Below are 57,671 nucleotides of genomic sequence, written 5' to 3'. Positions count from 1 at the left end.
AGCGAAGTAAGAATAGCAGCTAAATCACCAGGCCGTTCAATCGCCGGACCAGAGGTGGTACGAATATTTACGCCCATTTCGTTAGCAATAATCGTTGCAAGGGTGGTTTTACCAAGCCCTGGAGGTCCATACAGGAGAACATGGTCAAGTGTCTCTTGGCGAAGTTTTGCTGCTTTGATAAAGATATCAAGATTTTCTTTGATTTTATTTTGCCCAATATATTGGGTTAACGTTTGCGGCCGTAAGCTTTGCTCATAGGAATCATCCCGGTCGTCCGCTTCGGCAGAAATAAGTCTTTCATCCATGAGTACTCTCACCCTTTTTATCAGTCAAACTTCTATTTCAGGATGTTAGGCAGTGTTGATTCAGTTCTTTCACCTTACTCCCTTATCGAGTCAAACTTTTATTTTAACAGTTTTTGCAGGGCTTTCTTTATGTATTGATCCGTCGAAAGCTGTTCTTTTTGCAGCTCGGGAGCAATTTTTCTAATTTCCTTATCGGAATAACCGAGTGCTTTCAGCGCAAGCTCTGCTTCTTCCCATTCTGCTAATGATGGCTTTCCGAAGCGATCTTCTCCTGCAGTGAATAGGTCTGGGAAGTAGTCTGGCACTACGGCCTGCAGCTTTCCTTTCAAGTCTAAAATCATTTGTCGTGCCGTTTTCTTGCCAACTCCTGGGAATTTTATCAGGAATGCCTCATCTTCACTTTCAATTGCGGCAATCACCTGTTCCGGATTTCCCGAAGCGAGAATGGCCAGCGCTCCTTTCGGCCCAATCCCTGATACGTTTAATAGCTTCGTAAATAACACTTTTTCTTCTTTCGTTTGAAAACCATATAGCGCCATCATATCTTCGCGCACATAGTGGTAGGTGTAGATTCTGATTTCCTGCCCAATTTGTCTTGAAAAAGCAAACGGATTGGGGGTAATAATTTGAAAGCCGATTCCCTGATTTTCAACGACAATATATTCTGGTCCAACTAATTCAATGCTGCCTTTTATGTATTCAAACAAATGTTTTCTCTCCTCAATTTTTCACTGTTACTCATTGTATCATATCATTTTTCGCAGGATGAACAAAAATGTTATTGTCGGAAAAGTTATTCGGTTTGTGTGGTCAGAAGTGGGGTGAGGTACGCTTGATTGTGGCGAAGACTCGAAGATTTTGATTACCTTCTTCGGATACTAGCTCTTTGGTTACTGCTTTTGTCTTTTTGCAAGGCTCGCGGTCACTATTCACTCTCTTTGGTTACCACTTTTTCGTGACGCTGAATTTTTGGGCATCAATCTGCCACTTTGATTCCCGTTTTTTCGTAGCGCTAAATTTTTGGGCATCAATCAGGCTCTTTGGTTCCCATTTTTTCGTGGCGCTGGATTTTTGGGCATTAATCACCCTCTTTGATTCCCATTTTTTCGTGACGCTGGATTTTTGGGCATCAATCGCTCTCTTTGATTACCGTTTTTCTACGACTCCAGAATTTTGGGCATCAATCGAGCTCTTTCGTTCCAATTTTTCCATCACTACGATTTTCCGGGCACAATTCACAATTACACAACAAAGGCTGAACCTCACATCGAGTTCAGCCATGCCCTACTATTCATATTTTGTATATGGCTTGAAGGTTTCCAATACCTGTTGATAGCGATCTTTAGTTTTGATGGGAATGCCCTTCATGAGCTGCTGCTTTTTGCGGCTTTCTAATTTCCCAACATCAATTTGATAGAACGAATGGATGATTTTTGAGTGTTTTGGCTTCCCGTTAAATATTGTCAAAATGCCTTCATCGGTTATCCCGAAATAGCCGTTTGCTTTTAAGAGCGGGGAAATGTCATCGAAACATAAGCGAAATACAAGCTTGCTATCTTGCTTGTCGATCAACTGCCATTGCTCATACCTTTCTTGAATCTCATGCATTGAGTTGGCCGTTTCAGTTATGACCTCTTCACTCATATCTCCATCTAAATATACCCGCTGTAAAACAATCGTCACCTTTTGCTTTGTTGCTGCCAAATGTCTTGGTAGTTCCTTGGCTGACCCGATTTCTTGGTTGAAAAATAACAACAGAAAGCTGGCTGCGACGGCAATTATCACGGACATTCTGGCATTCATAGAGACCACCTCTTTTAATAATAGGAAACCAGCAAACATGAACTTCACGTGTATAGCATGACCATCTCAAGAAAAATTATCCGTTTCGATAAAACGAACATTATCACACCGCAGCACTCCAATAGCAAAAACAAAGCAGAACCTCAAATACATCGGGTTCTGCTTTGCTGTAAATTCGCTTATCGCGCTTGATTTAAGTTACCAGATCGAAGCATATTTCGAATTTCCTGGTTGTCCTGGTCACGGTAGCCATTTTGTTCCGACATACTTCGCATCCGTTGAAAACTGCCTCGGTCGGTAACAATGGTTATCGTTCGGCCATTGACGTATGGTTTAACGACATCCTCAATCTTTTTTCTTGTTTTAGCCGCATCAAGATAAGAACCCATATCAACAGCAATGACAACTCGATTATTATTTACAACGGTTTGTACCCTTTTTACATTAGGTACAGCTGCTACCGTTTTATTCAACTGATTCATTAAACTTGCATCATTGGCTGGATTTGGCGTACTCATAATGCTCGCTTGATTGCCATCCGTTTTACGGTCAGTATTTTTTCCAAAATTGTTATTGGCTCCGTCTCCAGTCATGACCCTATTATTGTTGGTACCATAAATGCCATCACGATTATAATCCGTTGTGGATCTTAACGTACTGGCACGGTTGCCATCCAAATGGCCATGATAGTTGGCATCACTACGACTAAAGCGATTGTCTCGCTCAAAAAAATTACGGTCCGTGTTCGCTAATGGTCGCGTTGGATTCTTCGGATTACCATTTTCGTCCTTCACCTCGAGGTATTGTTGACGGTCATTACGACTGTTTGTCCCCTCTGTCCCTAGTGAGTGGTCCATAATTTCTATTAGCGGACCATCATTATCGTCTAAAATCTGTACATTACCACCATTCTTGTGATTTTCATTGGAGTAATACCCAAATGGCTGAACTCGGTTGGTGTTGCGGTCCTGCATGGCAGACTCATCATTACCGCAGCCTGCTAGCCCTATTGACAAAAAGCCAATAACAGGAATTAGGAAACGTTTTGTATGCAAACGAAAAACCCCCCTCGGCTAACATATGAGCACGAAGCTCACCATTAGCTTGTGTGCAAGGTGGGGTTTTCATAACTGTTAATATTGCCCGAGAACGCTGTGCAGACTAGTTGAATTTTGGTGGAGCAGCCGCAAGATTGCGTTTGTGTTCGGAAATTCGGTGAAGGCGATCAATGATTTGGCGATCTTTTTCAGGAATCTCTTCTCCCTGTAAAAATCGATCAATCATATCATAGGTCGTTCCCATTTCATTCTCATCGGTTTGGCCCTCCCACAGACCTGCGCTTGGTGCCTTCGTGATGACTCCCTCTGGGACGCCTAAAGCTCTTGCCAGCTCCCGAACTTGCCCCTTCGTAAAATGGACTAGCGGCACTAAGTCAACACCACCATCTCCATATTTTGTAAAATAACCAGTATGCCATTCAGCAGCATTATCAGTTCCAACTACTAAATAGCCAAAATTGTTTGCGATCGCATATAGCGTTGTCATTCTGAGACGAGCACGGGTATTGGCATCACCAAGTTTGGCGCGATCCTCATTCCAAGCATCAGCTTGCTTTAACTGCTCCTCAACTGTAGAAAATAAAGCTTGATGGGTCCCAGTTAATTCGATTTCGACATGCTTGATGCCACAGCTTTCAATTACACTTAGAGCATCTTCGCGGTCCTTCGGGTTGCTCTTTAACGGCATAATCACACCTAGTGAATCATTTGGGAATGCTCTTTTAATCAAATGAGTAACAACAGCGGAATCGATTCCACCGCTTACCCCAACGATTAATCCTTTTGTACCACTTTCCTCGACCTTTTGCTGAAGCCATTGGACGAGCTTACTAATCGCTTGTTCCATCTTTTACTTCCTTTCAGCTGCAATATTTTCTTGTTATTTTACCACATTCTTTAGCTCTTTAACGAATTGTTGTCGCAGATGAAATTGCTTCGACGTCAATTCAATAACGGGAATGAGTTTTTTAGGGCGTTGGTAAGCTCGACTTTTGATAATTCGATTCCATTCTCGAAAAATATCAGTAGGGTACATGAGCGCATACAAAAACGCACGATGCTGTAAATAGTGCTGAAACTGAGAATATTGTGTGAGATTATCAAGCGACCAGTTCAAGTATGGAAGAATCCGATTAGCATACTGAAGCAAATCGGCGCTCTCATGACCGATTGCGATTAAGTCAAAATCAATTAGATTTAGCTTTCCCGATTTTGATTTTAAAAAATTATGATGAGCAACGTCACCATGCAAAATGGCAAGTTTTGAATCATCACCAAATTCTTGGTTCTCTAGCTGCAAGCCAGACAGGGATATATTTCCCCAGTCGAGCAATTCTTTGAGCATGAAATCAGGCAGATAGTTAGCAATGATAGGTTGATTTTTCAAAAATTGACGTGATCGTTCGATCCACTTTTCAAGCAAGTTAAATGAGGGAAGTGTTTGCTCAAAGCTTTTGACAAATTTTTTTGTCGTGAAATGATATGAACGGAGTAGCTCTAAACCTGCGATGCGATTGTTTTCACTTTGATACGTAAACGTTTCGCGGTGAGGCTCTAAGTATTCAATCCAGCCCCAATATTTATGATTATAAGTGATTGGATTTTCTGAAAAACGCAGAAATGAGTAGGTTTGCAAAAATCCTTGTTTTTTCAGTGTTGCTGTAAAGACCTCCTGTAATCGCAAACGCTGATAGGATGAATACCCCTTTAAAATATAAGGTCGACGATCCGTTTCGATAAAATAAACATTGTCCCGAAGTTGCTTTACTTTTAAAACCGTAAAAGGAACCGACTTGTTTAAAATGGAAAGGAGACGATTATTGAATACATCGTCTCCAAATGTTCTAGCCTTCATATTCACTGCTTTCCTCACGACTTTGATAATCCATTGGATTACCTGCAAATGGATTCAGATATTGCTGTTGTCCGTAAAAGGGTGAGTATACCTGGCCAGCCTGCGGAAAATATGGTGCTCCATCTCCTCGGAACTGTTGCCCCTGTGGCACTTGGCCTCCTGACATTGGGCCTGCTCCTTGCGGGAACGATGTCATTGGGCCTCCTGGCATCTGTCCTGCTCCTTGCGGGAACGATGTCATTGGGCCTCCTGGCATTGGACCTGCTCCTTGCGGGAACGATGACATCGGGCCTCCTGGCATTGGGCCTGCTCCTTGCGGGAAGGTTGCCATTGGGCCTCCTGGCATTGGGCCTGCTCCTTGCGGGAAGGTCGGCATTGGGCCTCCTGGCATTGGGCCTGCTCCTTGCGGGAAGGTTGCCATTGGGCCCTGTGATGGCAATGGAGCCCCACCCATTGGGAAGGTTGGATAGCCCATTGGTGTCATCGGTACACCACCTTCAAACATTTCAGGAGATCCTTGTGAAAATGGCATTCCTTGTGGAAAAGCATGCATACCTCCGCCAATTGGTACATTAGAACCACCACAGCCGCAATCTTTTGTACCTGCTACTGGTGGTGGGTTGAATGACCCCATTGCAGCTGTTTGTGAATATGGCTGTTCCATCATTTCTGGTGATTCCCACATTCCTTGCATCGGTTGCCCGCCTTGCATTGGATAAAATGGCATTCCTTGAGGCGCACCATATCCAAATGGCATTTGTCCCGGTGGTAGTCCAGTACCTGGAAGTACAGGTGAAATTGGATATAATGGTCCACCCATAGGTAGCTGTTGCTGTCCGCCTGGAACCCCTTGACCCATTGGCATTTGTCCCGGTGGTAATCCCGATCCTGGAAGCACAGGCGAAATTGGATATAATGGTCCTTCCATTGGCAGCTGCTGTGCACCTGGATTCTCTTGACCGAATGGCATTTGTTGACTCATCAATAATTGTGGGTCCTGTACTCCAGCCACTTGCGGTGCCTGTTGCATTGGTTGCATTGGCGGCATAAATGATGATGATTCATCAATGTTATACGGCATTCCAGTTGGTGCTACACCAGTTGGCGGTGAGAACATTCCTTGAGTTTGCGGGAATGGTTGAGCCTGTTGAAAAGGCATATTAGGCAGTCCAGATCCCGGCAGCACTGGTGAAATTGGATACATATAACCTGGTGGGCAAGGGAACATCGGTTGGACACACTCCTCTTGAATAGGTTGTGGTACAGGCATTTGTATCGGGCTTTCAACTGGTTCTTCTTTTGGTGGTGGCGGAGCTGGTTGCTCCATTTTTACGTTTGCCATATTCATCATGTAATAATTGTTAATATCCATTTCTGGAATGACTGGAAGAGGCATTTTTGGAATGAAAGGTTGTTTTGGAACCTCTTTGATTGGAGCTTCTTTAATAGGTTGTTCTTTTACGATTGGTTGTTCTTTTACAATTGGCTGTTCCTTAACGATTGGTTGCTCTTTTACAATTGGCTGTTCCTTAACAATTGGTTGCTCTTTTACAATTGGCTTTTCCTTGATAATTGGTTGCTCTTTAACAATTGGTTTTTGCTGCACGATTGGTTTTTCTTTGGCAATTGGCATTTCCTTTTTAGCGCCCATATTGATTTTGGCCGGCGCTCCTCCGATCGGGGCTTCCTTCTTAATCGTTCCCCCTGTTGTTGGAACTTTTATTTTCATACCGGGCATGATCATATCAGGGTTGCTGAGCTGGTTGTTTAATTTCTTCAGCTCTTCAAAATTCACGCCGTACTTCTTGGCGATTTTCCAAAGAGTATCACCTTTCTGTACGATATGGATCTTCACACTGATTCCCCTCCTAAGGTGGCATAAGTCCATACATTGTATGTCGAAGTGGGCAATTTGCTATTCATCCACACAAAAATTTATTAATTTTAGTAAATCATATGAGTTATTGCGTTTTTTCATTACTTTTTGCAGGAATCAGGTTAGATGTCCCAGTAATTCTATGATAAAATGGGGAATCATCAGAGGGTAAGGTGAGCAAATGTGAAGGAACAGAAAAAAATTTTAGGCGAAGAACGACGGACCTTGCTTCTTAATCTACTCAAAAAAAGTAATCAGCCTATTACCGGCAGTGAATTAGCCGCAAAAACAAAAGTGTCCAGACAGGTAATCGTCGGTGATATTACGATTTTAAAAGCAAAAAAGGAACCAATTATTGCGACCAGCATGGGTTATTTATATCTCCACCAGCCTGGACTTGAGAAAGTGATGGAGCGTACCATTGCAGTTTCGCACCAACGCGAGCGGACTGAGGAGGAGTTAAATATATTGGTCGACCACGGTGTTACCGTAAAGGATGTACGGATTGAGCATCCCGTCTATGGAGATTTAACAGCGTCGATTATGGTGTCAACTCGTAATGATGTTAAGCATTTTATGGAAAAGATTCGTGCAACGAAGGCTGCCTATTTGTCAGAACTGACGAATGGAATTCATTTACATACGATTACAGCTTCTTCTGAGGATGCCTTGGACAATGCCGTTGCAGCGTTAAAGCAGGGTGGATTTTTAATGGAGTAAAAGAGTGCAGCAAGCTTGTTGCGCTCTTTTTGTTTTGAAAATGAAAATTTGCATTTACCACAAAAAAGAGCTCGCATCAGCACGATGCGAGCTCTTTTTCATATTTATTTGAGATTAAAAACAGGATAGCTTCCTAATAAATTCACACCACAGCCGACAGCTTCGAGCTCAGCAATCGCACCAGGAAGAAGCACCTCGTCCATTTTCATTGCGATATCGATGATAAAGAAATAATTGCCTAATCCGGTCTTCGATGGTCGAGATTCAATTTTCGATAAATTGAGCTTGCGCCATGCAAATGCGGATAAAACTGTATGTAATACACCTGGATGGTCGGAAGGAAGAGTCACCATCAGCGAAGTTTTATAACCGACAAAGTAAGAGCGGTCTTCGGATAACTCCAAAGGCTGCTTCGCTAGGATGATAAAACTCGTGTGATTAAATGGTAAGTCGTGAATATCTGGCTGTACAATCGTTAGACCATACTCTTTCGCGGCCAACTCGTTGGCAATTGCGGCAGCTTTTATTTCCGGATGCTCAATAATAAATTGGGCAGCAGCAGCTGTCGAAGTCGTATTTTCACAGAAAACGCCTTTAAACTCTTTATGTAAAAACTTATGACATTGCGCGATTGCATGGGAATGACTCATAATTCGATCCGTTTCACGCCAGTTCGCGGCATTATCAGGATGAACCATAAAATGCTGGCGAATCGGTACCCGGATTTCTCCCAAGATTGGTAAATCTACTTCATGCACTAAATAATCAAGCGTAATATTAACTGAGCCCTCAAGCGCATTCTCTAGCGGAACAACCGCAACATCCACTTCCCCATCGACCACTGCATCCATACACGATGGAATCGTGATGTACGGAACCCCAGTGTCGTCTGGAAACATGTTGCGCACCGCTATGTCTGTGAACGTCGCTCGCGGACCCAAATATCCTACCTTCACGTTTTTTCCCTCTTCCCCTTAAAAATCAAAATTAGGTGGGAATCTGATTGATAGCCCGACTACGACCTACAAACCGGATCCCAACACCTCAACTTTTTCTACAAATTCAAGCCGCCGCAATTTTGTCAGCAGCTCATCAATATCAATCCCCATATTGGCAACATTTAATGAAAGTGTAACGTTTGCGCGACCTTGAATTGGAATCGTCTGGTGAATCGTTAGTACGTTACAACCGGAATTCGCAACCAATCCAAGTAACTCTGAAAGCGTGCCGGAGCGATCCTCCAATTGGAAAAACAGCGTAATCAATCTTTCTTTTACAATGGTATGAAAAGGAAAGACGGTATCACGGTATTTATAAAACGCACTTCGGCTCAGATCCACTTTATTGACAGCATCCCAAACCGACTCAGCCTTTCCCCGTTCAATCATTTCTTTGGCTTCGAGCGTTTTTTTCATCGCTTCCGGCAAAACGTCCTCACGCACTAAATAAAATTTCTTATCGAATTTATGTCCTCTCATTTCTCCACCCCGTCTTGCGAAGCTCTATTCAATAAACTCGAATTCATAGTTCAATAACTTAACGGTGTCACCGTCCTTGGCACCTTTTGCACGAAGCGCTTCATCAATTCCCATGCCGCGCATTTGCCGCGAAAATCTTCGAACGGATTCGTCCCGTGAAAAATCAGTCATTTTGAACAATCTTTCTAATTTTTCCCCTGAGAGGACAAAGCTTCCGTCCGGCTCACGAGTAATAAAGAATTCTTCTTGTTCTGCTTCATGCTTGTAAACAACACGGTGAACTCCAGCCTCTTCTTCTTCCTCTTCGTATAGCGGGAATTCAGGTGTTTCCTCAAGCTTATTCGCAATCGCAAATAATAAATCACGCAGACCACTTTTTGTCAGTGCCGAAATTGGGAAAATCGGATAATCATCCGTCAGTTTTTCCTTAAACGCCTCTAAGTTTTCCTCAGCATCTGGCATGTCCATTTTATTAGCAACAATTATTTGCGGACGCTCCGTCAAACGCAAATTGTATTGAGCCAATTCATTGTTAATCGTTAAATAGTCCTCATATGGGTCGCGCCCTTCGGTTGCAGCCATATCAATGACATGGACGATAACCCGGGTTCTTTCAATATGCCGTAAGAACTGATGACCAAGTCCTACACCTGAGTGTGCCCCTTCAATGAGTCCTGGTAAATCGGCCATAACAAAGCTGCGTCCATCCGCAGTTTCGACCATTCCCAGATTTGGCACAATCGTAGTAAAATGGTACTCGGCAATTTTTGGCCGTGCCGAAGACACAACAGATAGAAGTGTTGATTTCCCTACACTTGGGAATCCAACAAGTCCAACATCTGCCAATAACTTTAATTCCATTACGATGTTTCGCTCATGCCCTGGCTCACCGTTTTCGGAAAGCTCTGGTGCCGGATTAGCTGGCGTCGCAAAACGCGAGTTACCACGACCACCGCGACCACCTTTTGCAATAACTGCTCGTTGGCCATGCATCGTTAAATCGGCGATGATTTCATTTGTATCTTCATCCGTTATGGTCGTACCTGGTGGGACTTTAACAACTAGGTCTTTAGCGTTTTTGCCATGCATGTTTTTAGACATCCCGTGTTCACCACGTGGAGCTTTAAAATGGCGTTGATAACGGAAATCCATTAATGTTCTTAGGCCTTCCTCGACCTCAAAAACGACGTCTCCGCCATGACCACCATCGCCCCCGGCTGGTCCACCTTTTGGGACATATTTTTCACGACGAAACGCAACCATCCCATTTCCGCCGTCTCCACCTTTTACATATACTTTTACCTGATCGACGAACATTCTTGTTCCTCCCGCCTGTTATTTATAACAAACTAGTTTCCGTCAAGACGAGAATCGCTTTTTTCACACCTTTTTACACAAATGGCATAAAAACATCAATTGCGAGTTCCTGTTGAGAGAATTCCAAGACCTGATGCGATGGTGATACATCCCCATCGCCGCCAAGGAATTGTTGTAATTTGTCTTTATCCTTTATTATTCCGCTAAAATCGAAAAAGAAACGAATACCATTTTTTTGTGTTTCTATTGTAATGGACAGATGGTTTTCACCAAAAGCATCTACAGCATTATGTAAGGTTGTAAAAAAGGTCTGTGTCCAGTTTGCGATTTGGGTATCATTAATTGCTAATATTTCACTGCCGTTTAAGATTTCATATTCTATGATAAAGGAATAGGACTCCCAATTCCCTGTCATTAAAAGTGTTGCGAAGTGAGGGATTTTCAAATTGGTTAATTTGGCCTCTTGTTGGGCTTCCATGACTATTTCTTCAATTAATTGTTTCACTCGGTCTGTTTTATTTAAGTCAAGGTTACCTTTTATTAATTGTATTTTATTTAACCAGTCGTGTCGTGCATGACGCATTACTTCGACCGTGTTCCATTCTTTTTTCATACATGCACTCCCACTCAGCCAGTATATTGTCATCAGACTGCTTGGTGTTAGTATATCAAAAAACGCACAAACCGTAAGCAAAAAATGAAAATTTTAGCAAAACTCCTCACTAAAGAAAGGAATAGGGGTATTATTTTGAAGGCTTAAGCTAGCGTTCATTGAAGAAAAAAGAAAACTCTAACCAACATGGGCTAGAGTTTTCTAATAAGAGCTTACGCTTCTTGTGCTACTGGGTATACGCTAACTTGCTTGCGGTCACGACCTACGCGCTCAAATTTAACAACACCGTCAACTTTAGCGAATAGAGTGTCATCTCCACCACGACCAACGTTTACACCTGGATAAATCTTAGTGCCACGTTGACGATAAAGGATTGATCCACCGCTAACGAATTGACCGTCTGCACGTTTAGCGCCAAGACGCTTAGAATGAGAGTCACGACCGTTTTTAGTAGAACCTACCCCTTTTTTCGATGCGAAAAACTGAAGATCTAATCTTAACATGAGTTCCACCTCCTACTTTTTGAAGGTAATTTTTATGTGCTTTCCGTAATCTCTTTCAATCGTTTCTAATGAAACAACCATAGCTTCAAGAAGCAATTGAACTTTCTCTTGTACATCCTTTTGTAAATCAGTTGGGTATGTACATCGGAGAAAGCCGCCTTGACTTTGTTCAATCTCTGGTACGATACCAGTTAATGCCTCGATGGCATTGACAGAACCAAAGGAAACAGCGGATGCTCCCGCACAGACGAGATCCTCGCCGTGACGTGCGAAATTGGCATGTCCATTCATAGTGAACGAATGAATAGTTCCGGATTCAGTACGATTAATCGTAATGTTAATCATCAAATCAAACCTTACGCGTTGATTGCTTCGATAACAACTTTAGTGTATGGCTGACGATGACCTTGCTTTTTACGGTTGTTTTTCTTCGCTTTGTATTTGAAAACGATGATTTTTTTACCGCGGCCTTGTTTCTCAACTTTAGCTGTAACAGTAGCGCCTTCAACTAATGGGCTTCCTACTTTTACGTTTTCTCCACCAACGAAAAGAACTTTGTCAAAAGTAACTGTTTCGCCTGCTTCTGCGTTAAGCTTTTCGATGTAGATAGCTTGACCTGCTTCTACTTTCAATTGCTTACCGCCAGTTTCGATAATTGCGTACATGAACTGCACCTCCTTAAAATTGGGGACTCGCCATTGCCAGGCGTTCTGCGGAACTTCATAGAATCACGCAAAAGCTTACTACCTGAAATGCGCGGTATGCTATAAACATAACATTAAAATCCTATCACACTCGCTATATGGTGTCAACTGAAAATCTTGACGGAAAATGAGTGAATATGGATTAGGAAAACGATATAAACGACTCAAATTACTGTTTGATTTTTTCAATCAACTCATCAATCAGGCCATATTGCCGTACACGATAAAATGGCTTATCAGCTTCAGCCACAGTAAGAATTATTCGGAAGCCAAGCAATTCCTGAAAGCGTTGCAAATGGATATCCTTCACACCCGCAAAGACAGAACGGACCTCTTCAGTCGTCTCCACCCACACCGCATCATTATCCAAATGACGGTGCTCCCACAATTCACGTTCAAGCCTGAAGGCAATCGTTTCCGGACTTAACACTTTTCCAGAACCGTTGCAGGTTGGACAGTTTATCGACAAAGCTTCTGATAAAGCTTGCTTTGTTTTCTTTCTTGTCAGCTGCAGAATTCCCAATTCAGTAAAGCCTAGCACCTTCGTAGGCTTTTCGTCTTTTGCCAATTCGGTCTCGATGGCTCGCTCGACCATATGTCGTTCGTTTTCACTTTTCATATCGATAAAATCAATCAGAATGATTCCGCCAATATCTCTTAAGCGCAGTTGCTTTGCAACCTCAACTGCTGCAGCAAGGTTTGTTTTTAAGACAGTTTCTTCACGCTTTGTTTTCCCTATAAACTTACCAGTATTAACATCAATAATCGTTAAAGCTTCTGTTTCGTCAATGACTAGGTAAGCACCATTAGCAAGCTCAACCTTCCGTTGCAATGCCTTGTCGAGCTCTTGCTCAATGTGATAGCTTGAAAAGATGTTTTCCTTTCCTTGATAAAATAATACCGAACGGTCTGGAGTAGCCAAGCGTTCAAGCTCCTGCTTCAACATCAAATCATCGACCCAAATCTCACCAGCGTTTAAGCTCGTACATTCTGTTTTAATTTGTTCAAGAAAATGGTTTCTTTGATGATATAGACCTGTTTTCTTCCGATGTTGTGCAAGTTGGGCTAGTTCTTGATATTGTTTTCTTAGGACTTTGATTTCTGCTAGGATGTCATCAGGTTCTTGCCCCTCTACTGCAGTCCGAAAAATAAAGCCTTCATTTCCGATTCTTTGCTTCATTCCAAAATTAAACCAAGCTTTACGTTCGTTGTCATCGTTTAGTTTTTTAGAAACAGACACAGAATTTTCGTTAGCCAAGTAGACGAGATGCTCACCATTCAGTTCGATTAGGCCTGAAAGGCGTGGACCTTTATCGCCTGTTTCATCCTTTACAACTTGGACTAACAATTTTTCACCTTGATAAGTAAAGGCTGTTACCGATTTATTTTTCCGATCAGAAAATGCTCCGGAAGCATTTCTGTAAGCTGCCAATTGGTCACGGTGCAAAAATCCTTGTTTCTCCGTACCAATATCAACAAAGACAGCGTTTAAGCCCGGCATCACCTTCGCTACCGTTCCCAAATAAATATGCCCCACCAAGGATTCATGTTGGGGCTGATAAATATTGACTTTTTCAATCTTTGAACCGTTTAATACAGCATAGCGTTTTTCTGTTAAAGAATGATTAATAATGATTTTTTTCATAATAGGGCCTCTCTTTTGCTACGACTATTAGTATGTATATAGTAAATCACGAATTTTGGCTGTTAACAATTTTTCTGCGAAAATTGCATGTAGAATTTCATTTTCATCAAGAATGCCCTTTTCTTTACCATTTTCTTCAATGACAATTGGATGCTTGCAGCCACGGCAAAATCGTTCTAGAACGTGTACAATCAATTCTTCCTCAGCAACCTTCAACGGCTTGAGCACACGTAAATCGTCTCTTTTCCCATAATAGCGTTCCAGCAAAAACCGCATAAAAATAAAGCGATGCTGCTTCCATTCATAATAAAGGGAAAACAGTAAAAAGGCGAGAATAATCCATACGTTTAAATTGCTTGGCATTAATAGGAGCGTAAATACTGTAAACAGAATGATTGACAGGAATGAGATATAAATCATCATACGGTGGGCAATCGGAAAGGGCTTTATATAGGACAATAATAAAAAGACAAGTTTGCCCCCGTCAAGCGGCCAAATCGGGAGCAAATTAAACATGAGCACCATTAGATTCATAGATAAAAAGAGTGAATAATGATCGGGACTTAACCACGATAGCTGATAAAAGCAAAAAGCAACCCCAATCAGCCACACATGTTGGATAGGGCCTGCCAAAATTACAATGGACTCTTCTAATAAAGGTCGATTTCCGTGCTCATCCATTTCAACTACACCACCGAATGGAAGCAAGGTAATGTGTTTAATTCGCCATTGAAAATAGGACGCTGCTGCTGCATGCCCTAATTCATGAACGAGGACGATCAAAAATAGGATGGTTACTTCCCAAAATCGCGCTGTTAACACGGCTAATGCAATCACAAACCATAGGAGTGGATGAATTTTTACCTGCCTGAGAAAAAAGATAAGTTTATTCAAATTGAATCACCTGGATTGGATCGATGAAGTTTTCATCCTTTTTAATCGCAAAATAAAATGACCCTTTTTCACCCGAATCTCCATTACTGACCGTACCGACCTTTTTTCCTTTTTCAATAAAATCATAAAGACTGACAGAAATCTCCCCTAAGTTACCGTACCACGATTCACTTTTGTCAGCATGCTGAATGACCACTGTTTTGCCGAAACCCTCCTTTTCGCCGACAAACCGAACCATTCCTTCTCCCATTGCTTCCACAGCCGCATCCTTAGAGGTTTCTATGATGACTCGCTGTCCGCTTTCTTGAAAATCCTCTAAAATTTTCCCGGATGCTGGCAAAGCATAATGTTGTCCATTATCCTTCTGGACATTTTCCTTACCGCCTCCTTTACCCTCAGGAACTGGGAAAAGTGCAAGTGGCTTACCAAATTTATCTTCATACCAGTTAGAAACAGTTGCGAACTGAAAATCCTTTTCAAATGACTGCGAAACAAAATTCCGTGCTGTATCCAGCGCTGGGGACTCATTCCGAAATAATATCGCCAAGACCAAAAATAAGCAGGCAGAAGCCATCACCTTAAACAGAAATACTTCCTTGCGAAAAAGAGGATGATTTCCTTCCTCTGGAGTTATTTCATAGGATGGAAACCGATCAAATCCATCCCGCTCTTCTGGCTCCTGATATAGAAAACTTGGTTTGCTTGGTTTGCTTGGTCGGTTTGGCTCGACTTGCTTTTCGCGTTCCCGTTTTCGTTTTGCAATCCGTTTCCGCACGTCATCTGCACTAGATCGCATAATCTCCCCACCATTCTAAATAGACATTTGTACAAGTCTATGAGTGGTCCAAAGGGAATATGCTCACAAACCAAATAAAGCCTGTCTGCAAATTTATCAGACAGGCCTTTTTATTTCAGATATTATTTTGCACCAAAGAAGCGTTTGATTTTAGAGAACATTCCTTTTTCATCTGATTCTAGTGATTGAAGCGGGATGGACTCTCCTAAAATGCGTCGGGCAATGTTGCGGTAGGCAATCGATGCCTTGCTGTTTGGATTTAAGGCAATTGGCTCACCATGGTTGGACGCTTTGATGACTTCATCGTCATCCGCGACAATACCAAGCAGGTCAATCGATAAGTGTGAAGTTACTTCATCCACATCCAGCATGTCACCATTTTTCATTAAGTGATTACGAATCCGATTGATCACTAATTTTGGTGATTCAATCCCTTCTTCTTTTTCCAACAGACCGATGATACGATCGGCATCACGGACTGCAGAAACCTCAGGGGTCGTCACAACAATCGCTTTATCCGCACCGGCAATGGCGTTTTTGTAGCCGTGCTCGATTCCAGCTGGACAATCGATAATAATATAATCATAGTCTTGCTTAAGTTCATTCACTAAGACTTTCATTTGTTCAGGTGTTACCGCTGTTTTATCAAGGGTTTGTGCTGCAGGCAACAAGTAAAGCAAATCTTCAAAACGCTTATCTTTGACGAGCGCCTGATGAATTTTACATCTCCCTTGAATAACATCGACTAAATCATAGATGATTCGATTTTCAAGTCCCATTACGACATCAAGGTTTCTAAGCCCGATATCGGTATCGACTAAACATACACGTTTACCCTGCAATGCCAAAGCAGTGCCTAAGTTTGCTGATGTGGTAGTTTTTCCTACTCCGCCTTTACCCGAAGTAACAACTATTGCTTCTCCCATTGCTAGAATCCCCCTTCCAATCTTGTTAAATTTGGTCTAAGATGCATCAATACTTGTATTCTATCAACGACAATTTGTCGATTCTCATCAATAAAAGCACATTCAAGCATCTTTTTATCGGAGTCTGCAGCATGATCTGGTGCACGATTGATACAATCGCTAATCCATAGCTGAGACGGATTCATGACTGCAGCTGAAATAACGGCTTGATCATCGCCATAGCAGCCTGCATGGGCAATCCCCTTTAACGTACCCATGATAAAAATGTTTCCGCCAGCTTTCACAGTGCCCCCCGGGTTCACGTCACCCAATAGTAATAAATCCCCCGGAACCTCCAAAACCTGTCCAGAGCGGATAATCCTCGCCACTGAAACGATTTCTGATTCAGCCTTGATTCGTGCCGCCTCTTCAATCGTCATAACACTTGTGACGATTTCGTCTACGACCAAATTTTTCTTTTTGCGAATAATCTCTTTAATTTCTTCATGCATTTCATCGGTTAAATACCGATTTCCAACTTGTACCTTCACTGTTGTAAGCGGTTGACCTTCATTGGTGCGTGAATTTGCAGACAGCTTGATATCGAGTTCTTTTTTCAGCTCTTCATATGAGCAGGAATCATCGAGATGTAGTGTGATGCCGTCTTTCGTTCCCTTTATGGTTACATTTTGCGATTTTTTCATGGTAGATTGCTCACCTCAATGGAAAATGAATTCGACAGAAACGTGAAAAATTCCTTTTATTAAAACAAATAAGAAAATATTTTTCCATACTAATACTTATTCATTTCGCAATTGATCCGCTAATTTTTCAAAATGCCGCTTCAGAGGATAAGCGAAAATAATCGTCAAGACAAGATTGAGAATAATCGTTGGTATTAAGCGATCGTGTAAAAAGGTTGAGAAAACCATGTCGGTTCGGTGGATGAGGAAGCTCATATAATACACAGAAACCTCAAGCAGGGCAACCCCAATCAGCGTTACGAATGTCACGATGATTAAGTTCGTTTGAAGCACTTTCATGATTTTCGAAATTAAATAGCATACAATCGGAAAAACGACCATGTATATTCCAATAATTTCAATATAAATCACATCAAAAAGCAGTCCAAAGATAAAACCGTACATGATGCCATAGTTCCGATTACCATAGATCGTTAGGAGAATCAGCGCAATCATCAGTAGATGCGGAACAAAAAGATTGTCATGGTGAAGATACTTCCCTGGAGTTAATTCCAGAAAAATACTTTCAAAAATAAAGCAAGCTGTGAATAAGACAGGAAGAAGGAAGGTTCTCACAACTCCTCCCCCTTGTCATCTACCATATCACTTGCTTCGGGCTGAAGCATTCCTCTTTCAATCACCATCACGTGCCGTATATCATAGAAATCTGCTCCTGGCTTGACATAAGCCGTTTGTGTTAACCCATATTCATCAGGAACTATTTCAACTACTTTACCAATCGGTAAACCTGGCGGGAAAATACCACCCAAACCAGAAGTTGTAATATTTTGATCCTTAGTGACCTTTGCGTCAGCAGGAATTTGTTTCATCAGTAATAGTTCTTTTTTCTCATCATAGCCCATAATCAGACCATGAACCTCAACTTCTCCACCTAAAATAACAGCAGATATCCGATTTTTCGGATCATTTGCGCTTAATAGTTGGACGGTAGAAGTAAATTGATTAACCGTCTTAACCTTACCAATTAAACCATTAGCGGTAATAACCGCCATGTTTTTGGCAATTCCGTTCGTTTTACCTTTATCAATAATAACCTGTTCATTCCAGCGATCTGGATTTCTAGCAATGACCGTTCCTTGAGTAGATTTATAATTTCGTAGAGTATCCTCTTTATCAAGGATTTCGTTTAAGCGTTTGTTTTCTTTTTCCAATAACTGTACTTCCGCTTCTAAGCGGGCAATTTTGTCAACACGTTTCTTTAATTCTTTGTTTTCATGATATGTATCCTGCAAATCATTCAAGTTTTCAAAAAAACCAGCAACATAATTAACAGGCCGAGACACGAGGGATTGCACTAAACCGGTCGTATCCTTCATGAATTGCTCTGGCCATGTAAGTTCTTCTCTCTCTCTTAAAGAAAAACCAATCAATGCCACGAGTATAATCATGCTGACGAGTAAGATAATCAGTCGTTTATTAAGAAAAAACGGTGGCATGATGTACACCTCTTTTTTAGGGTCTAATCTAATGTGCTTCGTGAAAGGAACAAATCGTTCTTTTCACGAGCAACATAAGTTCTATCTAGAATCACGAGCTTTATTTTTAAATAAATGAATATGGTCAAGCGCTTTACCAGTACCAATTGCGACACAATCAAGCGGATTTTCAGCGATTAAAACAGGCATGTTCGTTTCTTCACTAATAACCTTGTCCAAATTACGAAGCAATGCACCACCACCAGTTAAGACGATACCGCGGTCCATAATGTCAGCAGCTAATTCTGGCGGAGTTTTCTCAAGTGTCACTTTAACTGCGTCGACGATAGCATAAACCGTATCATGCAAAGCTTTTGATATTTCTAAAGCAGTAATTTCAATGGTTTTAGGAAGACCTGTTAATAAGTCACGTCCACGGATTTCCATGTTATCGACGCCTTCAGGGTCACCTGCAGAACCAATTTCCATTTTAATAATTTCCGCAGTTCGTTCCCCAATCATTAAATTGTAATTCTTGCGAATGAAGTGAATAATGGCATCATCCATTTCATCACCAGCTACGCGGATTGATTGTGATGTTACGATACCACCCAAGGAGATAATCGCCACCTCTGTTGTTCCACCACCGATATCGACGACCATGCTTCCTGTTGGTTCCCAAACTGGCAAGTTCGCACCGATTGCAGCAGCAAACGGCTCTTCAATTGTATAAGCATCGCGGGCTCCGGCCTGACGTGTTGCATCAATGACAGCACGTTCTTCAACCGCGGTGATTCCAGATGGTACACAAACCATGACATAGGGTTTTCCTGCAAACAGGCTTTTCTGCTTCGTCGCTTGTTTTATGTAGTATTTCATCATCGTTGCAGTTGTTTCGTAATCGGCAATAACCCCATCCTTCATCGGGCGTAGTGCCACGACATTCCCAGGTGTCCGACCAATCATATTTTTCGCGTCATTTCCAACAGCGACGATTTGCTTCGTATCCGTTTGAAATGCAACGACAGAAGGCTCTCTTAATACAATACTTTTTCCTTTTACATAAACGAGCGTGTTCGCCGTCCCTAAGTCGATTCCTAAATCTTTTGTTCCAAATCCAAACATGGTTGTATCTCCCCTTTTTTTGAAAAACAATGTAAAGACAAGTGCAAGTATTTACACGATTGTGCGCACATGATTTTTAATATTAACGTCCAATATTCGTTCCATTTCGGCAAAAAATCATAACTAATATTATAGCTTAACGAAACCCAAAATCATAGTGCTACAAATAACCTTTTTCCTTCAAACTAACATATTTATTCTCACCAATAATAAGGTGATCTAACAAATCAATCCCAATAATTTTTCCACATTCCACCAAACGCTTCGTCACCTCAATATCCTCCCGGCTTGGTGCGGGATCGCCTGATGGGTGATTATGCAAGCAGATAATGGAGGCAGCGGAACGCCTGAGCGCTTCTTTATATACCTCGCGGGGGTGTACAATAGAGGCATTGAGGCTACCAATAAAAATGGTTTGCTTATGAAGAACCTGATTTTTGGTGTTAAGGTACAAGCAAACGAAATGCTCCTGTGTTAAAAAGCGCATTTCATTCATCATCAGCTTGGCGCCATCCTCAGGGGAACGAATCACATAACGATCCTCATGTACTAGGTTGGAAATCCGTCGACCAATTTCAACCGCTGCCAATATTTGAATCGCCTTTGCTTGACCTATTCCCTTAATAGACGTAATTTCTTCCAAAGTGGCTTCCTTCAAAAGTCTTAATCCTTCAAATTGAGTTAATAAGCGATTGGATAATTGCAGCACTGATTCGTCCTTCGTCCCCGTGCGCAGCATAATCGCTAACAGCTCATGATTAGACAGACTCCTTGGTCCACTTTGGATAAATCGTTCCCGAGGTCGTTCATCCTGTGGAAAATCACGAATCATTAATGATTCTTGCTTCAACAAAATTCCTCCCTATATTCGGGGAGTTCTAAAAGTTTGATGGAGGTTGGGAGCTTTATCAATACGGAAGCTTGTAGCCCGCCTTTTGCAATTCACGGACCGTCCTTGAAACAGGAAGTCCGACTACCGCAAAATAGTCACCTGAAATTTGCTTGACAAGCATACTGCCAAAACCCTGAATTCCGTAGGCTCCAGCCTTATCAAACGGCTCCCCGCTTTTAATATAAACGTTAATTTCTGACTCTGTTAATTCCCAAAATGTCACATCTGTTTTTTCGTAAAATTGAACCCATGTTTCGCCATGGACAATCGCCACACCTGTATAAACGGAGTGCGTTTTGCCCGATAGTTTCGTCAACATATCGATGGCATCGTCCTTGTCTTTCGGCTTACCCAATACTTGATGTGCTAATACGACGATTGTGTCAGCGCCAATCACAAATGACTCTGGGTTTCGCTGTGCGACATCGCTTGCTTTTCGAACGGCCAACTCCATTACAATTTGCGCTGGAGCAGTACCTGGTTCATAGCTTTCATCTGCTTCACTGCTGGAAATGTCGAATGTTAATTGAAGAGTTTCAAGAAGTTCTTTTCGCCGTGGAGATGATGAGGCTAAAATGAGGTGTTGCATTAAATCACTGTCCTTTCATTGCCAAAAAAATTATTGGGGAGATACAGTTCAATACTATCAAAGTTCAAGTCTACAAACAATTTTTATTATGGAAAATTATCATAAAAAAACAAAACAGAGGATGACACATCACCCTCTACTAGCTTTTATTATTGCCCGGAAAATATTCGACATTATTACGTTACCTTTATTGTTATTTCAAATCTTGGTATGTTGCTAATATCGATAGTAGATGTTGTTGAAGCTCTATACTTTGTTTTTTGTCCGGTTTCTTTGTAATGGATTCAATATTTTTGATAGCAGCCTGACTATGAGCCTTTATAGACTTTATTTGTTTATTTTCAATCTTGTTTAATTGATTAAGGTTATTTGAAGCTTTCTTTAGGCTTTTGAGGTCTGAATCAGCTAGCTTTTCTGCAGAGGTAGCTTTCGTCATTTCGGCAAATAATGGAGCGAATCCTTCAAGAAAAGCTTTTTCTTGATCGTTGATACCCTTTAACTCATTTCCTCCAGTACTAATTTCTTTAGAAAATGGTTCATTTATATTAGAGTCAGCCAATTTACCGCTTAACACCTTGGCGCTTTCCTTCGTATCTGCAACACCTAATAATATAAAAGATTTGTCACCTTCAAAGATTGTCGCACTCAGACCTTTATCTTTTAAATCATCGACTACTGATTTTGCAGAGTTTGAATTAGCATAGGCTCCCTCCTGAACAACCCAAGTTGAGATTGTGGGAAGGACAAGCGAAATAGCACCAGTAGGTTTGGTACTTGGTTCTTTCTCCTCTGGAATGACCGTTGTCGGAATGGCCGTTTCTGAATCGCTTGCCTTTTCAATAAAAACGAGCTTAAGCATCGTAAAACCAAAGCTTGTCCCCAGAATTACCGCTAAAAAGACGGCGAAAAATATCGTCGCAAACACTCCGCGATTGAATTTTGACTTACTTGTCATAATTTTAAATGATGACTTTTTTGGAGCCACTGCTGTTGATTTCTTCTTGTTTGGCTCGTCAACCTTCTTGTAATCCTGCAAATCTATTTCATTTGATCGTTCTGGTAGAATCCAATCAAATTGTTCTTCCTTATGTTCTTCTGACGCAGCAGTTTCATTTATTGAAATAGTTTGGTTCTCAATGATATTTTCATTTTCCGATGTAATAAATCTTTTTGGTTGCTCTTCATCTTTCATTATCACCGGTTCAACCATTGTGTTTTCGTGAATTTGTCCCTGACGCCGCGTTAATTTTTGTTTTTGATCTGCAAAAGCCTGATGCTTTCCATTTATTTTTATCGTAATCGTTTTTCCTTGTTCTCGCTTTTCCATCCTGCCCCCTCCTACTTTCGTGCTGAGAATTGTTTCCATCCTATCATAGTAGACAAAAAAAATAACAAGACTTTTGTCGTCTTGTTAAGAAAGGCTTTCGCCAATTTTTTTAATAGTTTATTTTAATAGCTATTTAAATCCGGGAAACGATTGAAAGGATTTGTCTTGTTTGCTGGCGGTGGAGCTACTAATTCAGGAAGCTTGTCCTGCAAATCGGTTAACCCTGGCATAAAGAATGCCGACAGCGTTAAATTATATGATAGTTTTTCATCTTTTGTTGCTTCAACTTTTGTTACTTCAGTTGTACCCGAAAAACTTATCGTTTCAATAACAATTGTTCTTTGTAAACTCTCTAAGGACTCCATGAATTTTTTTAATTCTTCATAGTTATTTGATTCTACTGAAAGAGTCACCATTAACCGTTTAATTCCACCAGGTAATGGAGTCGGTTCATATGTATTGGCCTTTTCGCCATCCTTTTCAGTATTATTATCTTCCTCAGTGTTTTTATTGTCATCAGTTGTTTTATCATCAGCTGCTTGATTATCCGCACTCTGATCCGTTTTATCGTCTGTATTACTGTTCTTTTCTTCATCATTGGCATTTGCTTGATCCTTGTTGGTGTTGTTTTGTGTTTCCGCTGGCGCTGGGGCTACATCACCTTCAGAAAATGCCATACTCATAATTTTCGTACCCGAAATTACTTCAGCTTGCTCAAGATCCAAAATCAACTGTTCCTGCTGGGGCTTTACCGGAACCTTGCGCTGCAAGACCGCAAGGCTTTCAGCGGTAATATCCGATTTAGTTTGTTGCTGTTTTTGTAGTGATGCTAAAAGCTCTTTTTCAGTTTTTAAGGAAGCAGTTTGGGTATCAATATTCTTATATTTTGGTTCTAAATATAAATAATAAAGAGCAAAAATTGAAGCAATTGTCAGTAATAAAGTAAGTACAAGGATTAAGGTTTCTCGTTTTGAAAAGTGAAGATTCATCGATTACCGCCTCCTTGTGTTTCAGCAAGCTCCTGACTATTAATTATATTCCGGTTTAAAGTAAGCGTATATTGGCCGGTATAACGCGGAAGAATTTGCTCGTTATCTGCAGTATTAGTATCTGTTTTAGAATCTCCATTATCATCAATTTCTGCTGCAGCTAATGATGATAATGTTGCACCTGTAATCCAATCAGCATCCAACAGCGTTTTATAAAAATAAGCTGCTTCTCGGCTGCTATCAAACTGAACCGTCATCGTTACATTACCTGTCTCGGCATAGGAAATATTTTGAATAAACCCACGTTCTGGAAGAAGTGCAACAATTCGCTTTAGGATGGGTGCTGATTTAATTGGTTCATCATTGGCCCATTTGACCGCACTATCAAGTTGCGTATAGGATTCTGTTCCTAGTTTATTCTTTTCCAACTTTGCTTGTTCAGCTTGGACAAGCTTTTGGGTAGATGAAATTTTACTATTCAGGTTATTTAACTCATTCTCTAAGCGACTGCCTTGCCAAAGGATGAGAAGTCCTGCTAAAAGTAAAATGACGAGTGCTGAACTGATGATCACCAAAAATGCAATACTTTTTGGTTCCTTTCTCGGCAGCAGGTTAATTTCTACTAGCATGACTACACCTCTTTTAACGCTAGCCCAAAGGCTAGATAATGGCTTCTAGGCAATGGTCTATTCTTCAAAGTTTCCATCTCATTTATCTCAAGCATTTCAACAGCGATATCAAATCGTGCTTGGAGTGCCTGCTTAATTTCATCCAAGAACGGGTTATCACCAGTTAAGACGATTTTGTTAATTTCATTTTTACCTTGATGGAGTGAGTATTGATAAAAGTCAATCAACTTACTTACTTCTTTTAGAGCATCATCAATATGATCTTTTAATTCATCAAGATCACCAATAAATGTAGGCTGTTGAAAACCACTACGTCCAATTTTTATATCCCATTCCTGTTCATTGTATGGAAAATACTGATGCCTCATAAAAAATGGAATTTCATTTTCAAAAATGCTCATGACAACGAGATCGATATCAAATTGAAGAACTAGAATTTTTTCATCATTTTTCTGTTTTTTAATTAAGTGATATAAACGATACAATGCCAATGATGAAAGATCGACAGCATTGGGAATCATTTTTAAGTCTGAGAAAAGTTCTGAATACTTCATGACATATTGACGATTGGCCGCAAATAACAATATTTCCCGTTTTTCCTCTGTCTTAGGAAGGGCAAGATAATCAAAGATTGGATCCTCAAATGGTAAATGAATGCTTGCGCCGATTTCCAAATTTAAATATCCATTGATTTCATCATGCTGTACATCATCGGGAATCGCCAAGCGGCGAATTGTAACATACGGGTCGGGCGCTAGAAATCTAACTTTCCGACGTCGAATTTTCCAGGCATCAATACACTCATCTAAAATAACCGATAAAGTGTCTTCATCAGCGATTTTTCCCTCTTTAACCAACCCAGGTGGCAAATAACGTTCGCCCCAGCGAACTGGAATCGGCGGGTTCCCAGGTTTTATTTCAATATAACGAATGCTGTGATCATTTATAATGATATCAATAGGTCGGCTACCAACCGATAGGCGGGGTAATCCCATATTCCAACCCCCTTTGTTTTATGTAAAAAATAAATCAAGATAGGCATTAATAATAGTTTCACCAAAGTAATAAGCTAACAACGTTCCTAAGGCTATAAACGGACCAAACGGAATTGGCTTCCCCCTTTTAACAACTTTTAACGCCATTCCAAGCAGCCCAAACATCGCCCCTAAAAACGTCGATAAAAAAAAGGCTAATAATAATGTTTTGACCCCCACAACAAAGCCAATCAGTGCGAATAGTTTAATGTCACCGCCGCCCATACCACCTTTACTAACAAGGGCAATTATGAGCAAGAGACCAAAACCGATTCCCGCACCTAAGAGGGAATCCCACCAGGGTAAAAGTGGAAAAAACAACCGTTCCAATAAAAAAATCCCTGCGAATACTAATAAAACTTTATCAGGGATAATCATATATGCTGTGTCAGATACCAAGATGATAATAAATAGTGAAATGAAGGTTAAGGCAATTAATAGTTCACTATTCCAGCCAACTACAAGTGGGGCTGTTGCAAATAAAACTCCCGTTAAAAATTCGATGATTGGATAAATAGGAGAAATGCCCGTCTTACAGACGCGGCATTTCCCCCCTTGCAAAAGGTATGACAGAACTGGAATCAGTTCAATTGCTCTAAGCTGATGCCCGCATGTTGGACATGCTGAGCGGGGTGAAACAATCGATTGACCTTGTGGCACGCGAAGTCCAACTACGTTATAGAAAGAACCTAAAAGTAAGCCGTATATAAACAACAACTGATGCATATTGTTAATAATCTAATAAATTCTGTTCGGTTGCACTGGTTGCTGAACTACCATTTACAATTTGAACAGCTGCATGATCTGTTATTTCATAAGTGTATTTTCCACTTGCGGCTTTAGTAACCAAGACTGTGTAGCCTGTATCATCCACGTTATCAAGATAAGAATCTAATTCAGTGGTTGTTAATTCCATTTTACCATCGCTCGCAGTACCATTATCGATATGTTGATGTGCTGACATATATAATTTTGCAGAACTAATAATTTGAATACCTTCTGAGACTTGAGCGTCTTTTTCAGTTTTATCAATAATCCCACCAATCGCCGGAATCGCAATCGCTGCAATAATCCCCAAAATAACGATTACTGCTAATAGTTCGATTAATGTAAAGCCTTTTTGGTTTTTAAGACGTTTTTTTAATTTTTGTAACATAACTTCTCTCTCCCTTTCATCATTATATTGATAGTATTTTTTGTCTTCTATCACCTAGATTATACACATTATTTCGACATAAATAAATTGGTAATTATACTATATTCTACAGCTGATCAACGTGCTGGAACATGTCAAACATCGGCATCATAATTGATAGAACGATGACCCCAACAATCCCCGCTAAAAAGACAATCATAATTGGTTCAATTAATGCTTTGATTTGATCAGTTGTGTTTTCCACCTCCTGCTCATAAAAATCGGCAACTTTTGACAGCATCGTATCAAGAGATCCTGTTGTTTCACCAATCGCAATCATTTGTGTGACCAATGGCGGAAACGCCCAGTGCTTTATCATTGGAGTCGTTAGTGAATTTCCTTTCCCCAATTCATCTCTAGAAGCACGGACAACTTTGGCAATGACCTCATTTTCAACAACCTTTTCACAGGATGCTAATGCTTGTAAAATCGGTACGCCACTCGAGAATAACGAGCTTAATGTTCTACTCAAGCGGGCCAGAGCTGCTTTTTGTTGCATTTTCCCAAACACTGGCATTCGCAATGCTGCATAATCTAAATAATATCTTGTCTTTGGATTGCCTCGTGCGGCAACAAAGCCAAAGATAATACCGATAAAAATAATTATGACTAACCACCAAAACTTTTGCATAAACTCAGAGGCATCTAATACAAATTGAGTAATAGCCGGTAATTCAGCGTTCATGTCCTCAAACATACTTACAAAAGTGGGCACAACAGAGGTCAATAAGAAAATGACAACGCCAATAGCGATAATTCCAATGACCGTCGGATAAGAAAGTGCTGATTTTACCTTTTGGCGAGTATGATGCTGCTTTTCGAAGAAAACAGCCAAACTCTCAAGCGTTTCCTCCATATTTCCGCCAACTTCTCCGGCCTTTACTAAATTAATAAACATCGACGAAAAAACCTTTTTATGCTTTTCTGCTGAGTCTGAAAATGGACGTCCCATCCGAAGTTCTGATTCTATATCCATTAATGCTTTTTTTAATGCCTTACTCTCAGTTTGTTCAGCCAGAATCGCAGTAGCGTCAACGATGGTGACACCTGCTTTGATTAATGTTGCAAATTGACGCAAGTAAATAACCATATGCTGCAACTTTACTGGATTTCCAAATTGGATATCCTTGGTCAATGCGGTTTCTGGAACTTCGGTCATTTCCAAAACACGGACTCCATCACTACGAAGCTTTTCAATCGCTTCTCGCTTTGACGGAGCATTTAACGTCCCTGTCCTCTTTCCTTTACGGTCTCGACCTGTATATTTATAACGAGCCATCTACATCACCGGATCTTTCATATAAGGCTGAGCTTCTTCCCTTGAAATAATACCGTTCATGACAAGCTCTTTTATACTTGATTCAAGCGTCTGCATTCCCTGTGCTCGTGAAGTTTGCATGATTGATTCAATCTGAGGAATTTTATCATTGCGGATAAGGTTGGCAATGGCAGGGCTATTCACAAGAATTTCTAAAGCTGCCCGTCGGCCTTTCCCGTCAACTGTTTTAAACAAACGTTGCGAAATAATCGCCACCAAAACAGTGGCAAGCTGTGTCCGAATTTGCGGCTGATGGGCCGGTTCGAACACGTCGATAATCCGCTCAATTGAAGCGGGTGCACTCGAAGTATGTAAAGTACCAAATACTAAATGGCCTGTTTCAGCTGCTGTTATCGCAATTTGAATCGTCTCTAAATCACGCATCTCACCAACAAGAATTGAATCGGGATCCTGACGCAGCGCTGCCCTTAAAGCATTAGCAAAGTTCTTTGTATCAAAGCCGACCTCTCGCTGATCAATGATTGACGTTCCATGCTTATGCAAAAATTCGATCGGATCTTCTAAGGTAATGATATGATCGCGCTTTGTATGGTTCATATAATTGATCATCGCAGCCAAGGTTGTGGATTTACCACTTCCCGTTGGTCCTGTGACAAGTATTAACCCCTGTGGTTTTTCAGTAATTTTCGCACAGATTTCTGGTAAATTTAGATCTTCAATGGTTGGAATTTTCGTCGGAATCGTCCTGATCGCAATTGCAATACAGCCTCGCTGTTTAAACGTGTTCACACGATATCGTGAGACTTCTGGTATCGAATAGGAAAAGTCTAATTCTCCCAGTTCCATAAATTGCTCCCACATTCCCTCTGGAACAATTTCCCGAGCCAAAGCTTCTGTATCTTCAGCCTCCAGCACGTCTTTCCCATAACGTTTTAATTCGCCATGTAAGCGAAATATTGGTGGAACACCCACGGTTAAATGAATATCAGATGCCTTAAGCTCAAAGGCAGCTCTTAATAAGTGATCTATTCTTTCTTTCACCTTTGCACCTCTATTCAGAAATGGCTACTTTAAGGACTTCCTCAGTTGTCGTTAAGCCTTGTTTTACTTTAAGTAAGCCATCATCAATCAAGAAAATAGTTTTGTTTTTAATCGCAATTTGTCTTAATGTTGTTTGAGAATCATCTGTCATGATAGCTCGACGCATTTCTTCATTGACCGTCACAACCTCATGAATCGCAAGTCGACCTTTATATCCAGTCATGTTACAAGAAGCACAGCCTTTTCCACGCATGATTGTCTCGATTTTTAAACCACGGCTTGCAAAAATTTCCTTTTCCCTTGCAGTTGCTTCATGGTGCTCACCACAGTCACGACATACTTTTCGAATTAAGCGCTGTGCAACAATTCCTGCAAGTGAAGTCGCAACAAGAAATGGCTCCATTCCCATATCAATTAAACGGTTAATCGAGCTCAAGGCGTCATTTGTGTGCAATGTACTTAATACAAGGTGTCCGGTTAGCGATGCCCGAATTGCCACTTCAACTGTTTCCTTATCACGGATTTCCCCCACCATGATAATATTCGGATCTTGACGGAGAATCGATCTTAATCCAGTTGCGAATGTCATGCCAATGTTTGAGTTAACTTGAATTTGACTGACACCCTCCAATTGGAATTCAACTGGGTCTTCAATCGTAATAATGTTAACCTCTTCACTGTTTAATTTATTTAAAGCAGCATAAAGTGTTGAGGATTTACCAGATCCAGTTGGACCGGTAATGAGAACAATCCCATTTGGACGTTCAATCATTTTATTAAAACGATTAAGATTCAGCTTATTAAAGCCAAGTTTATCGAGATCAATGAGTGCATTTCCTAAATCGAGAATCCGCATAACGATTTTTTCGCCATGAACCGTCGGTAATGTTGAAACCCGCAAATCGACAGGATAAACATTAAGATTAATTTTTATCCGACCATCCTGCGGTACCCGATTCTCGGTAATATCAAGGTTTGACATAATCTTAATTCTGGCTGTCAAAAAGCTTTGCATATTTTTCGGGAGCACACGCTCAACTCTTAAAATGCCGTCTACCCGGTAACGAACTAAAACCTTTGTTTCATGCGGGTCAATGTGAATATCACTAGCCTTCTGCATAACTGCATTAGAGAGAATTTGATTGACGAGACGAACGATTGGTGAATCCTCATCAGTTATGGTCTCTTCTTTTTCACCTTTTTTATTACCATCAAAGAATTCATCAAACTCTTCATCGACGTCATAATATTTATTGATTGCCCGAACAATATCATCCTTTGTTGCCAGAACGGCTTCGATCTGAAAACCTGTCGCAAGCCGGAGGTCGTCAATTGCAAAGAAATCCATTGGGTCGGCCATTGCGACAAACAGCTTGTCCCCATCCTTCTTAATTGGAATCAGTAAATTGCGCATGGCGGATTCCTTGGAGACAAGGGAAAATAGATTCGTTTCAAATGGATATCCGTACAAACTGATATGGGGTATTCCAAGTTGAACTTCCAAGACTTCAATTAATTGTTGCTCAGTAATATATCCTCTTTGCAACAAGGCGTCACCTAGGCGTTGACCTTGTGGTTTTTCTTTTAAAGCTAATTGTAGCTGGTCCTCTGTAATCAGACCGGCCTCGACCAATAAATCACCTAACCGCTTACGCGTTTGCTTCATTGTGGCACACCCCACATTGTTTCTTATTTTGTCTGCTCATTTGGTTTGCCAAAAATGTCATCATTTCCATTACCTGATTGTGATGAATCTGATGGATTCGGTTGTACTGTTGTCCCATTATTACTTCCAGGAGTCTCAGTATTTTGGTTTGTGCCCTGACTACCATCAGTACCACTTGTACCATCCGTACCATTATTGTTCTGATTTGACGTTAAACCATGTACTTCTATATTATGGATCGGTGGATAAAAATCCTCAGAGATAAAATCATCTCGGAGCCATTCTTCACTTTCACCATAAACGGCTCGATAAACTTTTATCAAAAGCCCGTTGCTTCCTTTTTGCTGAAGCTTCTTCGCTCCAGGATTCAATAAAGGACTATATTGAATGATTGTTTTCGGCTCAAATTCCTTACGGTCTGTAAGTTTTACTTTGTACTGATTTAGGAAAGTGTTACCTGAGAGACTTGCATTTAGCGTATTACCATCTAATTGCAAAGCAATTTCATAGTTGTTTTCGTTCGGATTAGCAAAAATGAAATCAAGATGATTTTGATAATCCACTTTTGCCTCGTAACCCAACTCAAGGTAATCTGGTAAAACTTGACCAGTATGCTTTTCAATCATATTGAAATTACTAGATAAAATTGCTTGATAAATGACTGAAGCAATCATACTTGCCGCTTCAGACGGGAAGGTCGTAAACTGACGTTCCTCCATTAATGAAAGCATCGAAACCTGGGCACCTGCATCAACCTTAATCGGTGAAAGTTCTTCAACCAACATCCCCAATTCAATCGGCAAATACTCAGGGGTAATGGTAGCTTCACTAATCACATCCTTATCATTAACTGCAGTCGATAAGAATTTTTCAACCTTTAATGTTTGATCGCCACTACGGAAATTGGCACCAATACTTATCAGTTCATTTAATAATGGGTCTGTTTTGACTTTCGAATTATCAAGTTCACTTGAAAGACTCTTTAAATATTGATACATATCCCCTGATTTGAACGTTACTATCACTTCATTTTGTTGACCATCCTGGACCATTTCCATCGTATTTTCAAAATCAAATAGGAATTGTTCATTATCAACCGGAACGCTGTTTTCTTTATATTGCAATTTGATATTGGTTTGAGAGCGCCAGTTTTGCATTTTTTCAGTTAACAAAGATTTTGCTTCTTCCTTTGTATTACCTGAAACATCAACTGGGCCAATCATTGTTCCGTCACCAAAACGGGAACTATCAGATGTAATTGCCTCATATGCCGAAACTCCAAAATGTGAAAAACTAAATATGAATGCTGTGCAAATGAATAGTACAATAAAGAGCTTTAACTCTGGCTTCTTCCTCACATACCCCACCCTCTTACTAGCAGTTGATCAAAATTGCAGCTGCAATCACTAATGTTTAACCATAGTATTATCTTCAACTGCCTGCTTATGTTTCTCTTTTTCTTCTTCTATAGATTTTGATTCAGCGATTTGACTTGGAATTAGTTCAATCTCATCAAGCTCGAATTCATCATTTAACCACGTTTGTGGTGGATCATTCTCTAGCTTGATTTCTTGTTGAATCTCAAGCTCTTCTGTAGGCTCTAGAATATCCTCAACATTTATTACGGGTAATGGCACTTCTTCTAAAGAAGCCTCATTAGATTGTTCATATTCGCCTGTTTCGAGAATCTGTTCAATTTCACTTATGTATGGCTTGGAATCATCAGCTCTAGCCTGTTTCGCCTCAAATTCTTCCGCTTCCGCTTCTGTCTTATGAATAATCGCTTCGATATCAGGATCAAATTCTTGCGCTTCGGTAGTATCTACTAGCTCTTCAATTTTACTTTCAACATCGGCTAAATTGACCGTTTGAGAATCTTCGACTTCAGCCTTTGTTTGTCTATCCTGATCTTCCTCTTGCAGTGAAGGATTTTGTATTTCTGCTGTCGCTTCATTAGTTGGGTTTATGTTTAATACAAGCTCCTCAAGCTCATGTTCGCCAAAATCTTGATGATTCTCTTCTTTTGAAATCATTGATAAACTCTTTTCATTACCTGAAATCAGCTTTTCGAGCAAACCATGCTTCATATCATCGTTTTGACCATGATTCATTTCTCCTGGTGGTAACGATCGAGGATTTTTTTCAGAAATAGCAATATATGTATAACTTGGTTTGATTTCCGGCAAGATACTCTCCGCCTCTTCTTCTTCCTCATCAATTGAGAAAGGGTCGATATCATCATCTTCCTGAAGGTACATCCACGCCAAATTACGTTTACTCATTAAATATGCTAAAGAGCTAACAAACAGCAACAAGATCAAACCCGTTTGCCACAACGGAAAAACTGCTGCTGAAATGAGTCCAAACATCCCGATTAACAATGATGCCAAAACAACAAAGACTTTCCCTTTTATGGTAAAGCCTAATGGAAGGAAGTATAGTATCGGAATCAAAATAAGCAACGATACTCCAGCTAATATGTAACTCTCCATTTTTCCACCCCTATCGAAAAATAGATTTGCCAATCCCATCCTTATTATTCAACGAAATATGACAATATATGACTTTGACTATAATTGTATAATATATGTTATTTTTTTAAAAGAACTTTTAATGAAATAATTATTTTAATTAACTGATATTATGAATTTTTAGTATATATATTAAAATAACTATTTTTACCATAAATGTTATTTGTATGTTGCGTTTATGATTATTTCATTTCTATCCCAAATTGCACCTAAAGGTGTATGGTAGTATTCCTCTGCAATGATTCCACTAGTCCCATTAGCTATTTCTGAGGCACAATCCAGTGGTTTCTTCACTTTAGGCATCGGATCCGGATCATCAGGTCCATATACATATAATTTTCCTTTTACACACATGAGCGCATTCTTGCCATCGTCTTGATGCAATTGAATATCATAAACATGAGCATCCTCATTAATCGTAAAATACGTTCCGGCATTTGTAGTCACAATCGCTCCCAATGAAACAATTCCTTTTGAAAACGTAAGGACGTCCTTTTCGTTTGTACTTTTAAAAGTAAAGCCATTCGCAAAATAGTATTGATCAGATTGAATTGTATTGGCATCTTGGTGTGTGTATGCTGGGTCAGTTTCTACATATTTATATTCACCTGACTCGTATTCTGGAAATTCATTAATAGCAGCCACCGGTGCTTCTATCGTGCCTTCAATTTGAAACATTTCATTTAGTGCAGACCCTGTTGACTTAAAGGCAATAGAAACCTTATCAATATTAGCGAAATCATTTAATGGTGTTGGCGTAACAATTAAATCAGATAATGTATAGGAAATCCCATCTCGTACTTTGAACGTTTGATTATTGATTGCTGCAAGTTTTGTTTCTAGAATCGTTTGAATATTTGATGGTTTTAGTGAAGTTTTATTGGCGATTAAGGTTTGAAAAACAAGTTCTTTTAAGTGAACAACTCCCATTTCGGCTACATTAGTAGCTTGAATGTCCTCACCCGTTTTCGTTACCTGTTTTGTAGTTGTCGTATTGAGCGCCATTAATGTGATACCAATAATCGAGAAACTGGCAATGATGAGCAAAACAACCACTAAACTTGACCCCTTTTGATTTCTCATGATTGCTTACACTCCTCTCGATAACGTCGTCCTAAGCGTGTAGCTATCATTTCCATGGATGATTTTAATGTTGATCATCACCGGTGCCTTATTTTTAACAATAATCGCTTCGTTTGTTTCATAAGTTTCGTTGTCATATTGAATTTCAGCGTTATAGTTATACTTGTCTGAAACAGTCGTTCCATTTAATTCGATCTTATCGGTATATATAGTTAATTGATATGTCGTCCCGCTATTGTATTCATTTTTACTAAAATACTCTTTCCGAAGAATGGTCGCTATGTAGTTCGCTTCTTGTTGAAGGTCAACATCCTTCTTCGTGTCCTCGCCCTGGCGAAATCCAGTAATATAAATAGAAGTTGCAATTGTTACAAACAGCGTTGTTAGCAACAAGCCTGCCAATAATTCAATGAGGGTAAAACCATTGCGTTTCAATTTAGGTCCCTCACTTTATACCCATATGTCTCATATACCTCATTTCTTGTCCCATTAATATCTTCCTCAATGATCACGGTAATGAGATTTAATTTTTCTAACGCTACGGGTGATTGTAAAACAGTTTGGGTCTCTACTACTGTATTCGCTTGACTGATATAAACCTTTGGAAAATAGTGATGATTGTTGACAACAATCCCTTGAGCGGAGTCGTAACCAATGAGGCTTTCTAGCTGTTCTTGCGTTAATGTCGAAGTATAATTTGAATCTCTGACTTTAATTAGGACCTCTTGACTAAGCTGACTAGCGGAACCTATGCCTTTATTGATTTCAACATGTGTTCTAGATTGGAGAAAATAACCGAAAAATACGGTGAAGATAATGGATAAAATCGTAATCGATAGGAGGATTTCAAGCAGCAAATATCCGTTTTCATTTTTAATTGGACACATGACTACTTCCCCCTATTTTATTTTCTGAATAGTATCCTTCATCTATATCATAACAAATTTCGACAAAAATACACTATTTATCATTACTACTTACTATTTTGTTTCATCCATCTTAAATACTATTCAAAGAAACTTCATATCCGTTTAACAATAAGATTAAACAGTTCAAATATTCTGGTATATGATATACTAATAAAAGGTAATCATGATTAATTTTGGTATTTTAATATACATATTTTTACCACTATATATACATTGTTATATCATCGTATTATCCTGTTTCACCTTTGAAAGGAATGATTTTATGATATTAATCCGCTCTGAAAAAGGTGTTACCCTCATAGAAGTCATCGCATCCATTACTATTCTATCGATTGTGTTAATTACGTTCTTTAATTTTTTTCCACAAATGGGTTTCATGAATAAACAAAATGAGGACAAGCTCCAGGGAATTAATACTGCCAAACTGGTAATGGTTAAGTGGAAGGAGTCCGATAAAGTAAAGGCTATTATAAGAAACTACACTAGCTCGAATGTGGATCCAAATTCACTCAACGATGATACACTCAATTATGATTATGGGGAAAAAATAAATAAAGATGAAGACTCAGATGTTGATGCACTATTATATACAGCATCTATTGGAGATTTAACCGCCAAAATCGAAATACTAGTTGATTCTGATTTCGATAGCGCATTCAAAACAGAAGCACATCAAATCCACGTCACTGTGCTTAACAACAAAGACAAACTCCTTAGTGAATCTTATGGGTATGTGATATCAGAACCAATTGGATGGGAGTGAAACTTCTAATGAATAACGAACGTGGAATTACATTAGTTGAAGGATTAGCAGCATTAGTAATTCTCTCCATCATTGGTGTGCTAATTTGGAATGTTTTTTTTCAAGGATATAAATATTCCCAAAATGCCGTTTCAAAAAATACGATGCAGCAAGAAGCTAACATCATTATCACTAACCTCACCAGAATCCATCAAACCTCCCAAGAGTACACCATTACAAATTCTAACGGAGTCGTTACGATTACGGCAACCAACCCGGATGTATCCACAAAATTTAAGAACTCAAAAGTAAACTATTGGATTAAAGAGAGCAAAACAGAAGTCGACGAACAAGACAGGACAATAGGGCCAGTTAACCCTAAAATAAGTAAGATGGAACTATTTATCATCATTAAAGATAAGCAGGACTCTAGGAATAAAGTCGAAATTGAAACATTACTTTATCGACTTTAGGGGGAAAAGTTGATGAAAACTTTTAAAAATGAAAGTGGATATTCTCTTTTGTCAGCCCTACTAATTATTACTATATTTACAATCATTTTCCTCGCCTTCGTAGGATATTCCTTTACCACTTCTAAACAAAACACTACGGTTGAAAAACAAACGAAGTCTGTTGCATTTGCAGAAATGGGAATAAATTATGTTGAGGCAGCTATTAACGATATATATCAGTCAAATAAGGATGATATTGATGATGAAATTCTTGCTGAAATGAAAAATGATATAACTGATAAAGATTATACTGATTTAGCCTTGGATAAAATGAAGACCTGTTTAGATCAGGGTTTGGAAGATTTATTTAAACTTGAAGAAAATACTTTCTTGAACAATTCAGTACCTAATCCAATCTATGCGAAAAGTATTAATTCTGACATTTCTAACCCTAACATTATCATTCGTGATTTCAATCTTATAAAAAATTCTACTGATGATAAAATTACGATATCATTTGTTTCTGAGGGTAAGAATATTGGTGGTGATAATGTACCGCTTCAGACAGAAATGGAAATAACCATTACAGAAAATGAAGTAGATGATGGGGGGATTCACGTTGGTGTAGTTCTTCCTAAGTTTAACAGTATTATCGCTCCATCAGGTGGTAACTGTGATTTCCCGAAAAACTGTGACGGACTTCTAATTAAACCAGCCGCAGGCCTTTTAGAATCTGTCATTGAGTTTCTAACCACAATAACCGATAACATTAACAACACCGTTAATAAGACGATTTTTTCAACAAAAGGCATAACCTTAAATGGAAATCTTAATAGTACAGAAAGTTTAAAATTACACGCAGTAGAGAGAATTCTAATAAAAAATAATATGAATAACTCAAATAATTTAGTATTAGAGACGCTATCTAATTTGACTCTTAATGGTAATACAGATTTTCTTGGTAAATCAACACTTTATATCGGTAAAAGTTTGACCAATAATAAGCATCTTAATTTAGCAGGAGATACCGTTGCCTTTGTGGAAGAGAATCTTAATATCAATGATAAGTTCAATATGAGTTCGAACGCAAAAATGTGTGTCAAAAATAATATAAACATAAAAGACTTAAGTTATATTACGATTGATAGTGATTTGGGATTGATTGTAAAAAATAAAGTATTTGTAAATGGCAGAGAGACAACTGAACAAATAGCAGGTATTAAAACAAGTGAAAATGATTGGGAAGAATTATGCGAATGCCAAATTCCATACACTTGGTCCAAGGATATAAGTAATAATGTTGACTATCAATATTAAGAAGATGTGATGGGCTTCCATCACATCTTTTTTAACTTAATAAATCAACTAGTTTAATAGCTATAATCAAACTTCGGTGATATATCCATAGTTCCCCAGCTAATTGTTTGATCTGAGGATGGTGCGTTACAGCTGCACTCTTTTTCAAAATCAGCGGGATTTGTATTTACGTATGTGGAGTTTTTTGTGTACGTCGTAGATTTAGCATAGATTTTACTAGAGTTATCTTTATTTATATTGACATTATGTTTCGGGTCGAACACGCCATCGACACATAATTTTGCATTGTTATTTAAATTAATTGCATCGTCCACATCTGTGTAACCTTTAATATGGAGGATGGACTGATTAAGGGTGAAGCCCTTTTTTAAATAGGTATCATCTGTAACATATACTCTGGAATTATTAGTAATGTTCAATGTTTCATGGAATGTAACCTTTACGTCTTCACTTGGATTTCCTTTAACATATAAGAACGAATTATTAATTGAAGTATTTTTCTTAAAATCAGCATTCCCAACATAAATGTTTGAATTCCCTTTAATGTCTACAACCTTATTAAAGTCAGCAAATCCATTAACATAAAGATTCGACTGATTTTCGATGGTCAGTCCATCTGACATTGAGAAGTTAATATCGCCACCAACGTATAGATTGCTACCTGTAAATCGTACGGATTTTTTAAAATCAACATTATTTTCCACATAAATCGTTGATTTTGAAATTGGGAAATTCATATTTCCGTTTACATCCATCGATTTTAGTTTAACTATCGATTCGTTAAATTTTAGCTCGTTAAAATTGCTACCTGTAATAATGTCACGAGGATCACGACACGATTTACTTGAATAATCAAATTCATTTGTGAAGGTGCAACCATTAATGATATTACTTGGGAACGTTATCGTTAATTCCGGCGGCAAATCGACCAGTAGCGTTGGGCTCGGTGTCTGATTCGCACCTTGAACCATCGTGATAAAATTAGCGAAGCTAATCGTCACACTTGCTGTGATTTCCGAAGTTTTTCCGTTATTATTGCCGATACTTTTTGAGGTGACAATGAGTTCATCCCCTGTTTCACTTTTAACAAAACTAATTTGATCAATCGTAAATGAGGCATTTGTTTTATTTTTCATTGGCACGGTTACAGTATTGATTTCATCGTCCAGTTTTTCAATTAATATTTCGATTGAACGTTCCGTAAAATGTTCTTTAGGATTCGCGACGTCTCCAGTTGTACGCTGTTCTGTCTCAATTTCAGTCCGGACTGATTGAATCAAGTCATTGGCAGCATTTTTCACAGCATATTCGAAGTATTTCGCACCCATTTCAGCCAATTCAATGGACTGTGATTTCTTCTCTGCCATAGCATTTTGCTTCGTACTAGAAAATGAATTAGATATTAAGGCAATGGATAATACGCCAAAAACAGTGATTGTTAGCAAAACGGTTAACAGAGCATAGCCTTGATTATTTTTCAAAATGAACTTCATTCATTCATCACCACTCTTTAAGCGGGATAAGACAGTCTCAATTGTCACTTTATTATGTACGTCATTCTTATCGGCCGCAGTTAATGTAAAATCAAAATTTTCCTGATTCGGATTGACGGATTTATTACCAGTGAAATTTGAACTGAAGCATATTTGCGGATGTTCCAATACAAGCGTTTTAGAACTGTTGGATACTGTAATCTTACATTCATTAACCTTTATTTGATAAGTTGTAGCAGAACCTCGATGAAAATTCGCAAGTGAGGTGATTACATAATTGGCTTCCTGCTGAATCTGGCTTTTCTTAATCGTGTCATTCGAAAATTCATATCCCTGAAAATATACATTCCAGATGACTATCCCAATAATCGAGAGGATAGTAACTGCTGCCAATACCTCAAGTAGCGTGAGACCCTTATCATTACGATACATAGCTTATTCCCCCACGACCATGTAGCCAAAACTTTCGCCAATAATTTTATTTTTAATGTCCTGCAATTGTACGTGAATTTGATATACCTTTGTTGGGCTTGCTTTCGGGATGTTTTCTCCTAAATCTGAACCTTTAGCAATTTTTACAATTACTTTTTGGTTATTTCTTGTTGTTTCTGAGACATAATATGCGCCTTGGTCTGTTAAATAAGCGGGTTTGGTATTAATGGCCGGATTTAACAGGAAGTTCTTTACCTCCGTTTTTTCTTGCCATTGGATGAGCACCTGTCGCGCAGTATTAATCCCCTGTAGCTTTGTTTCATTTTGTTGATTTAAGAAACCCATCTGTGGAAAAACATTTAAAATGGTGACAAGAATGAGGGACAAAATCACAATCGAAAGAAGAACTTCGAGAAGCGTTATTCCATCTTGATTTATTATTTGTTTCAGCTTCCTCATCAGCAACACCTCACTTTTTTTGCACAGTCAATAATTATTAATTATCCATATTTATAGTACTATTTTCCTAAATAGAGAGGTTTGATAATTATCATACATTCTGAGAATATTTATTGTCTATTAAAAAGTTCCTATATTCCGGTAAAGTGACAAATCACTGTGTTAATAAGAATTTGTAGATGCCAAAAAAGAGAGCCCAGCTTAAGCTCCCTTTTTGGCATATCAATTATTTACTTTCCCTGCTCGGTTTTTTGGTTAATAAATCATTCATCGATGCGGATGCACTATCTGGAGGGAAGAATGGCAAATCCCCGTTGTTCACGTTTGTAAAATTAATCCTACTTCCACCATCAGCTGTTAATGATTTTGCAATGATAGAACCTTTGACTGTTGCACCGCCTGAAGCATAGAATGTGGCATTTGGCGCATAAAATAGCTGCGCTATCGCATAGGCTCCACCATCAATAGTCACAGTCTTTCCACCTGTAATAATGTGGCCCTGAAAGCCAGAACCCTCAGTAAAATTTAGATTAGCATCCTCAGCAAAAAGTGAGCCATAAATTTTCTGTGCTCCACCTATCGTGAGTGTTTTTGGAGTTGTCGGAACTCCGGAGCCCTTTAAATAAATATTTAGCTTGTTTACATTCTGACCAGTGTTTATCACACTTCCTGAGCCCATCGTGATATTTCCCTTAACATAAATAGTTAATTTCCCAGTACCAACAATGTTGATAAACCCATTTGGCATATCAAGGTTATTTACGACGATACTTCGATCCACCGACCCCACATTAATGTTTAAAGTGTAGCCAGAAGCAAAGCGAATGTCAGTAAAATTAAGATTTTGAGTCATATTCAATGTAAAGCCATTGACAAGCCAGTTGTCAATTCGCAAAGCACCGTTTGAGATGACATCATAGCTATTATTGCCGCTCACTACCTTTTCATTGGCTGGAGTTGTGAAAGTTGGAATCGTTGGAAACGGAGGTAGCGTAAACGTTTTAACAGCTGAAATCTTAGTCGGATTACTCACTGTGATATATGACGGCTTCGTTATTACTCCGCTACCTGCACTCGGTCCGACATAAATTGGACCACTAATCGTGGAGCCACCATCAAGAATAATCGAACCATTCGCTGAGGAATTTGTGCCGACACCACCTGAAATAATCGCTCCGCCATCAAGGCTTACTGTGTTATTCACAAAGACAGCCGTATCAGTTGGAATCATTGAGCTTGCGCCACTTGTTTTGGGAATCCACTTAATAGTGAACTGTTTTTCAACTATTCTGTTTCGGTCACCAATTATTCCTTTGGAAATAATTTTGTATTGTCTCTCTGGTGAGGTTGTTGTTTGACTATTAATCTTTGTTTCTGCTCTCGGCTGCTCCCCAAATGACTTTTCAAAATCATCATAAATCACTTGTTGACCAACAGACAGTTGTGTTTCTATATTATTAAAAAATTGCGTTTCTGTTGTTGCATTATTATAGATTCCCATCACTTTAGAGCTAACCTCATTCATGCGATAGGTTGCACCAGATTCGGCAATGTAGTAGGTAGATTCATAATTCCGCTCGCCAACACTTTGCTTTTGATTGGTTGCAGCGAGCCCTAACAAACCGAGCCCCATAACTGATACAATCACTACTATGAATAACGCCATAGCAAGCGCAATACCCTGTTCATTTTGTAAAAGCCGTAGCGTTTTCTGTGTCTTTTTCATCGTCTCACCTATTCCCGGATATAGATCGTTGTTGTTCGTACGACGGGATTCTGATTGTTTGTCGATTGACCTTCTAGTAAAAGAGTTATTTTATTAGCATCCTTGCTCACTTCAAATTTTTTTATTTTCGAGACAAATGATTGGTTATTCTTTTGAAGCGTATTTCCGACGAGTTGGTATATATCCGAATTGACGGTTAAGACATTGTTTTGAACCGTTACGGTATTAGCACTACGAATTTCCTTTGTTAGTGTGCTGATGGCGATGCGTATATTCGTCTGTTTCTCGATGTCGTCAACCTGCTTGGTTACTTGCTTTTGACTAAAAAGTTGAACAGAGTTTGCAAGCAAGAGGACCATTGATAAAAGCGCTAGTACACTCAAAAGCTCGACAAGAGTCATGCCACGGTTGTTTTTGATCATGGTTGTCACCTACGTTTGCTTCCATGTTATTAGCATTTCCATTTGCGCTTCCTGTTTTTGCTTCGTTTCATCACGATAAATTTTTATCACAGCAGCACCGCTTGCTTTTATATTAAGAAAAACATAACGATTATTGCTTTTTTTTGCGTAGCATGCGCCACTTGGACAGCCTGTTGTGATTTTCGAATAACCTAAATTAGTTGTTATCTTTGTGGAACTGTTTGCTAAAGTTGTGGTTGTGGAAATATTGTAGACGGCTTCCATTTCGGTTTCTGAAATATAGGTTGAGTCTACCCTATTCTTTGCGGTCTCCGTCGACCGGGCAGATTGAACAAACATAGATAGAAGAGACACGATAACGATAGAAATAATGACCAAAGCAGCTAAGATTTCAACTAAGGTCATTCCTTTATCAGAGACGATTTTCTTGTTAAAAATATTCATGATGTGCAGCTCCTAAAATGTTTACAATCGGACAATATCGTTACCTAATTATTATTCGACAATATCTTTCATTATATTTTAAATTTCGACCAATGTCATCTTTCATAATAGATCCTTTACTCCAAATAAGGTGAAGTAATTGTGGCGGTTGAAAGGGCGGTGTTGTAGGTAAGATTACGAATGAATTAGTTATAAAAAAAAATAAGGACAACCCTCGTTGTTGATAAGTCAAGGGTTGTCCTTTGTGTTTATTTTAGCAGTTGAAGAAGGTATGGCTTCACCTCTGATAGGAAATAGAGGGAGCCTGTGATAACGAGGATTTCGTTATCTGTTTTTTGTTGCGAAAGTGTCTTCGCTTGTTGCTGTAACAGACGTTGGAGTCCTTCGCGCCAATCCGGCTCAATTTGTTTGTTTGGATGTGAGCTTAGCGCTGCTAAATCCTCTGCTTTTGATGCTCTTGGATAGTCGAATTGCGTAAAGATCAAATTGTCTGCAGTTTCATCCAGTTTTGCGATCATTTTATCTAGTTTTTTATCAGCAAGAGCAGTGAAAAAGATGTTAATGCGTTTGCCTTGATAGCGCTGCTTCAGCTCATTTGCGAGGGCGTCGATGCCCTCTTGATTGTGTGCGCCGTCGATGATGATGGTTGGCTGCGCGGAAATTAGTTCGAAGCGCCCTGGCCAATATGCCTTATTTAGACCTTTACGAATTTGCTGTTCATCAAAAAGGAACGCATAAAACTGGGATAGTATTTGTGAAGCCATCACCGCTAGTGCGGCATTATCAATTTGATGTTGACCAAGCATTGAAATTTGGAGCTTGTTCAGGGCTTTCAGCAGTGCTGAACTAAAATTAAATTCTGCTCCGTTTGGTAAAGTTAGTATGTCTGTTGCTTTGAACTCGGTACCGAGTTGGTATAACGATGCATTTACTTGTTTCGCCTTATCTAGGATAACCTGTTGTGCTTCAGGCTGTTTCACCGCAGTAATGATTGGTACACCATTTTTAATGATACCTGCTTTTTCTGAGGCAATTTGCTCGTATGTATCTCCCAGAATATTCGTATGGTCGAGCCCAATGCTCGTGATAATCGATAGCAACGGATGGATGACGTTAGTCGAATCGAAACGACCGCCGAGTCCCACTTCAAATAAGGCGATATCAACTGGATTAATTTTTGCAAAATAATAAAGTGCCATCGCTGTTATCACTTCAAATTCGGTCGGACCACCGAGTTCGGTTTTTTCTAATTCTTCAGCGAGTGGTTTGATTGTGTTAGCAAGTTCAAGCATTTCTTTGTCAGAAATTGGTTTACCATTTATGCTGATGCGCTCATTGAAGTGTTCAAAATAAGGCGACGTAAACGTTCCGACGTAGTAGCCCGCTTCTTCAAGAATGCTGCGCAGGAAAGTTAGCGTGGAGCCTTTGCCGTTTGTGCCACCGATGTGGATCGTTTTGATATTACGTTCAGGATGATTAAGGCGCTCCATCATCCATTCCATTCGTTTGAGACCAGGTTTGATGCCGAGCCGGAGCCGGCCATGAATCCAGTCTAACGCTTCATCATACGTTTGAAACATAGCTCTGTTCACCTCCAGAAATCTTACGCGTTTTAACGCTTTAATGCAGTGGGGGACTGTCCCCCACTGCACTAATGGATTAAAGTGTTTTTAGTTCGTTTAGGCGTTCTTGTACGGCTGCACGTTTTTCGATGTAGTCTGCTTCTTTGGCACGTTCTTCTTCGATTACTTTCGCAGGAGCTTTGGCGACGAAGCCTTCGTTGCTAAGCTTTTTCTGAACGCGTTCAACCTCTTTGTTAAGCTTATCAAGCTCTTTTCCGAGACGAGCAATTTCTTCATCTAAATTGATTAAACCTGCTAACGGTAAGAAGATTTCAGCACCTGTTACAACTGCTGTCATCGCCTTTTCAGGTGTGTCAATGTCAACGCCGATTACAAGCTCTTCAGGATTACAGAAACGCTCGATGTAGCCACGGTTGCTTTCAAGAACTGCCGCAACACCAGCATCCTTAGCTTTCAGCACCATTTTGATTTTCTTGCTTAGCGGTGTGTTTACCTCGGCACGACTGTTACGAACGGAGCGAATGATCTCCACTAATAGCTTCATTTCGCTAGACGCCTGATCGTCAACTAATGCTGGGTCAACTACTGGCCAGCTTGCCGTTGTGATCGACTCACCAGCGTGTGGCAGGTTCTGCCAGATTTCTTCGGTAATAAATGGCATAAATGGATGTAACAGGCGCATCGTTTGATCCAACACATACGCTAAAATTGAGCGAGTTGTTTTCTTCGCTGCTTCATCGTCACCGTATAGTGGGAGTTTCGCCATTTCGATATACCAGTCACAGAAATCATCCCAGATGAAGTTGTAGAGATAACGGCCAACTTCACCGAATTCGTAGCGGTCAGATAGGCGCGTTACGTTTTCAATTGTTTCGTTTAAACGAGTTAAAATCCATTTATCGGCTACTGATTTTTCACCGCTTAGATCGATTTCGTCATAAGTCATTCCGTCCATATTCATTAAGGCAAAGCGAGATGCGTTCCAAATTTTATTAGCAAAGTTCCAAGTTGCTTCTACCTTTTCTGTGCTATAACGCAGATCTTGACCTGGTGAGCTTCCTGTTGATAAGAAGTAGCGCAAGGAGTCGGCACCGTATTGGTCGATTACCTCCATTGGGTCCACACCATTGCCAAGCGATTTACTCATCTTGCGGCCTTGTGCATCACGAACTAAGCCGTGAATTAATACGTCATTAAACGGACGTCCACCCGTGAACTCGATACCTTGGAAAATCATTCGGGATACCCAGAAGAAAATGATATCGTAGCCAGTTACAAGGGCTGCTGTTGGGTAGTAACGCTTGTAATCGGCAGCTTCCGCATTTGGCCAGCCTAAGGTTGAAAATGGCCATAATGCAGATGAGAACCAAGTATCCAAAACGTCATTGTCCTGTACCCAGTTTTCGCTATCAGCCGGTGGCTCGTTTTCTACGTAAATTTCGCCTGTTTCTTTGTGGTACCATGCTGGAATGCGATGACCCCACCAAAGCTGACGGGAAATACACCAGTCACGAATGTTTTCCATCCAGCGCAAGTATGTTTTCTCGAAACGTTCTGGTACAAAGTTTACCTTGTCTTCTTTTTCCTGTAAGGCAATAGCAGCATTAGCTAATGGTTGCATTTTTACAAACCATTGCGTGGAAAGATAAGGCTCAACTACTGCGCCACTGCGCTCAGAGTGACCTACTGAGTGTAAGTGTTCCTCAATTTTGAACAGAACACCCTGCTCTTGAAGGTCTTTGACGATTTGCTTACGGCATTCGAAGCGGTCCATACCTTGGTATTTGCCGGCGCGTGCATTCATCGTGCCGTCTTCATTCATCACTAACACGCGTTCTAGATTGTGGCGGTTTCCAACTTCAAAATCGTTCGGGTCATGAGCTGGGGTAATTTTAACCGCCCCTGAACCGAATTCCATATCAACATAATCATCGCCAACGATTGGGATTTCACGACCAACGATTGGCAGAATCACTGTTTTTCCAATCATGTGTTTGTAGCGTGGATCCTCAGGATGAACAGCTACCGCCGTATCACCAAGCATTGTTTCCGGACGAGTTGTTGCTACTTCAATGTGACCTGAGCCATCAGCAAACGGATATTTCATATGATAGAAGGCACCTTGAACATCCTTGTAAATAACCTCAATATCGGACAAGGCAGTTTTGGTTGATGGATCCCAGTTAATAATGTATTCACCACGATAAATTAAACCTTTTTTGTAAAGAGAAACGAAGACTTCTTTAACGGCATCAGAAAGGCCTTCATCAAGCGTAAAGCGCTCACGCGTATAATCTAAACCAAGGCCAAGCTTTGACCATTGCTGGCGAATATGTCCTGCATACTCTTCCTTCCATCTCCATGTTTCCTCAACAAATTTCTCACGACCTAAATCGTAACGGCTTTTCCCTTCACCGCGTAGCTTTTCTTCAACTTTAGCTTGCGTAGCGATTCCGGCATGGTCCATACCTGGCAACCATAAAACATCATAGCCCTGCATCCGCTTCATTCTAGTTAAAATATCTTGAAGGGTTGTATCCCAAGCGTGACCTAAGTGGAGCTTTCCGGTTACGTTTGGCGGTGGAATCACGATTGTGTAAGGCTGCTTGTTAGCGTCACCCTTCGCCTCGAAAAATTTACCTTGTAACCACCAATCATAGCGGCCTTGTTCGATCGACTGCGGATCGTATTTGGTTGGCATTGAAATTTCTTTCGTTTCCATTTGTTTACCTCCATTTTTGAAAAAATTAATATGTACATCCGTACAACTTGATGTTTTTTTGAAAAACAAAAAACCCCATTCGTCATTAAAAGGACGAATGGAGTTAGCTTCGCGGTACCACCTTTATTCCAGTTAGCACAGTATTCGCGCTAATTGGCACTTGAACCTTTAACGGATGTCCCGTCTCCAACTACTGATAAGTGTTCGCTGGAGATGCTCAAGGGCGACCTTCCAATGGTCTGTTTAGGAAGCTTTCAGCTAACACTTCCCTCTCTAGAAAACAGATAAACATTGTACTCTTCCCTATCTTCGCAATGTTTTCATTTGTATGCTCCGCTTCTTTTGTGCGGAAAAATTGTTCATAAATTATACTACCCAAAAAGAGGGACTTGCGTCAATCATCTTTGCCGATTTTTTTCTAGTATATACATTTTCATTGGAAATGTTTTGTCACCCGTTAGCACTTTTCAAAAAAAATGGGCATAGAATGTAGAAAAGCGCAAGCACCACTCTCATCCTGTGAAGCTTGTCCCTATAGGCAATTGGGCTTTCACTAGACACCGCTTAAGTTAAATGTTTGAAGGGGGATTCAAAGTTGAAGCGTAAATACAGTCCCTATACCCTTCCGCCATGGCTTCGAACGTTCCGTAATGTGTGTGGGCAATTTATTATTCCTTTTTGTGTATTTCAGGGGATTCGCACAATATTCTTACCAACAACCTTTGATGTCCTATTTCTAACCATCCTCATCCTACTCGCACTTGCATTCCAGTTTGAACTACTTTAAAGCATTAACGCATTGGGGGACTGTCCCCCAATGCGTTAATGCGAAAAAGGAGCCCACGTTGACGATTGTCACTGTTGGGCTCCTTCTTGCTGTGCCTGGGCTTGTGCTTGGGCCTTTTCTTTTTGTTGGCGATCAATTTCACCTAGCCTCCGTACAACATACTCAATATTGCGCAGTTGCCAATAATGGCGCTGCAATTGCAGGGTATATTTCATTTCCTTCTTAGGCGTTTGCTGCTTATGGTATTTTTGCACGACGCGAAGCAATGCAGTAGGATGGGTAAAATAGCTGAGCATAAGCTGCTTTTCCTCATCCTTAAGCGGAAAATAATTGTAATAGGTTTGCAGCCAATTAATACTGTCTTCACTATATTTCGGAAATCCCTTCAAAGTTCGGAACAAATATGGCAATAAATCCTGATACGGAGAGCCCGGTTTAGCATTTTCAAAGTTCATAAAATAACCATAGCCCTTATCGTCATATAAGAAATGATCCGTTGATAATTTCCCATGAATCAATACTGTGCGAATCTTCTCTTCATCCTTTGTTTTTTCATACCATTCTTCAAGCTGCTGTTTTGAAAAACGCAAGGCTGAATGAATATCATTGTAATAAGTACAAAATTGCAGTTCAAACGGAGACATGTAGACTTTCTTTTCGCAACGTTCCAAGAAACCGACTAAAAACTCTTCATCCTTTTCAAGCGCAAGCAGTGTATTTTCATAGTGCTCCTTGCGTTCTTCCTTTCGGATCGGATATTCACGAACAGATAAGGTATGCAGTCGCGCTAACTCACGGAACAATTTTTTATTTTTATCATCGTGCTCTTCCTTGACCTCATTCGGTAGCCATGGCATTAAATAATACAGCATGTTTTGGTGGAGTACAGCATAACGTCCATCAAGCGTTGGATAAATCGGAACGACACGATTATATCCTTTTTGATATAAAAACTGGATGTGACGAATAAATTCAGTACCTTGCGCTGGCGGTATCGATTTTAAAGCAAACATCCCTTTTTCAGACGTAATACGCTTAATTTTTCCCAAATCCTCAACAAAATATGGCTTTACCCCGTAGCTCGAAAGAATAGCAGATACTTCATCAAGATTAATGTTTGAACTCATGTATTTCACTCACTTTCAATCAGTAAAGCGAAGCTCTTTAAGACGGGTTAATTTGAAAAAACAGGAGAGCAGGTCGAAATCTACCTGCTCAAATGAATTCCTTATTTGTTGGCTGCTGTTTCCGGTATATAAAGGACTTGCCCTTCATACACATCCTGGTTCGCCTCTAAATGGTTGACCCGCATAATCTGCTGGATTGGTAATTCATAGCGCTCCGAAATTCGATCAAGGGTGTCGCCATGTTGCACTATGCACACCTTTAGTTTCGCCTGTAATTCATTATCTGTCTTGCGTCCTAAAAACTCAGAAATGGACATGCTCTTCTTTTTAGTTAACTTTTGCATTATGCTTTTCTTTTCCTGCGGCGACGAAGACGAGGAAGATGATTCTAGCTCTGGACTCTCCGCCTGAGAATACTGTGCCGATTCATACTTAGCAGTATCAGGACTTTCAAAACTCGGTTCGATATTCAACTCTTGCTGTGGAGATTGCTCAGATCGTTTTGATGAGAAAGTAAACTCTGGAAGCTTTGGAATTGCAGGCGGTGATGGTGGTTCAGGTTGTGACACCGCTGCAGGCTTTACCCATGAAAATGGCGAGTCATTTGCAACTTCCTCTTCAGGCTGCCGCTTAGCTTCTGCTGAAAACGGTCGTTGATAATCAAATTGATCTGGCTCCTGGTCATCATCGTCAAAATCGTCCGTATCGTCATCGACTTCATTAGGGTAGGAGAGAATGAAATTTGGAGAATATGATGGAGCTTGCAAGCCTATCTCCTCCGAATGCTCCTCCTGCTCGGAACGATACAATGGTTCAAATTCTTCTTCCACCTCATGCTCTTCGTCCTGCTCTTGTTGATAGTTGCGAATTGGTTCGGCCTCTTCCTCATCATAGCTGTCCGTTTCCTGCTGTGCTTCTGCAATTTCATAAGCTCCGCGAACGACCTCAAATTCTTGCTCTGGCTCAGCTTCATCGATAGGGACATTTTGCTGCTCCCCGTACAACCCTGAAATAGTGAGCTCCGCAACGAGGCGAAGGCAGCTTCGTTCCGGTACAGCGTAATCGAACGAATCAATGGAAACATCGATATCGTACACACTTTCAATCCGATTATTCGGAATCGTGATATCAACCGGGAATCGGTGCAGGAATTCACAAAGCCCGCCCTCCCGTTCCTCAACGGATTGAACAAATTTCGGTGCGGAAATGATGTCTTCCTGTTCAGTTACTTCCTCATCTACTCTCTTATATTCGCCTGTTAATTCAAGCGAGCCGCGAATCGCAACATATTGATCGTTTTCAATGATGGTGATGTTTGGATCTAAAGAGATCGATAATAGATCAGCGACTTCCTGTCCTTTTTGAAACCACACTGACTCTTCTAAGGAAAATCGTAGAAACGATTGATTTTCTTGAGACAAAGCGACTCCTCCCTTCATTCCCTCTACTGTCATTACACTGTATGTATGGGAGGTTTTATTTATGATAAAAACAAAGCAGGGTTGTTGGAGGAATATGAGATTGAGTGGGGATTAATATGGGTTTGTGAGTAAATTTTGATTTTGGCAAATAAATCTCGAATTTGGCAAATAAATTCGCAAAATGGCAAGTAAATCTCGATTTTGGCAAGTAAATTCGCAAAATGGCAAATAAATCTGGATTTTGGCAAGTAAATCAAAATTTTGGCAAATAAACCGCAAACAAACAAGCAAGCGAACATAAAAAACAGCCCGGAAACCAGTTCCGGGCTGCAACCTTTACCCGCGCAGCTTAGAGAATGCCTTTTCTGCTGCAGCGATAGTTTTTTGGATGTCTTCATCCGTGTGGGAAGTTGAAAGGAAGATTCCTTCAAACTGTGAAGGTGGTAGGAATACGCCTTCGTTCGCCATTTCACGGAAATAGTTTGCGAAAAATTCCAAATCAGAAGTTTTCGCTGTTTCGTAGTTAATTACATTTTCATTTGTAAAGAAGAAGCCAATCATTGAGCCTGCACGGTTGCAAGTTAATGGAACATCGTACTTGGCTGCAGCTGCTTTAAAGCCCGCTTCTAGTATGTCCGCTTTACGAATGAATTCCTCATAATCAGCCGGAGTTAGCTGGCTTAGTGTTTCAAGACCTGCAGTCATTGCTAATGGGTTTCCAGACAAAGTACCTGCTTGATAAATTGGTCCTGCAGGAGCGATTTGCTCCATGATTTCCGCTTTACCACCATAGGCACCCACTGGAAGTCCACCACCGATTACTTTTCCAAGGCAAGTGATGTCAGGCGTAATTCCGAAATAGCCTTGTGCACAATTGTAACCAACACGGAAGCCAGTCATGACTTCATCAAAAATCAATAACGCGCCGTATTGCGTAGTGATTTCACGTAAGCCTTCCAAGAATCCTGGTTGTGGTGGAACCACACCCATATTCCCTGCAACTGGTTCAACGATGATACAAGCGATGTCATCGCCGAATTGTTCGAACGCATAGCGAACGCTCTCTAAATCGTTGTAAGCGACCGTAATCGTGTTTTTAGCTACACCCTCAGGAACACCTGGGCTATCTGGTAAACCTAGTGTAGCGACGCCTGAGCCTGCTTTAATGAGCAAGGAATCACCATGACCGTGGTAACAGCCTTCAAACTTTAAGATTTTATTACGGCCTGTGTAACCGCGCGCTAAGCGTAATGCACTCATCGTCGCTTCAGTACCTGAAGAAACCATGCGAATCACTTCGATTGAAGGAACGCGGTCACGAACAAGTTTTGCCACTTCATTTTCAATTAAGGATGGAGCGCCGAAGCTTGTACCAAGTTCAGCAACCTTTTTAATAGCTTCAACAACACGGTCGTTTGTATGGCCAAGAATTAGCGGTCCCCATGAAAGAACGTAATCAATATATTCATTGCCATCGATATCGTAAATTTTAGAGCCTTTGCCGCTTGCCATGAAAATCGGATCCATGTTCACCGATTTGAAGGCGCGCACTGGTGAGTTCACACCGCCAGGCATTAATGTTTTAGCTTCTTGAAATGCTGCGATAGATTTTTCGTAAGAGCGCATGATAATCTCCTTATGTTCATTATCGTAGATATTCTATTTTATTTTTCTCTTAAAAATAAAAATTATGATTGTTCCTTAAGCCACTTAGCGGCATCTTTTGCAAAATAAGTAATGATAAGGTCTCCCCCTGCACGCTTCATGCCTGTTAGCATTTCAAGTACAGTGTTCTTTTCATCAACCCAGCCGTTTTGAGCAGCTGCTTTAACCATGGAATACTCCCCGCTCACGTTGTAAATGACAACTGGCAGATTGAAATTATTTTTCACATCACGGACGATATCTAAATATGGAAGACCTGGCTTCACAATTAAGAAATCCGCTCCTTCCAACACGTCAGATTCTGCTTCGCGAAGCGCTTCAATGCGATTGGCAGGATCCATTTGATACGCCTTACGATCGCCAAATTGCGGTGTACTTTCAGCTGCTTCACGGAATGGACCGTAGAACGCGGATGCATATTTTACGGCATAAGACATAATTGGAATATTTTCAAAGCCAGCTTCGTCTAAACCAGCACGGATAGCTGTAACGAATCCATCCATCATGTTAGATGGGGCGATAATGTCAGCTCCAGCCTTCGCTTGGCTTACTGCTGTTTGCACTAGCAAATCAAGTGATGCGTCATTTAACACCACACCATTTTCAATTAAGCCGCAATGGCCGTGGCTTGTGTACTCGCAAAGGCAAGTATCCGCAACAACCAAGACATCAGGATAGTTTTCTTTAATAAAACGAGTACCTTCTTGAACAATCCCGTGGTCATGGTAAGCGCCAGAGCCACAGGCATCTTTTTCAGAAGGAATCCCGAATAATAGAACAGATTTAATTCCTAAAGCCACCACTTCGTCCATTTCTGTAGCCAGATTATCCAATGATAATTGATAAATTCCCGGCATGGATGAAATTTCATTGCGAATGTTGCTTCCTTCAATGACGAAAATCGGGTAAATAAAATCGTCAACACTTAAATGGTTTTCGCGCACAAGTGCTCGCATGTTGGCACTTGAACGTAAGCGGCGATGGCGTGTAAATTGTAAATCTTTCATTTTTTTCACAACCTCCAATTTATGTAGTTGTCGTTTGATTTAATAAATCAATTACGGCGAGTAGCATATCTTTTACAGTGTAATCTTGCGGACAAACGTCAACAGTTAGTCCGTGTTGGATGGCTTTATTTTTTGACACTGGACCAATCACTGCAATCATACAGGCTTTTATTTTATCCTGTAATTGCTTCTCTTCAACGATTTCCATGAAATGATCAATCGTCGACGGACTCGTGAAGGTGAGCACATCAAGTTCTTCTTTTTCTAAAAACTCTACAAGTTTATTCTTGCTCTCCTCGGGAGCGAAGGTTTCATAAATCACTATTTCGGTTACATTTGCCCCGGCTTCGCTTAAACTTTGTGCAATAAAATCACGAGCTAAATTCCCCTTCGGAATCAACACCTTCATTCCAGGTTTAACGAGCGGCAAAAACTCCTCGACAAATCCTTCTGCGACATATTCTTTTGGGGTAAAATCAACCGGTACTCCGCGCCCAAGCAAAATTTCCTTTGTTCTAGCACCGATGACAGCGATTTTTGGAAGTGATCCCTTCCCTTTTTCACCGATAATACTAAAAAACGTATTAACAGCAACATTGCTTGTTAAAATAAGCCAATCATATGTATGTAAATCGTTAATCATCTGACGTAATTCAGCGGTTAACGTTACGGGACGAAAAGCAATAAGTGGAATTTCTACCGGAACTCCACCATATTGTCGCACTAAATCGGAAAAGGGCTTTGCTTGCCCTTTTCCTCTTGGAATCAATATTGTTTTACCTAATAAAGGTGTTGATTCGATCATTCTTGATCAAGCTCTGCTTTCACTTGGTCAATCAAATCTTTCCCGCCTTTTTCAATCAAGCGTTCAGCGACGATCACTCCGATATCTTCTGGGTTTTGACCAACTGTTTGTTCTTTAATGATGGTGTTTCCATCAGGAGAAGCAACTAAACCAGTTAAAACGACTTCGTCCTGTTCATTAATATAAGCGTAGCCAGCAATCGGCACTTGGCAGCCGCCTTCCATTTTTTGAAGGAAAGCACGTTCAGCGCGCACGGCACGGTCTGTATTTTTACAAGTGAATTTAGCAAATAATTCCAATAAATCCTCATCATCAGCACGGCATTCGATTGAAAGGGCACCTTGTCCAACTGCAGGTACACAAAGATCTGCATCGATATAATCGCTGATAACTTCCTCTGCCCATCCTAGACGCTTTAGTCCAGCAGCTGCAAGAACAATCGCATCGTACTCGCCATTTTTAAGTTTTTCAACGCGCGTATCGATATTACCACGAATCCATTTGATTTCAAGATCCGGGCGCTTCGCTAGAAGCTGTGCACTGCGACGTAAACTGCTAGTACCAATAACCGCACCTTGTTTTAATTGATTAAAAGGAACATTGTCTTTTGAAATTAGCACATCGCGGTGGTCTTCACGATGTGGAATACATCCAATTGTTAAGCCTTCAGGAAGGACTGCAGGCATATCTTTCATACTGTGGACTGCCATATCGATCTCTTTATCAAGCATAGCTTGCTCGATTTCTTTTACAAAAAGACCTTTCCCACCTACTTTAGATAAAGTTACATCTAAAATGCGGTCTCCTTTTGTAACGATTTCTTTTACTTCGAAATCAAAAGAAGGATCTAAGCTTTTTAATTGAGCGATCACCCAGTTCGTTTGTGTTAACGCTAGTTTGCTACGTCTTGAACCTACAATAATTTTTCTCATGACAGCCTCCTTGAATTATGCATACCAAATATGAAATGTTGATAGTTTTCCAAATAAAAAGAAGTTTAAAATGACAATCAAAAATGATGCCATATTCCAAAATGCGAGTGTCCGGCCATATACATTTTTCCGTACCCGCAAGTAAATATAAACGCTGTAAGTGCAGAGCATGATAAAGGAACTAATGACCTTCGGATCATACCAAATTACATTGGGTAATTTGATCAAGGCCCATTGAAGTCCTAGAACTAAACTTATAAATAGTATCGGAACCCCAATTACATTTAATACATAGGATAGCCGTTCTAACTTTGACAAATCGGCAATCCTTGTCAGTCTTGTCCCCCATTTCTTCCTTTTCAATAAATCATATTGAATCAAGTACAATAGGGAAAACACGAAAGAAAAGGTGAATGCCCCGTAAGAAAGGATGGCCATAGTAATATGAATGAGTAAAAGCTCACTCACAAGCTGCTTTGCCATGACGACTGAGTTATATTGAACCGGTGCAAAAGTATGGATAGCCATTATGATAAAGCCGAGGATATTGGTGAAAAAGACAATGAAGTCCATCCGAAGTAATCGATTAATTCCAAGCGACAACGTCACCAAAATCCAAGAATAGAAATATAGACCTTCAAACACGGTGAGAACCGGAAATCTACCCGTTTTTACCATATAAAGAATGAAAAAAGTTGTTTGAAGCCCCCATACAAATGCAAGTAACCAGAAGGCTACTCGATTAGCCTTCCGGTTATTATCAAGAAAATCAATAAAATATAAGAGCACACTTATGGCATACACAATAACCGTAAGTTCGTGCAGCCGAGTCATATATAAATCAAACATGGACAGAACCTCACTTATACTTGGAAGGAAGCCTGTGGAACTTGTACCTTTTCAGCTTTCGTTTCGGCTGCTTTCAATACGCGCTGTTTCTCAACTAAATCCTCAATATTGAAAATTTTAACAAATAAATCAAGTTGTTGAGAAGCATTAGATTCTCCAGCTAGCTCTTTTGCTTGGAGGATTGGATCCTTTAGCATTTGATTAATAATACTTTTCGTATGCTTATTAATGACTTTTATATCACGCTCAGAAAGATGTGACAGCTTTCTTTCCATGCTGTTCATTGTTTCTGATTGAATTAAAAGCGCTTTTTCACGCAAGGCAGAAATAACAGGCACAACACCTAGTAGACTTAGCCATTGCTTGAAATCGACAATTTCCTTTTCAATCATGAGCATAATCTTTTCGGCTGCTTTCTTCCGCTCTTGTAGATTGGCTTCAACAATACCTTCCAAGTCATCAATATCGTATAAAAACACGCCCTCAAGCTCGGCAATTTGCGGATCTAAATCGCGTGGCACTGCGATATCAACCATAAATAATGGATTGCCCTTGCGTAATTTCGTAATGTTTTGCATCATCTCTTTTGTGATGACAAATTGTGATGCACCAGTTGAACTAATCATAATGTCAGCTTCAACTAGGGCACATTGCAGTTCTTGAAGCGTTTTGGCTTCACCGTCAAAACGACTTGCTAAATCCAATGCTTTTTCAAAAGTACGGTTAATCACCGTTACTTTGCTTGCACCGTTAGCATGAAGATTTTGAATGGCAAGCTCGCCCATCTTTCCTGCTCCAAGAATGAGCACATTTTTCTCATTAAGCGTACCAAATATTTTTTTGGCAAGCTCCACTGCCGCATAGCTGACAGAGACAGCGTTTGCACCAATATCAGTTTCTGAATGACCACGCTTAGCAACGGTAACGGCTTGTTTAAACAACTGGTTAAAGACTGTGCCAGATGTTTCTTCCTTTTGAGCCAACAAGAAACTTGAACGGACCTGTCCAAGGATTTGCGTTTCACCTAATACCATTGAATTAAGACCACACGCCACCTTAAACAAGTGTTCTACTGCACCATCCTGCTCATAGATAAACAAGTATGGAGAGAACTCGTCCTGGTCTAAATTGAACCATTCGGACAGGAATTCTTTAATATAATAACGGCCAGTGTGAAGCTGATCCACGACCGCATATATTTCCGTACGGTTACAAGTAGAAATAATAACATTTTCTAGGATGCTTTTTTTCGATCTTAATATGTGCATTGCTTCGCCAATGTTCGCCTCATTGAACGTTAAACGTTCACGAATCTCTACAGGGGCAGTTTTGTAATTAAGACCGACAACAATAATATGCATTTTCTTATTGACCCCCCTAATAAAATTGCATATTCGCCATAACTCATTATATCATGTTGGTAATTTTCATCTGATTGGAAATGTGAACATAAAGTTAAATTCAAGTGACAAAAAATGCTTAACCATCCCCCATGGTTATCAACTGAAAAAGTTTAGTCACCTCTTTAAAAATCCCAATTTTCTAAAATAACCTAATCTATTATGAAAAAAATATATGTTTTACTATTTAAATATTGACCATTTATATCCAATCAAGGTACTTTTATATAGATGACCTTTTTCGTATGCTATAAATCGACATATTCTTTCTTATGAAGAGTAACAAAAAAAGAGATATTTTTCAAGGGAGCCTTTTTGGAAGTGGGGGTAAAAGTGAAAAATCAACGGTATTTTCTTGGGATTCTATTGATTGGCTTTGGGGGATATTTTCTGCTACAAAATACAAAAATTGACTTTCTTCAACAGTTTGTTGGATGGCCAACACTGATGATGATTGTTGGTATTGCGATGCTGTGGCAAGGTTACGCAGGAGGCGAACATGCGTTAATTTTTCCGGGGGTCATTTTATTTGGCTTCGGACTTCACTATCACGTAGTGACTCATCTGCACATTTGGCCCGACCATATTGGGGTATTTATCTTAATCGTGGCCTTTGCATTCATTCTCAGTTTTCAGATGACCGGAAACGGACTAGCAAATGGGCTTATTTTCTTAGGAATAGCAGTCGCTCTGTTGTTCCAAGACAGTCTCAATGATTGGATAGGAACGCTCGAGTCAAACGGTGCACTGCTACTTAAGTATTGGCCAGTTTTATTGGTTGGTGTTGGGTTTATTTTTTTCATGAAGCAAAAATAAAGAGGGCATGGATTAAAATGGTACCTGTAGGTAGGACACTCGAAAAAAAGAGTGTTTCACCTACAGGTATTTTTTTATATACTTGAATTTCAGAATATGGGGATAAGGGG

60 protein-coding genes and 1 other annotated feature (1 of these 61 running past the window's edge) are annotated in these 57,671 nt (G+C 40.0%); of the genes, 6 read left to right on the top strand and 54 right to left on the bottom strand.

Annotated features, from left to right (window positions below):
- From ruvB to safA, 7 genes are all read right to left on the bottom strand, one after another.
- A protein-coding gene (gene ruvB / locus HHO41_RS09720; RefSeq protein ID WP_169097957.1) for a Holliday junction branch migration DNA helicase RuvB crosses the window boundary here: on the bottom strand, positions 1-305 show its beginning. The gene continues 700 nt to the left of window position 1, outside the view; only the first 305 of its 1,005 coding nucleotides appear in the window; it begins with the start codon at positions 303-305; its stop codon lies beyond the left edge, outside the window.
- Between the two features lie 98 nt (positions 306-403).
- Entirely contained in the window at positions 404-1,012 is a 609-nt protein-coding gene (ruvA, locus tag HHO41_RS09715; protein ID WP_169097955.1) for a Holliday junction branch migration protein RuvA, read from the bottom strand.
- Between the two features lie 580 nt (positions 1,013-1,592).
- Entirely contained in the window at positions 1,593-2,108 is a 516-nt protein-coding gene (locus HHO41_RS09710) for a BofC C-terminal domain-containing protein (protein ID WP_169097953.1), read from the bottom strand.
- A gap of 179 nt (positions 2,109-2,287) precedes the next feature.
- Positions 2,288-3,163, bottom strand: a complete 876-nt coding sequence (locus HHO41_RS09705) for a YhcN/YlaJ family sporulation lipoprotein (protein ID WP_169097951.1) — start codon at positions 3,161-3,163, stop codon at positions 2,288-2,290.
- Between the two features lie 106 nt (positions 3,164-3,269).
- Positions 3,270-4,013 carry an NAD(+) synthase gene (nadE, locus tag HHO41_RS09700; RefSeq protein WP_169097949.1) on the bottom strand — a complete coding sequence of 248 codons (744 nt, stop codon included), beginning with the start codon at positions 4,011-4,013 and terminating at the stop codon, positions 3,270-3,272.
- A 33-nt stretch (positions 4,014-4,046) separates the two neighbouring features.
- Complete coding sequence (locus HHO41_RS09695; protein WP_169097947.1) at positions 4,047-5,021, bottom strand: phosphotransferase; 975 nt, start codon at positions 5,019-5,021, stop codon at positions 4,047-4,049.
- The gene (safA, locus tag HHO41_RS09690) at positions 5,011-6,876 is read right to left on the bottom strand and encodes a SafA/ExsA family spore coat assembly protein (RefSeq protein WP_169097945.1); all 1,866 of its coding nucleotides are present in this window, start codon (positions 6,874-6,876) and stop codon (positions 5,011-5,013) included. Before safA ends, HHO41_RS09695 begins: the two co-directional genes overlap by 11 nt.
- Before the next feature lie 204 nt (positions 6,877-7,080).
- Between safA and HHO41_RS09685 the strand changes: the two genes are divergently transcribed.
- Positions 7,081-7,617 (top strand): 3H domain-containing protein, encoded by a 537-nt coding sequence (locus HHO41_RS09685; RefSeq protein ID WP_169097943.1) that lies wholly within the window; start codon positions 7,081-7,083, stop codon positions 7,615-7,617.
- Between the two features lie 104 nt (positions 7,618-7,721).
- On the opposite strand, the gene pheA is transcribed toward HHO41_RS09685, so the two are convergent.
- From pheA to HHO41_RS09530, 31 genes are all read right to left on the bottom strand, one after another.
- Complete coding sequence (gene pheA / locus HHO41_RS09680) at positions 7,722-8,573, bottom strand: prephenate dehydratase (RefSeq protein ID WP_169097941.1); 852 nt, start codon at positions 8,571-8,573, stop codon at positions 7,722-7,724.
- 66 nt (positions 8,574-8,639) lie between these two features.
- Positions 8,640-9,095: an ACT domain-containing protein gene (locus HHO41_RS09675; protein WP_169097939.1), complete on the bottom strand. Its 456-nt coding sequence runs from the start codon at positions 9,093-9,095 to the stop codon at positions 8,640-8,642.
- A 24-nt stretch (positions 9,096-9,119) separates the two neighbouring features.
- A complete protein-coding gene (gene obgE, locus HHO41_RS09670) occupies positions 9,120-10,412 on the bottom strand; it encodes a GTPase ObgE (RefSeq protein WP_169097937.1) in 1,293 nt (430 codons plus the stop codon).
- A 73-nt stretch (positions 10,413-10,485) separates the two neighbouring features.
- Positions 10,486-11,025, bottom strand: a complete 540-nt coding sequence (locus HHO41_RS09665; protein ID WP_169097935.1) for a sporulation initiation phosphotransferase B — start codon at positions 11,023-11,025, stop codon at positions 10,486-10,488.
- A gap of 212 nt (positions 11,026-11,237) precedes the next feature.
- A complete protein-coding gene (rpmA, locus tag HHO41_RS09660) occupies positions 11,238-11,528 on the bottom strand; it encodes a 50S ribosomal protein L27 (RefSeq protein WP_147532490.1) in 291 nt (96 codons plus the stop codon).
- Positions 11,529-11,540: 12 nt separating this feature from the next.
- Entirely contained in the window at positions 11,541-11,873 is a 333-nt protein-coding gene (locus HHO41_RS09655; protein ID WP_169097933.1) for a ribosomal-processing cysteine protease Prp, read from the bottom strand.
- Positions 11,874-11,884: 11 nt separating this feature from the next.
- Entirely contained in the window at positions 11,885-12,193 is a 309-nt protein-coding gene (gene rplU / locus HHO41_RS09650) for a 50S ribosomal protein L21 (RefSeq protein WP_147532492.1), read from the bottom strand.
- 208 nt (positions 12,194-12,401) lie between these two features.
- The gene (locus tag HHO41_RS09645) at positions 12,402-13,877 is read right to left on the bottom strand and encodes an Rne/Rng family ribonuclease (protein WP_169097931.1); all 1,476 of its coding nucleotides are present in this window, start codon (positions 13,875-13,877) and stop codon (positions 12,402-12,404) included.
- Between the two features lie 27 nt (positions 13,878-13,904).
- A complete protein-coding gene (locus tag HHO41_RS09640) occupies positions 13,905-14,771 on the bottom strand; it encodes a M50 family metallopeptidase (protein ID WP_169097929.1) in 867 nt (288 codons plus the stop codon).
- Positions 14,764-15,567 (bottom strand): M23 family metallopeptidase, encoded by an 804-nt coding sequence (locus tag HHO41_RS09635; RefSeq protein ID WP_169097927.1) that lies wholly within the window; start codon positions 15,565-15,567, stop codon positions 14,764-14,766. The genes HHO41_RS09640 and HHO41_RS09635 overlap by 8 nt, the downstream gene beginning before the upstream one ends.
- Positions 15,568-15,689: 122 nt before the next feature.
- Complete coding sequence (minD, locus tag HHO41_RS09630) at positions 15,690-16,493, bottom strand: septum site-determining protein MinD (protein ID WP_169097925.1); 804 nt, start codon at positions 16,491-16,493, stop codon at positions 15,690-15,692.
- Positions 16,494-16,495: 2 nt separating this feature from the next.
- Entirely contained in the window at positions 16,496-17,176 is a 681-nt protein-coding gene (gene minC / locus HHO41_RS09625) for a septum site-determining protein MinC (RefSeq protein WP_169097922.1), read from the bottom strand.
- A 96-nt stretch (positions 17,177-17,272) separates the two neighbouring features.
- Positions 17,273-17,791, bottom strand: coding sequence for a rod shape-determining protein MreD (gene mreD, locus HHO41_RS09620; RefSeq protein ID WP_169097920.1), 519 nt, complete (start codon positions 17,789-17,791; stop codon positions 17,273-17,275).
- Positions 17,788-18,672 (bottom strand): rod shape-determining protein MreC, encoded by an 885-nt coding sequence (mreC, locus tag HHO41_RS09615; RefSeq protein ID WP_169097918.1) that lies wholly within the window; start codon positions 18,670-18,672, stop codon positions 17,788-17,790. Before mreC ends, mreD begins: the two co-directional genes overlap by 4 nt.
- 81 nt (positions 18,673-18,753) lie before the next feature.
- Positions 18,754-19,776 carry a rod shape-determining protein gene (locus HHO41_RS09610; protein WP_169097916.1) on the bottom strand — a complete coding sequence of 341 codons (1,023 nt, stop codon included), beginning with the start codon at positions 19,774-19,776 and terminating at the stop codon, positions 18,754-18,756.
- Between the two features lie 160 nt (positions 19,777-19,936).
- Positions 19,937-20,608 carry a RadC family protein gene (gene radC, locus HHO41_RS09605; protein WP_211171110.1) on the bottom strand — a complete coding sequence of 224 codons (672 nt, stop codon included), beginning with the start codon at positions 20,606-20,608 and terminating at the stop codon, positions 19,937-19,939.
- Between the two features lie 76 nt (positions 20,609-20,684).
- Complete coding sequence (locus HHO41_RS09600; protein WP_169097912.1) at positions 20,685-21,257, bottom strand: Maf family protein; 573 nt, start codon at positions 21,255-21,257, stop codon at positions 20,685-20,687.
- Between the two features lie 193 nt (positions 21,258-21,450).
- Positions 21,451-22,584, bottom strand: a complete 1,134-nt coding sequence (locus HHO41_RS09595; protein WP_169097911.1) for an SPOR domain-containing protein — start codon at positions 22,582-22,584, stop codon at positions 21,451-21,453.
- A 122-nt stretch (positions 22,585-22,706) separates the two neighbouring features.
- Entirely contained in the window at positions 22,707-23,573 is an 867-nt protein-coding gene (locus tag HHO41_RS09590) for a hypothetical protein (RefSeq protein WP_169097909.1), read from the bottom strand.
- Positions 23,570-24,202 carry a fimbrial protein gene (locus tag HHO41_RS09585; protein ID WP_169097907.1) on the bottom strand — a complete coding sequence of 211 codons (633 nt, stop codon included), beginning with the start codon at positions 24,200-24,202 and terminating at the stop codon, positions 23,570-23,572. Before HHO41_RS09585 ends, HHO41_RS09590 begins: the two co-directional genes overlap by 4 nt.
- A gap of 2 nt (positions 24,203-24,204) precedes the next feature.
- Positions 24,205-25,197 carry a type IV pilus biogenesis protein PilM gene (gene pilM, locus HHO41_RS09580; protein ID WP_169097905.1) on the bottom strand — a complete coding sequence of 331 codons (993 nt, stop codon included), beginning with the start codon at positions 25,195-25,197 and terminating at the stop codon, positions 24,205-24,207.
- Between the two features lie 18 nt (positions 25,198-25,215).
- Positions 25,216-25,962, bottom strand: a complete 747-nt coding sequence (locus tag HHO41_RS09575; RefSeq protein ID WP_169097903.1) for a prepilin peptidase — start codon at positions 25,960-25,962, stop codon at positions 25,216-25,218.
- 4 nt (positions 25,963-25,966) lie between these two features.
- The gene (locus HHO41_RS22630; RefSeq protein WP_169097901.1) at positions 25,967-26,392 is read right to left on the bottom strand and encodes a type II secretion system protein; all 426 of its coding nucleotides are present in this window, start codon (positions 26,390-26,392) and stop codon (positions 25,967-25,969) included.
- 106 nt (positions 26,393-26,498) lie between these two features.
- Positions 26,499-27,710 (bottom strand): type II secretion system F family protein, encoded by a 1,212-nt coding sequence (locus HHO41_RS09565; protein ID WP_169097899.1) that lies wholly within the window; start codon positions 27,708-27,710, stop codon positions 26,499-26,501.
- Complete coding sequence (locus HHO41_RS09560) at positions 27,711-28,751, bottom strand: PilT/PilU family type 4a pilus ATPase (protein ID WP_169097896.1); 1,041 nt, start codon at positions 28,749-28,751, stop codon at positions 27,711-27,713.
- Positions 28,752-28,761: 10 nt separating this feature from the next.
- Positions 28,762-30,417 carry a GspE/PulE family protein gene (locus HHO41_RS09555; protein WP_169097894.1) on the bottom strand — a complete coding sequence of 552 codons (1,656 nt, stop codon included), beginning with the start codon at positions 30,415-30,417 and terminating at the stop codon, positions 28,762-28,764.
- A 23-nt stretch (positions 30,418-30,440) separates the two neighbouring features.
- Entirely contained in the window at positions 30,441-31,775 is a 1,335-nt protein-coding gene (locus HHO41_RS22730) for a VanW family protein (protein ID WP_169097892.1), read from the bottom strand.
- A gap of 48 nt (positions 31,776-31,823) precedes the next feature.
- The gene (locus HHO41_RS09545) at positions 31,824-32,909 is read right to left on the bottom strand and encodes a PrsW family intramembrane metalloprotease (protein WP_169097890.1); all 1,086 of its coding nucleotides are present in this window, start codon (positions 32,907-32,909) and stop codon (positions 31,824-31,826) included.
- Between the two features lie 198 nt (positions 32,910-33,107).
- Complete coding sequence (locus HHO41_RS09540; protein WP_169097888.1) at positions 33,108-34,031, bottom strand: hypothetical protein; 924 nt, start codon at positions 34,029-34,031, stop codon at positions 33,108-33,110.
- Positions 34,032-34,037: 6 nt separating this feature from the next.
- The gene (locus tag HHO41_RS09535; RefSeq protein WP_169097886.1) at positions 34,038-34,466 is read right to left on the bottom strand and encodes a prepilin-type N-terminal cleavage/methylation domain-containing protein; all 429 of its coding nucleotides are present in this window, start codon (positions 34,464-34,466) and stop codon (positions 34,038-34,040) included.
- Positions 34,463-34,918 (bottom strand): type IV pilus modification PilV family protein, encoded by a 456-nt coding sequence (locus HHO41_RS09530; protein ID WP_169097884.1) that lies wholly within the window; start codon positions 34,916-34,918, stop codon positions 34,463-34,465. Before HHO41_RS09530 ends, HHO41_RS09535 begins: the two co-directional genes overlap by 4 nt.
- Positions 34,919-35,222: 304 nt before the next feature.
- Between HHO41_RS09530 and HHO41_RS09525 the strand changes: the two genes are divergently transcribed.
- From HHO41_RS09525 to HHO41_RS09515, 3 genes are read left to right on the top strand one after another with little or no spacing between them, the layout of a single operon-like run.
- Positions 35,223-35,723: a type IV pilus modification PilV family protein gene (locus tag HHO41_RS09525; protein ID WP_169097882.1), complete on the top strand. Its 501-nt coding sequence runs from the start codon at positions 35,223-35,225 to the stop codon at positions 35,721-35,723.
- An 8-nt stretch (positions 35,724-35,731) separates the two neighbouring features.
- A complete protein-coding gene (locus HHO41_RS09520; protein WP_169097880.1) occupies positions 35,732-36,175 on the top strand; it encodes a type II secretion system protein in 444 nt (147 codons plus the stop codon).
- A 12-nt stretch (positions 36,176-36,187) separates the two neighbouring features.
- A complete protein-coding gene (locus tag HHO41_RS09515) occupies positions 36,188-37,471 on the top strand; it encodes a hypothetical protein (protein ID WP_169097878.1) in 1,284 nt (427 codons plus the stop codon).
- Positions 37,472-37,524: 53 nt separating this feature from the next.
- On the opposite strand, the gene HHO41_RS09510 is transcribed toward HHO41_RS09515, so the two are convergent.
- From HHO41_RS09510 to HHO41_RS09475, 8 genes are all read right to left on the bottom strand, one after another.
- Positions 37,525-38,964 (bottom strand): type II secretion system protein, encoded by a 1,440-nt coding sequence (locus HHO41_RS09510; RefSeq protein WP_169097876.1) that lies wholly within the window; start codon positions 38,962-38,964, stop codon positions 37,525-37,527.
- A complete protein-coding gene (locus tag HHO41_RS09505) occupies positions 38,965-39,396 on the bottom strand; it encodes a type II secretion system protein (RefSeq protein WP_169097874.1) in 432 nt (143 codons plus the stop codon).
- A gap of 3 nt (positions 39,397-39,399) precedes the next feature.
- The gene (locus HHO41_RS09500) at positions 39,400-39,855 is read right to left on the bottom strand and encodes a type IV pilus modification PilV family protein (RefSeq protein WP_169097872.1); all 456 of its coding nucleotides are present in this window, start codon (positions 39,853-39,855) and stop codon (positions 39,400-39,402) included.
- A gap of 226 nt (positions 39,856-40,081) precedes the next feature.
- Positions 40,082-41,581 (bottom strand): pilus assembly PilX N-terminal domain-containing protein, encoded by a 1,500-nt coding sequence (locus tag HHO41_RS09495; RefSeq protein ID WP_169097870.1) that lies wholly within the window; start codon positions 41,579-41,581, stop codon positions 40,082-40,084.
- An 8-nt stretch (positions 41,582-41,589) separates the two neighbouring features.
- Positions 41,590-42,003 carry a prepilin-type N-terminal cleavage/methylation domain-containing protein gene (locus HHO41_RS09490; protein ID WP_169097868.1) on the bottom strand — a complete coding sequence of 138 codons (414 nt, stop codon included), beginning with the start codon at positions 42,001-42,003 and terminating at the stop codon, positions 41,590-41,592.
- Positions 42,004-42,012: 9 nt separating this feature from the next.
- Entirely contained in the window at positions 42,013-42,447 is a 435-nt protein-coding gene (locus tag HHO41_RS09485) for a prepilin-type N-terminal cleavage/methylation domain-containing protein (RefSeq protein ID WP_169097866.1), read from the bottom strand.
- 248 nt (positions 42,448-42,695) lie between these two features.
- Complete coding sequence (locus HHO41_RS09480; RefSeq protein ID WP_169097864.1) at positions 42,696-44,027, bottom strand: bifunctional folylpolyglutamate synthase/dihydrofolate synthase; 1,332 nt, start codon at positions 44,025-44,027, stop codon at positions 42,696-42,698.
- Positions 44,028-44,106: 79 nt separating this feature from the next.
- The gene (locus HHO41_RS09475; RefSeq protein WP_169097862.1) at positions 44,107-46,752 is read right to left on the bottom strand and encodes a valine--tRNA ligase; all 2,646 of its coding nucleotides are present in this window, start codon (positions 46,750-46,752) and stop codon (positions 44,107-44,109) included.
- A gap of 86 nt (positions 46,753-46,838) precedes the next feature.
- Positions 46,839-47,071 (bottom strand) — a binding site (T-box leader).
- Positions 47,072-47,347: 276 nt separating this feature from the next.
- On the opposite strand from HHO41_RS09475, the gene HHO41_RS09470 reads away from it, so the two are divergent.
- Positions 47,348-47,539, top strand: a complete 192-nt coding sequence (locus HHO41_RS09470; protein ID WP_169097851.1) for a hypothetical protein — start codon at positions 47,348-47,350, stop codon at positions 47,537-47,539.
- Between the two features lie 68 nt (positions 47,540-47,607).
- Here the strand turns inward: HHO41_RS09470 and ysxE are convergent, their stop codons facing one another.
- From ysxE to hemA, 8 genes are all read right to left on the bottom strand, one after another.
- Complete coding sequence (ysxE, locus tag HHO41_RS09465; RefSeq protein WP_169097849.1) at positions 47,608-48,666, bottom strand: spore coat protein YsxE; 1,059 nt, start codon at positions 48,664-48,666, stop codon at positions 47,608-47,610.
- Positions 48,667-48,767: 101 nt separating this feature from the next.
- The gene (spoVID, locus tag HHO41_RS09460) at positions 48,768-50,087 is read right to left on the bottom strand and encodes a stage VI sporulation protein D (RefSeq protein ID WP_169097847.1); all 1,320 of its coding nucleotides are present in this window, start codon (positions 50,085-50,087) and stop codon (positions 48,768-48,770) included.
- A gap of 336 nt (positions 50,088-50,423) precedes the next feature.
- Complete coding sequence (gene hemL, locus HHO41_RS09455; protein ID WP_169097845.1) at positions 50,424-51,713, bottom strand: glutamate-1-semialdehyde 2,1-aminomutase; 1,290 nt, start codon at positions 51,711-51,713, stop codon at positions 50,424-50,426.
- A 62-nt stretch (positions 51,714-51,775) separates the two neighbouring features.
- Complete coding sequence (hemB, locus tag HHO41_RS09450; protein WP_169097843.1) at positions 51,776-52,759, bottom strand: porphobilinogen synthase; 984 nt, start codon at positions 52,757-52,759, stop codon at positions 51,776-51,778.
- Positions 52,760-52,778: 19 nt separating this feature from the next.
- A complete protein-coding gene (locus tag HHO41_RS09445) occupies positions 52,779-53,564 on the bottom strand; it encodes a uroporphyrinogen-III synthase (protein WP_169097841.1) in 786 nt (261 codons plus the stop codon).
- Positions 53,561-54,496: a hydroxymethylbilane synthase gene (hemC, locus tag HHO41_RS09440; RefSeq protein ID WP_169097839.1), complete on the bottom strand. Its 936-nt coding sequence runs from the start codon at positions 54,494-54,496 to the stop codon at positions 53,561-53,563. The genes HHO41_RS09445 and hemC overlap by 4 nt, the downstream gene beginning before the upstream one ends.
- 15 nt (positions 54,497-54,511) lie before the next feature.
- Positions 54,512-55,345 carry a cytochrome C assembly family protein gene (locus tag HHO41_RS09435; protein WP_169097837.1) on the bottom strand — a complete coding sequence of 278 codons (834 nt, stop codon included), beginning with the start codon at positions 55,343-55,345 and terminating at the stop codon, positions 54,512-54,514.
- Positions 55,346-55,359: 14 nt separating this feature from the next.
- Positions 55,360-56,706, bottom strand: coding sequence for a glutamyl-tRNA reductase (gene hemA / locus HHO41_RS09430; protein WP_169097827.1), 1,347 nt, complete (start codon positions 56,704-56,706; stop codon positions 55,360-55,362).
- 372 nt (positions 56,707-57,078) lie between these two features.
- Between hemA and HHO41_RS09425 the strand changes: the two genes are divergently transcribed.
- Positions 57,079-57,561 (top strand): LiaI-LiaF-like domain-containing protein, encoded by a 483-nt coding sequence (locus HHO41_RS09425; protein WP_169097825.1) that lies wholly within the window; start codon positions 57,079-57,081, stop codon positions 57,559-57,561.
- Positions 57,562-57,671 lie beyond the last annotated feature (110 nt).

It is taken from the genome of Bacillus sp. DNRA2 (assembly GCF_012843265.1).
GTDB lineage: Bacteria > Bacillota > Bacilli > Bacillales > Cytobacillaceae > Bacillus_BU.
This window is presented reverse-complemented; position numbering and strand designations above follow the sequence as displayed.

Coding starts and splice junctions, on each gene's coding strand:
- HHO41_RS09600 (WP_169097912.1), bottom strand. CDS start 21,257: ATGCAACACCTCATTTTAGCCTCATCATCTCCACGGCGAAAAGAACTT.
- HHO41_RS09555 (WP_169097894.1), bottom strand. CDS start 30,417: ATGAAGCAAACGCGTAAGCGGTTAGGTGATTTATTGGTCGAGGCCGGT.
- HHO41_RS09490 (WP_169097868.1), bottom strand. CDS start 42,003: ATGATCAAAAACAACCGTGGCATGACTCTTGTCGAGCTTTTGAGTGTA.
- rpmA (WP_147532490.1), bottom strand. CDS start 11,528: ATGTTAAGATTAGATCTTCAGTTTTTCGCATCGAAAAAAGGGGTAGGT.
- HHO41_RS09525 (WP_169097882.1), top strand. CDS start 35,223: ATGATATTAATCCGCTCTGAAAAAGGTGTTACCCTCATAGAAGTCATC.
- HHO41_RS09515 (WP_169097878.1), top strand. CDS start 36,188: ATGAAAACTTTTAAAAATGAAAGTGGATATTCTCTTTTGTCAGCCCTA.
- HHO41_RS09500 (WP_169097872.1), bottom strand. CDS start 39,855: ATGAGGAAGCTGAAACAAATAATAAATCAAGATGGAATAACGCTTCTC.
- mreC (WP_169097918.1), bottom strand. CDS start 18,672: ATGCCACCGTTTTTTCTTAATAAACGACTGATTATCTTACTCGTCAGC.
- HHO41_RS09635 (WP_169097927.1), bottom strand. CDS start 15,567: ATGCGATCTAGTGCAGATGACGTGCGGAAACGGATTGCAAAACGAAAA.
- minC (WP_169097922.1), bottom strand. CDS start 17,176: ATGAAAAAATCGCAAAATGTAACCATAAAGGGAACGAAAGACGGCATC.
- radC (WP_211171110.1), bottom strand. CDS start 20,608: ATGATTCGTGATTTTCCACAGGATGAACGACCTCGGGAACGATTTATC.
- HHO41_RS09675 (WP_169097939.1), bottom strand. CDS start 9,095: ATGAGAGGACATAAATTCGATAAGAAATTTTATTTAGTGCGTGAGGAC.
- obgE (WP_169097937.1), bottom strand. CDS start 10,412: ATGTTCGTCGATCAGGTAAAAGTATATGTAAAAGGTGGAGACGGCGGA.
- hemB (WP_169097843.1), bottom strand. CDS start 52,759: ATGAAAGATTTACAATTTACACGCCATCGCCGCTTACGTTCAAGTGCC.
- HHO41_RS09590 (WP_169097909.1), bottom strand. CDS start 23,573: ATGAATCTTCACTTTTCAAAACGAGAAACCTTAATCCTTGTACTTACT.
- hemL (WP_169097845.1), bottom strand. CDS start 51,713: ATGCGCTCTTACGAAAAATCTATCGCAGCATTTCAAGAAGCTAAAACA.
- HHO41_RS09505 (WP_169097874.1), bottom strand. CDS start 39,396: ATGTATCGTAATGATAAGGGTCTCACGCTACTTGAGGTATTGGCAGCA.
- HHO41_RS09585 (WP_169097907.1), bottom strand. CDS start 24,202: ATGCTAGTAGAAATTAACCTGCTGCCGAGAAAGGAACCAAAAAGTATT.
- hemA (WP_169097827.1), bottom strand. CDS start 56,706: ATGCATATTATTGTTGTCGGTCTTAATTACAAAACTGCCCCTGTAGAG.
- HHO41_RS09655 (WP_169097933.1), bottom strand. CDS start 11,873: ATGATTAACATTACGATTAATCGTACTGAATCCGGAACTATTCATTCG.
- HHO41_RS09480 (WP_169097864.1), bottom strand. CDS start 44,027: ATGTTTCAAACGTATGATGAAGCGTTAGACTGGATTCATGGCCGGCTC.
- ysxE (WP_169097849.1), bottom strand. CDS start 48,666: ATGAGTTCAAACATTAATCTTGATGAAGTATCTGCTATTCTTTCGAGC.
- HHO41_RS09665 (WP_169097935.1), bottom strand. CDS start 11,025: ATGAAAAAAGAATGGAACACGGTCGAAGTAATGCGTCATGCACGACAC.
- HHO41_RS09520 (WP_169097880.1), top strand. CDS start 35,732: ATGAATAACGAACGTGGAATTACATTAGTTGAAGGATTAGCAGCATTA.
- nadE (WP_169097949.1), bottom strand. CDS start 4,013: ATGGAACAAGCGATTAGTAAGCTCGTCCAATGGCTTCAGCAAAAGGTC.
- HHO41_RS09595 (WP_169097911.1), bottom strand. CDS start 22,584: ATGGAAAAGCGAGAACAAGGAAAAACGATTACGATAAAAATAAATGGA.
- pilM (WP_169097905.1), bottom strand. CDS start 25,197: ATGGGATTACCCCGCCTATCGGTTGGTAGCCGACCTATTGATATCATT.
- HHO41_RS09645 (WP_169097931.1), bottom strand. CDS start 13,877: ATGAAAAAAATCATTATTAATCATTCTTTAACAGAAAAACGCTATGCT.
- HHO41_RS09435 (WP_169097837.1), bottom strand. CDS start 55,345: ATGTTTGATTTATATATGACTCGGCTGCACGAACTTACGGTTATTGTG.
- HHO41_RS09485 (WP_169097866.1), bottom strand. CDS start 42,447: ATGAATATTTTTAACAAGAAAATCGTCTCTGATAAAGGAATGACCTTA.
- minD (WP_169097925.1), bottom strand. CDS start 16,493: ATGGGAGAAGCAATAGTTGTTACTTCGGGTAAAGGCGGAGTAGGAAAA.
- HHO41_RS09475 (WP_169097862.1), bottom strand. CDS start 46,752: ATGGAAACGAAAGAAATTTCAATGCCAACCAAATACGATCCGCAGTCG.
- HHO41_RS09695 (WP_169097947.1), bottom strand. CDS start 5,021: ATGAAGGCTAGAACATTTGGAGACGATGTATTCAATAATCGTCTCCTT.
- HHO41_RS09495 (WP_169097870.1), bottom strand. CDS start 41,581: ATGAAAAAGACACAGAAAACGCTACGGCTTTTACAAAATGAACAGGGT.
- HHO41_RS09565 (WP_169097899.1), bottom strand. CDS start 27,710: ATGGCTCGTTATAAATATACAGGTCGAGACCGTAAAGGAAAGAGGACA.
- HHO41_RS09710 (WP_169097953.1), bottom strand. CDS start 2,108: ATGAATGCCAGAATGTCCGTGATAATTGCCGTCGCAGCCAGCTTTCTG.
- HHO41_RS09545 (WP_169097890.1), bottom strand. CDS start 32,909: ATGGAGAGTTACATATTAGCTGGAGTATCGTTGCTTATTTTGATTCCG.
- HHO41_RS09510 (WP_169097876.1), bottom strand. CDS start 38,964: ATGAAGTTCATTTTGAAAAATAATCAAGGCTATGCTCTGTTAACCGTT.
- HHO41_RS09575 (WP_169097903.1), bottom strand. CDS start 25,962: ATGCATCAGTTGTTGTTTATATACGGCTTACTTTTAGGTTCTTTCTAT.
- HHO41_RS09445 (WP_169097841.1), bottom strand. CDS start 53,564: ATGATCGAATCAACACCTTTATTAGGTAAAACAATATTGATTCCAAGA.
- HHO41_RS22630 (WP_169097901.1), bottom strand. CDS start 26,392: ATGTTACAAAAATTAAAAAAACGTCTTAAAAACCAAAAAGGCTTTACA.
- rplU (WP_147532492.1), bottom strand. CDS start 12,193: ATGTACGCAATTATCGAAACTGGCGGTAAGCAATTGAAAGTAGAAGCA.
- hemC (WP_169097839.1), bottom strand. CDS start 54,496: ATGAGAAAAATTATTGTAGGTTCAAGACGTAGCAAACTAGCGTTAACA.
- HHO41_RS09540 (WP_169097888.1), bottom strand. CDS start 34,031: ATGAGAAATCAAAAGGGGTCAAGTTTAGTGGTTGTTTTGCTCATCATT.
- HHO41_RS09530 (WP_169097884.1), bottom strand. CDS start 34,918: ATGTGTCCAATTAAAAATGAAAACGGATATTTGCTGCTTGAAATCCTC.
- HHO41_RS09610 (WP_169097916.1), bottom strand. CDS start 19,776: ATGTTTGGATTTGGAACAAAAGATTTAGGAATCGACTTAGGGACGGCG.